Below are 54,091 nucleotides of genomic sequence, written 5' to 3' on the forward strand. Positions count from 1 at the left end.
AACGGCGCGATCTACCGCTGGCCGTTCGAGAAGGATGGACAGTCCGTCCAGATCGACGTCGAGGGCGCCGTTACTCTCGACGAAGCGAGCCTCGCCCGCACCGCAGCCCTGGCCTCCGTGGGCCTGACCCTGGTGATGGAGTCCGATGTGCGAGACGACATCGAGGCTGGCCGCCTCGTGCGCGTGCTCGAGGACTGGACGCCAAGCCTGTCACCCTTGAGCCTCTATTATCCGAGCCGGCGCAATCCGACCGCCGCGTTCAAGGCGTTCGTCGACTTCGCGCGGCGCCATAGTGGAACCAGCGACGCCCTGAGGCCGTCGATAGGCTGAATCTCGCGAGCCCCACACGGGAGGTTAGAAGCCCCGCTCGGCGCGGCAACGTGGCGATGACGCGATCCCGAAGTGGGCATACGTCGCCTCTCTAGCGGCGGTAGACGTCCGCACTTGGCGCGGCCAAGCCTTCAGCTGACCTGCTGTGGTCGAGCGCTGGCGAGGGCTAGACGCAGCGTTCCTGCAGGCTTCACAGGACCCCGTCATGCTGGCGGCGCTCAAGGCCAAGCTGACGGTCGCGGCCTGGAAGACCAAGCCCAGCTGGGCGGTGGGCGCCACGGAGGACGGGGCGATCGCCTCCGAGCTGCTGCGCAAGATCGCCCGGCGCATCGGCGCCAATGCGACCGAGGTCAAGGGCATCAACGTCGTTTTCGCCTCGCAGCCCAAGGCCGTGGCCGGCGTGATCGAGGCCGCCGCCCAGGGCGCGCGCCAAAGCTGGCCCCGCATTTTCCTTGATTAACAGCCGGCCCCTTGGGGCCGGACCTGGAGACACAGGTGAGGTGAGGGCGAGGGGGGGCCGATAATTGAACGGGCTCTTCTCACCGCTCGAACACCAGCAGGCTCGAGGTCGCCGTGGCGTAGATCCGTCCCCTGACGTCCTTGATCGTGGCTTCGGCGAAGGCGGCGCGGCGGCCGAAGGTCACCACACGGCCCTCGGCGCGCACCAGGCCCGTCTTGTCCGTGAGGGGCCGGTGATAGGACACCTTCAGGTCCAGGGTCGTGTAGGCCTGCTTGGCGCTGAGCTTGGAGTGCACGGCGCAGCCGCAGGCGGAGTCCAGCAAGGTCGCCGCATAGCCGCCGTGGACCGTGCCGATCGGATTGTAGGCGTGGCGCCCTGGCAGGCCCTCGAACGCCGCCCAACCGTCGCCGGCCTCGGTGAGCGAAAATTCCAGGGTCTCGCCGATGGGCGCTCGTCCACCGGCGGCGATCATCGCCTGGAGTTGCTCCAGGCCCGACGCCCCAGGAGCGATCTGGTCGGCCAGTTTGGGTTCGGGGGCGCTCATGGTTTGTCTCCAGATCGATGCGGCTTAGGGCGGGGGCGCTGGCGAACCTTGATTGTCATGTCGCCAGCGGCTCGGGGGCGTTGGTGGAAGCCGCGTCGCTGCGGGGGGCCTTGATCCGAAACCACATGGCGTAGAGCGGCGGCAGAAAGACGAGCGTCAGGATGGTGCCGCCGATGGTGCCCCCGATCAGGGTGTAGGCCATCGACGACCAGAACACCGACAGGGTCAGCGGGATGAAGGCGAACACCGCCGCAAGCGCGGTCAGGATGACCGGCCTTGCGCGCTGGACGGTGGCCTCAACGACAGCGTGGAAAGGATCCAGGCCCTCTTCTTGGTTTATCTGGATCTGGCCGATCAGGATCAGGCTGTTGCGCATGATGATGCCGGCCAGGGCGATCAGGCCCAGGATCGCGTTGAAGCCGAACGGCTGGTTGAAGATCAGCAGGGTGGGCGCCACCCCCACCAGGGCCAGCGGCGCGGTCAGCAGCACCATCCACATCGCCGACAGCGAGCGAACCTGGAAGATGATCACCACCATCATCAGGATGAACATCAGCGGGAAGACCGCGGCCAGGGCGACATTGGCCTTGCCCGCCTCCTCGATCGAACCGCCCATCTCGATCCGGTAGCCGGCAGGCAGCGCCTTGATGATCGGCTGCAGCGACTTTTGAACCTGGGTCGAGACGTCCGGCGGCTGCAAGGTCTCGTCGATGTCGCCGCGAACGGTGATCGTCGTCAGGCGATCGCGACGGCGCAGGATGGGGTCCTCCGTGCGGATCTCGGCCTTGCCGATCTGGTCGAGCGGGATGCGCTCGCCCGCCGCGCCCACCAGGGTGAAGGCGCCGAGCTTGGCCGGATCGAGCCGCTCCTGGCCGGTGGTGCGCGCGACCACTTCGACCGAGCGGATGTCCTCGCGAACCTGGGTGACCGGTACCCCCGTCAGCAGGAACTGCAGCTGCTGGGAGGCGTCGGCGGAGCTGAGGCCAAAGGCGCGCAGCCGATCCTGGTCGAGCACGAAATGCACGGTCGGCGCGCGCTCGCCCCAGTCGGTGTTGACCTGGCGCATGCCTGCGTTGCGCAGCATCACGCCCTTGACCTCCTCGGCGATGTCGCGAACGCGATCGGCGTCGGGACCCATGACCCTGAAGGCCACCGGGAAAGGCGAGGGCGGGCCGAACACGATCTGGGTGGCGCGGATCCTGGCGCCCGGAACCGAGCCGGCGGCCGCGAACTGGCGCACGCGCTTCTTGAGGGCGTCGCGCGCCTTTTCATCGGGCGTCAGCACCACGATCTTGGCGAAAGACGGATCGGGCAGCTCGGGCGAGATGGCCAGGAAGAAGCGCGGCGCGCCCTGGCCGATATAGCTGGTGACGATCTTGGCCTCGGGCTGTTTGGCCAGCCACGCCTCGACCTTCGCCACGGCCTGGCTGGTCGAACCGATGCTCTGCCCCTCGGGCATCTGCACCTCGATCAGCACCTCCGGCCGGTCGGAAATCGGGAAGAACTGCTGCTTGATCCCGCCCATCATCAGGACGGCGGCCACCATGGCCACGCCGACGCCGGCCGCAACCTTGAAGCGGTTATCCACCGTCCAGGTGACCATCTTGCGCAGCTTGCGATACCGCGGCGTGTCGTAGATCGCCGCGTGCCCGCCCTCGATCGGCTTGATCTTGGGGATCATCAAGACGCCCAGATAGGGCGTGAAGATCACCGCCACGAACCAGGAGGTGATCAGGGCGAAGGCCACCACCCAGAAGATGTTGCCGGCGTATTCGCCGGCCGTGGACTTGGCGAAGCCCACAGGCATCAGGCCGATGATCGTCACCAGGGTGCCGGCCAGCATCGGGGCGGCCGTATGACCCCAGGCATAGGTCGCCGCCGAGATCCGGTCCTTGCCCTCCTCCATCTTCACCACGATCGTCTCGATGATGATGATGGCGTCGTCGACCAGCAGACCCAGCGACAGGATCAGCGCGCCCAGGGTGATGCGGTCGAAATCGCGGCCGGTGACCAGCATGATCACGAAGACGCCTGCCAGGGTCAGCGGCACGGCCATGGCCACCACCACCCCGACCCTGAAGCCCAGGCTGATCAGGCTGACGACGATGACCACGGCCAGGGCCACGAAAAACTTCAGCATGAACTCGTCATAGGCCTCGACGATGTTCACCGACTGGTCGGTGATCTTGTCGAAGTTCATGCCCAGCGGCATCTCGGCCGAAATGGCCTTGGCTTCCCTGTCGAGGTTCTTGCCCAGCTCCAGTCCGTTGAAGCGGTCCTTCATCACCACGCCCAGCACGATAGCCGGCTCGCCGCTGCTGCGGATCATGAAGGTGGCGGGGTCTTCGTAGCCGCGCCTGACCTCGGCGATGTCGCCAAGCTTGAGCGTGCGGCCGCCGACCACGATCGGCGTCTCCTTGATCGTCTCCAGGCTGTCGATCGCGCCGTCGAGGCGGATCTGCACCTGGGGACCTTGGGTCTCGATCGCCCCGGCGGGGGTGACCAGGTTGCGATCATTCAGCGCGGCGAAAAGGTCGCGCGGGCTGACGCCCAGCGTCGCAATGCGCGCCTGGCTGAACTCCACGAAGATCTTCTGCGGCTGCTCGCCGATGATCTGGACCTTCTTGACGCCAGGCACGTGCAACAGGCGCTGGCGCAGGATCTCGGCTTGGCGCGCCAGCAGGCGCTGCGGCTCGCCCCTGGCCTTGAGCGCATAGAGCGCGAAGGTCACGTCGCCGTACTCGTCGTTGACGAACGGACCCAGCACGCCGCGCGGCAGGTTGGCGGCCTCGTCGGCCATCTTCTTGCGGGTCTGGTAGAACTGCTCTGGGACCTCCTTGGCCGGGATCTGATCCTTCAGGGTCAGGGTGGTGAAGGCCAGGCCGGGCCGCGTGAAGGTCTCCGACCGGTCGTACCACTTCAGCTCCTGCATCCGCTTTTCCAGCGGCTCGGCCACCTGGTCCTGCATCTCCTGGGCCGTGGCGCCAGGCCAGGCGCTGACGATGGTCATGACCTTGATCGAGAAGCTCGGGTCCTCGGCGCGTCCCAGCTTCAGGAAGGCGAAGGCGCCGGCGAAGGTCATGGCGATGATCAGGAAGAGGGTGATCGATCGCTCGCGCACCGCCAGGGCGGAGAGATTGAGGGTCATTGCGCCGCTCCGGTCTGGACGCGCACGCGCTGGCCCTGGTGGAGCATGTGCGCGCCCAAGGCCACGAACCGGTCGCCGCCAGAAAGACCGCCGGAGATCGTCACCGTCTCGCTCCCCAGCGACGCAACCTGCACGGCGCGCCAATGGACGGTTGAGGTGCGCGGGTCGATGACCCACACGCCCGGACCCTTGCCGGCGTCATGGAGGGCGCCGATCGGCGCTTCGACGCCGCGGGCCGCTTCGCCGCCGGCCTGGCCCGGCAGGACCACGACCATGGTTGAGCCCAGCGGGGCCCGGGCTGCCGGGCCGCTCAGCACATACCTGGCCTCATAAGTGCGGGTGTGGGGGTCGGCCGCATCGGAAAGCTGGCGAAGCCGCGCCTGGCCGGCCTTGGCGCCGGTGAAGGCGTAGGCGTCCGCCGTCGAGCCGAGCGCCGGGCGAACGGTCTCGGGCAGGGCGATGGCGGCCTCGCGCGGGCCGGCATGGGCTAGGCGCACGACGGGCTGGCCGGCCGCCACCACCTGTCCGGGCTCGGCAAGGGTTTCCATTACCACGCCGTCTGCGTCGGCGGTCAGGACCGCGTAGCCGGCGGTGTTGCGCGAGACGCGGGCCTGGGCCTGGGTCGCCGCCAACTGCGCTTGGGCCGCGTCGGCGGCGGCTTTGGCCTGGTCGTAGACGAGGGTGGAAACCGCGCCGGCCGCAACAAGACCGCGATAGCGTCGCTCCTCAGACGCGGCCTGCTCGGCGCGCGCGCGGGCGGCCTCCACTAGTTCGTGCTGGGCCGTGACGGCCAGAGCGTAGTCGGCCGCGTCGATGCGCATCAGCGGTTGGCCCAGGCGCACCGTTTGGCCGGCGTCGACTAGGCGGGCGACCACCTTGCCGGCGACCCGAAAGCCCAGGTCGCTCTGGACGCGGGCCGAGACGACGCCGCTGAACCGGCGCTCTCCAGTAGCGGCCGGCCCCGCGACGGCTGCGCGGACGATCGGAGCCTGGGTGCGCGGATCGTTGGCGTCGGCCTTGCCGCCACAGGCGGCCAGGGGCGCTAGACCGCCCAGGAGCAGGACGGCGGCGAGGGGGCGAGACGACATGGCTTAAGGATCCTGCCTTGACGGAGGCTCCCAAGCTGGCGGCGAGTGACTAAATTGTCAACTGGTCACTTTTCTGCTCAAGGCGCGAGACTGCGAAGCACCAGATTGACGGCCTTGGTCGGCGCTTCTGGCAAGTCGTCCAGATTGTGCTTGAGCATCAGCGGGTTCATGAAGCTCTGCATGACCAGCAAGATCGCTTCGCAGATCTCGTCGATCGGCGTCTTGCGTTCGAACTCGCCGGTCTCGCGGCCCAGCAGGATGATGCCGCGAAGGATGGCTTCGGCCCGCGCCAGATAGGCGATCACCGAGGGCCAGCGTTCTTCGGCCGAATGGGCGGCGATGTCGTAGAGCAGCTTGTCCTGGAAAAACAGCTCGGCGCTCTTGCTTGTTATGCCGTTGAAAAAGCGGCGTAACTTATCGGAAGCGGTCTTGCCTTCGGCCACGCCGGTCTCGCCCGCTGCAAGCACCTTGTCCAGGCATTGAACGCAGATCGCCTGGCCGATCGCCTGCTTGGAATCGAAGAACTTGTAGATGTAGGCCTTGGAGAAGCCGATCGCCTTGGCCAGGTCCGCAACCGTGGTCTTGCCATAGCCGTAGCGGCTGAAATGCGCCTCGGCCGCGTCGACGATCTGGTCTCGGATGCCGTGCTCGACGGGACCACGCTGGCCGTCTGCGGAAGAAGAAGGATCGAGGATGCTCATGGCTGGCAAGCTATCATCGGTCATCGAGGTTGACAAACGAGTGACCGTATTGGACTTTGGTCACATTTGGTTCGCCACGTCCAGAAAGTTTGCCATGCGCTCCGTCTTTCTTCAGTCCCTTCCAGCGGTCGCCGGCGTCGCCGCTCTTGGCGGTTGCGCGGTGGGGCCCAGTTATGTCGCGCCGACGATCGCCGCCCCGCGGGCCTTCATGGGCGAGGCCGCGGTTGCCGCCCGCCAGGCGGCGCCCGCGCCAGTCGACAGCTGGTGGCGCGGCTTCAAGGATCCAGTCCTCGACAAGATGGTCGATCGCGCCCTGACCCAAAATCTCGACCTGGCCCAGGCCGCGGCCCGCGTGACCCAGGTGAGGGCGGGGCTGGGGGCGGCGACCGCCGCCTTGCTGCCGTCGGCCTCGGTCGAGGCCAGCGCCGCCCAGGCCCACGCTTCGACCCAGACCCCGACCGGGCGCCTGCTGGCCGCCACGCCTAACTTCGATCGCAACGGCGCGCTGTACGAAGCCAATGTCGTCGCGGGCTGGGAGCTTGACGTCTTCGGCGGCTCGCGTCGTGATCAGGAGGCGGCCCGCGCTCAATATGAGGGCGCGCGGGCCGGCGTCGCCGCCGCGCGCCTGGCGGTCGCCGCCCAGGCCGCCGACACCTACATGCTGGTCCGCGGCCTGCAGGCCAGGTTGGTCGTCGCCCGCCAACAGGTAGAGACGCAAGGCCGGTTGGTCGAGACGGTCCGTCTGCAGCGCGCCCAGGGTGTCGCGGCCGAACTCCAGCTCCAGCAGGCGCTCGGCGCCCTGCAACAGACCAAGGCCAATATCCCCGTCCTGGAGGAGGGCCTCGACGCGGCGCTCAACGCCATGGACGTGCTGCTGGGCGCGCAGCCTGGGACCTATCGCGCCGAGCTGGCCGTGGCGGCCCCGATCCCGGCCGCTCCGGGCCTGGCCGAGGCCGGCGGTCCGGCCGAACTGCTACGACGGCGTCCCGACCTTGTCGTGGCCGAGCAGCGACTTCGGGCGAGCAATGCGCAGGTCGGATCGGCCCTGTCTCAATATTTTCCGAAGTTTTCCCTGAGCGGTCTGGTCGGCACGGCCACCACCAGCAGCAGCACCATCCTCGAGCGCCCCGCCTCCCAGGCACAGGGCGTTTTGGGTCTTCGCTGGCGGCTTTTCGACTTTGGCCGAGTCCAGGCCGAGGTCAGCGCCGCGCGTGGCCGCAAGGCCGAGGCGCTCGCGACCTACCGGCAATCCGTGCTGCGCGCGACTGAGGACGTGGAGAACGCGTTTTCCAGCCTGGTCAAGCGCGAGGACCAAGAGCGGATCCTGGCGGAGGGCGAGGTGTCGTTGATCCAGGCCAGGGACGCTTCCGCGGCAGCCTACGACGCCGGCGTCGTCAGTCTGACCGAAGTTCTTGACGCCGATGCGCGGCTGCTTTCCATTCGCGACGCCAGGATCCAGGCCCGGGCGGAAGCGGCCCGCGCCTCGGTTCGTTCGTTTCGAGCCTTGGGCGGCGGCTGGCGTGAAGCAGGAGGGACGAGCGCGGGTTAGCCTGCCGCCGCACCACCTTGGGTCTGTCCCTCGACCCATGGCCTGACACTCAGGAAATTTCGCTGCTGCCCGCGAACTCAAATGGCGCAATCGGGCCCCGCGGACTTAAGCGGTGATGGTCGGCTCCCGGGTGTGAGCCACGTCCCGTCCCAGGTGTTCAGCGCCCACGATGCGGATTTGGCGATTGGCCAAGAGGGGAAGGCAGGGCCGCCCCGTCCAAGCTGCAATCCATGCTTGCCTAGCTAGGGACGAGCATCGCGGTCCTCGTGAATCTGAGGATCGCCCGATCGTTCTCGTCGTAGATCTCGACCGCGGTGTAGGCGGGCCAACTGCGGATTTCTTCCCTCACCGCGGCGGCGAGCTGCTCGCCAGGCTCGCTGACCAGGACATGTAGTTGCGGCGCCATCGACGCTTGCGTGTGGATGTAGCAGAAGTAGCGGCTCATGCGTGCATGACCCGGTTGCAGCCGCTCCGACCCCGATGAGACGTCAGGGCGATCAGGGCTTGGTGCCGCGCAGGGCGTCGGGATCAATCGGCCGCGGTCTGGCGCTTTGGCTCGCGGTCGAGCGCGGATCGTTTAAGCCCTTTGGCGGGGACGGGCGCGTTCCGGGATAGGTTTTCATCTTGTCGCCTTTCTTGGCGCGCCGCCTTCACGGCGGAGGGTCATTTCTTTCGGGGCGCGCTGACCGGCGAAGGGGCGGCGGGCGCGGCGGCGGTCAGCTTGGGCTTGATCGCCTTGGGTTTGCGGACTTCTCGGTTGCCTTTGGACAAGAGACGTTCCTTTCGGTGAAGATGAGGGCGAGACGAGCCGGCGGAGCAAAAAGCTCCGTGGCGACGATTGCGATGGTGATGGTAGCCGGCGCGTCGAGACCTTGGCGTTTCGAGGTCTGGCGAACCGACCCGATGGCGTGACTGCGCGCCTCGAGACGACATTAGCATGAACGCCGGTTTTCCAGGGAAATGATTGCGCCTCGTTTGAGGGGCTCCAGCACGGCTGGTTTCAATCCTGCCTGGCGAAATGATTGCGCCAATTGTGGAGCCATTCCTTCCGGATCGCGCTATCATGCCCGTGCTACGCGCCATGCGGGCTCATCGGCCCCGAAAGGACGTCATGTCCGCCCCACAAATCCAATCCGCACGCTCGTGTGAAGCCGTTCAACGACGCGGTGGAGCGCCTGCTTGGCGATGGTCGGGTTCGCCGGATCTCGTTGCGTTGGTTCGGGCCGGGGCCTGCTTCCTCGGCGATCGTCACACGGGTGAAGTCCGCGAGGGCGCGCAAAAGGAGCTCCTGGCGCCCGGTCTTTATCCCGAGCGTGTCGACTTGCTGCACGCGACCATCCGCATGAAACCGCTATCTGTTCCAGAAGGACCACGTTCATGACCGACGAAGACGCCCAGGCGATGCGTCGCGAGAACGCCTATCTTAAGCAACGGAACGCCCAATTGCAGAACGACGTCACCAGCCTTGGCGGTCAGGTCCTGCGCATGCAGCAGGAACTGGAGCGCCTGAGCGGTCGCCATGGAGGCTGGGCGCCCAATCCGCTCACGGGCGGGCAATCGTGATGCTCACGCCTTTCCGCTGACCAATCGGGGGAGACCCAACCGAGCGACGGAGGGGCGGGATCGTCGCCCCGGCCGGAGCGGTCGCGCCGGTAGCTTCGTGACGGCCAGGCTGTCGCAGATCTCAGTCTTGTCCAGGATGCCTCATGTCCGCGGCGTCGAAAGAGATCGCTCAGGGCGCGCGCTTCCTCGCAGGGGGGCGCATCGTAAACACGCTGCTGCGGGCCTGACGACCAGCAGTCGGCTTGGCTCAGCGCCGCCCAGCTGATGGCGTGACAGGCAACGGCTTTTCGCAAGCGATCGGCCGGCTTGGATCTCGCCAAGCCGACGCTCGGCGGCCGTGGGCCCCATCGAGCAGCGTGGTCGCGCCCGAGGCCTTTGGCGGACAGACCACCAAGCAGTGTTTTGAGCGCGTGTGTCCAAGGTCGCAAGTTCGGCAGCTGTCTAATGTCGGCTATCACGCCTTCCCGGAAGATCGTGTCGGCGACATCCGGTGAGCTTCTTGGCCGACCAGGACAGCCTGGTGTTCAGGGGCCGCGACGATGGGGGGCGGCAGCCAACCGGCCGCAAGGCCGGCGGCGGTGCGCGCATCGTTGTTGGAGCGCTGGTCAGCAGCTGGGCGGGATGCTCCGCCGCCGCCGGGGCCTCGCCCGGCGCGGAGGTGGTCCTGACGCTCCCATGCCGAGCTCTGCAGGAAGAAGGCGTCGTGCGACTTTGAGGAGGGGCGTGGGGAACGATGCGTGGCTGCGAGGGCTATTAAGGCATTGGCCCGTTAGCGGCTCTCAATCCTGGAGGATCTCATGTCCATTCTCGCCTGGATCGTTCTGGGCCTGATCGCCGGCTTCATCGCCAGCATGCTGGTCAGCCGCAGTGGCGGCGGCTTGGTTCTCGACCTGGTTCTTGGCATCGTCGGCGCGGTCGTCGGCGGCTTCCTGTTCAACCAGTTCGGCAGCGCCGGCGTCACCGGCTTCAACCTCTACAGCCTTCTGGTGGCGACGATCGGCGCGGTCGTGGTCCTGTTGATCTACCACATGATCGCCGGACGACGCGCTCTCTAGGGACGCGCGGCCTGCATGAAGTCCCCGGGCCGTGGCCCGGGGAGTTTTCATGTTCTCTGCCGGAGCAGCGAGCCTAGGACATCGCTTCCAGCCGCCGCACGGCGGCGACAGCCGAGGCCAGGTCCTCGTGACGGAAAGGCTTGACCAAGCGCGGCAGGTCCGGCGCCAAGTCCTCGACATCCGCATAGCCCGAGGTGATCAGCACCGCCCGGCCCGGCCAACGGGCGCGAACCCGGCGACAGAACTCCGCGCCGGACATGCCGGGCATCAGGTGGTCGGTGACGATGACGTCGGGGCAGAGCCCGTCGTCGAGCAGGGCCAGGGCCGCTTCGGCCTCACCGGCCTCGATGACCAGATAGCCAAGCTCGGTGAGCTGGTCGGCGCTTGAGGCCCGGACCAGAGGTTCGTCGTCGACCAAGAGGGCCACCCCGGCGTGTTTGGCCGGCTTGACCGATGGCGCGTGAGTAAGGGCGAGCGCTTGGCGGCTCACCGGGAGCCATAGCTCGAAGGTGGAGCCCGCGCCCGGCGCGCTGGCGATGGTCAGGACGCCGCCCAGTTGCGCGGCCAGGCCATGGACCATTGAAAGACCCAGCCCAGTGCCCTTGCCGATCCCCTTGGTCGAGAAAAACGGCTCGATCGCCCGCGCCCGCGTGGCCTCGTCCATGCCATGGCCGGTGTCGGAGACCGACACGCGGACATAGGCGTTGGCAGGGAGACCTGCAGGTTGTGGCTGGTCCTGGCTCGCCGAACGGGCCGAAAGTCGCAGTGTCCCGCCATCCGGCATCGCGTCGCGGGCGTTCACCGCCAAGTTCAGCAGCGCCATCTCCAGCTGGTTGCGGTCCCCATGGGCGCACGTGAGATTCTCTTCCACCTCGGTTACGATCCGGATCTGTGGTCCGGTGACGCTTTCGAGCAGGGCGCCCATGTTGGCGATCAGGCTGGCAATATCCACGGCGCTCGGCTGCAGCGGCTGACGGCGGGCGAAGGCCAGGAGCCGTTGCAGCAGGTCGCGCGCGCGTTCGGCCGAAGCCAGGGCGCCGTCGATCAGCCGCTGCTCGCGCTCGCCGCCCAGACCTTGGCGCTTGAGTCGATCCAGGCTGGCGAAGATCGGCGTCAGGAGATTGTTGAAGTCGTGGGCCACGCCGCCGGTCAACTGCCCCATGGCCTCCAGTTTCTGCGATTGCCGAAGGGCCTCCTGCGCCTCCTCGAGCGCTGCTGTACGCTCGGCCACGCGCGCTTCCAGCGTGGCGTTCAGGGCATGCAGGGCCTGTTCGGCCCGCGCTCGCTCCACAGCATCCCACGTCCGGGCCGCCACGGCCTGCGCCAAGGCGATGTCGTGTTCGGTCCAGCGCCGCGGTTGGGCCTCGTGGATATAGAGCAGGGCGGTCAGGCGGCCGGCCCGCACCAAGGGAACGCCGATCATCGCCCGCACGCCGATCGAGGCGTAGCCATCGGCATGGGGCGCGGCGCGCATGTCGTCGGCCAGGCTGTCCAGTCTGAGGGTTTCGCCGGCGCGCAGCGCGGCGATGATCTTCGGACCGAAGCTCTCCAGGGGGCGCCTTTCGCCGCCAAGGCTCGACATGCCTGGCGTGGTCCAGTCGGAGGCGACGGCGAGATTCTGGTCGTCGGTCGAGACCTCTGCATAGCCGACCCGCGCTGCGCCCAGGGTCTCGCCCAGCAAGGCGACGGCCGCGCGCTTGGCCGCTTGCGCATCGGCGGTCTGGGCGAGCCGGTCAGCCAGGGCAAGGAGCGTCTTGTGCCGCCGCTCGGCCAGCACCCGCTGGGTCGTCTCGTTGACGATGCAGAGCACGCCGCCGACCGACCCGTCCGCGTCCAGCACGGCCGAGTAGGAAACGTCGAACCACACGTCCTCAGGGTATCCATGCCGCTCGATGTAGAACTGACGGTCCCGGGCCTCGAAGGTGGCGCGCGTCTCGCGCACGCTGTCCAGCAGCGGGCCAAGATCGTCCCAGAGCTCGGCCCAGCCCTCGCTGGCCGGTCGTCCAAGGGCGCGCGGGTGCTTGTCGCCGATCGTCGGCGCGTAGGCGTCATTATAGAGGGCGCAGTACTTCTCGCCCCAGAAGAGGACGATCTGGGCGCTGGCCGGCAACATCAGCCCGACCGTGGTCTTCAGGCTGGGCGACCAGCCGGCGGGCGGTCCCAGAGGGCTGTCGGACCAGTCGCGCTCGGCCATCAGCAGGCCCAAGGCGCTGCCGGTCCCAAGAAACGCCAGATCGTGGAGAGTCACATCGGTCGCCCTTCGCCAGCCGCTGCACCGCTGCGGACAATCGCCAAGGTCAGGCTTGGGTTCCATGATTTGAACCGAAGGCGCGCGCCTGGCCCGCGTCAGGCTGCGACAATCAACCTCAGCCCGGATCAATGGCCAGGCAAACCTTCCGGGTCGACTGTAGCGGCTCGTGGAGGGGGAGCGTCTTGGATACGGGTCAAGCCAAAGACAGCGATCAGAGACTAGCCATCCTGCAGTCCCTGGGATTACTGGACGACGAGCGTGAGCGCGCGCTCGACCTGATCGCCGAAAGCGCGCGGGCGGCGGTCCTTTCGGACTGCGGCTTCGTGACTTTCGTCGGCGCCGACGAGGTCTGGTTCAAGGCCGCCTCCGGCGTCGCCGCCAAGAGCCTCCCAAGGTCCCAGGCCTTCTGCGACCGGGTGGTGAAGACCAAGGCGCGCGTCGTCCTTGAGGATGTCGGGCGCGACCCGGAATTTTCCCACATCGACTATGTCGGCGCCTATGCAGGCGCACCCGTCCTCGTTCAGGATCACGTCGTCGGTACGGTCTGCGCCACGAGTCTGGCGCCTCGTCTCTTCACGGCGAGCCAACTGCACCAGCTCGACCTCCTGGCGCGCATCGTCGGCGAGCGCCTGGAGACGCGGCGGGAAAAGCTCTTCCTGTCGCAGCTGTTCGACGGCACCTCCGACGCGGTGCTGATCGTGGATGAGCGGCAGATCATCATGCACTGGAACGCCGCCGCCGAGGCGCTCTTTGGCTATCCGGCGCGCGAGGCCTTGGGCCGGGCTCTGCGGATGATCATTCCGCCACGCCTGCGCGCTGGCCATGATCGCGGCTTTGCCCGGCTTTGCAACGGCGGCCGGCCGACCCTGGCCGGCGCGGTCGAGGTGCCAGCCCTGCGCCGCGACGGTTCGGAGTTTCCCGCCAGCCTGTCGCTGTCGATGTGGCGAGACAATGAACGCACCATGGTTGGCGCGATCGTTCGCGACATTTCCGATCGCGAGGCCCTGCACCAGGCTCGCGTCGCCAGTGAGGCCAAGACCCGGTTCCTGGCCAATATGAGCCATGAGATACGCACGCCCCTGAACGGGATCCTCGGTCTGGGCGATGTTCTCTCGCGCACGGCCCTGGCCCCGGAACAAGCCGAGTTGCTGCGCGCCATGACCGGCGCGGCGCGCACCCTTGAGGTCCTGCTCAGCGACGTCCTGGACCTGGCGCGTTCGGAGGAGGGGGCGCTGCGCATCGCTCAGGAGCCGTTCGACCTGCTGGGGCTGGCGCGCGAGGTCGGCGAGTTGCATCGGCCGACGGCCGAGGCCAAGGGCCTGACCTATACAGTCCAGGCTCCCCCGGGCGGGCGCTGGGTGGTCGGAGACGCCGTTCGCCTCCGCCAGGTGCTGGGCAACCTGCTGAGCAACGCTGTGAAGTTCACTCATGAGGGCTTGGTGAACCTGCAGGTCGCCGCCGTCGAGGAGGGATGGCGGTTCCTGGTGTGCGATACAGGCATCGGCTTCGACGCGGCCGCCAAGTCCCGAATCTTCGACCGTTTCGCCCAGGCCGACGACTCCATCACCCGTAGCTATGGCGGATCGGGACTGGGGTTGGCGATCAGCGCCGATCTCGTCCGGGCCATGGGCGGGGCGCTATCGGCGGTTTCCGCGCCGGGCGCGGGGTCGTCGTTCGCCTTCGCTCTCACCCTGCCCGACGCCCCGCCGGTGCTTGAGGCGCCCGCGCCCCAGGTCTGCCGAGAGCGCGCCGTGCGCGTGCTGCTGGCCGAGGATCACCCCGTGAACCGAAAGGTCATCGAGCTGATCCTGGGCGAGGTCGGGGCGGAGCTGACCTCGGTGTGTGACGGCCGTCAGGCGGTGGAGGCCTTCGGCGCGGGCGATTTCGATCTGGTCTTGATGGACATGCAGATGCCGGTCATGGACGGGTTGAGCGCCACCCGCGAGATCCGCGCCCGGCAGCGTCGCCTGGGACAGCGCCCCTGCCCGATCATCATGCTCACCGCCAATGTCCTGCCAGAGCATCTGCGGGCCAGCTTCGAGGCGGGCGCCGATCGCCACCTTGGCAAGCCGATTGAAGCGGCCCGCCTGCTGTCGGCGCTCGACGAGGTCCTTGCGGTGCGCGGTTAAGCTCGCCGGCCAGCAGCTCCATGGCGTCGCGCCGGCTGGCGGCGTCGGCGAAGGCGGCGAGGTCACGGTGCGGGTGGCTGCCGTGGTTCTGGCTCAGCACCTCGCCGATGGCGTTGCGGAAGGTCAGCTCGAACGTGCCGCAGGCTTCGAACACCAGGGCCCGGAGCCGCTGGTCGCACTCGTAGATCCGCAGGATGTCCCGGTAGGAGGTGTTGGCCCTGAAAGGCTTGCCCGGCTGGGTGTGATCGCGTCGACTTCGAAAGTAGATCCGCAGTCGTTCATAGCCGACGCGCTCGATCTCGGCGGCCGCGAAGGCCTGGTCGGGAACCTGGAGACCACGCGCGATCAGGTGCGCGACCCAGTCGGCCAGATCCTCGCGGTCTTCGCGATCATGATCCTGGGCGTCTGGACCGCCACTCAGTGGACGGCCGACCAACTGGGCCACCAGGTCGCGCTGGGCGGCCGTTCGCCGTCGTGCTGGGCCTGCCGCTCTACGAGCCCTGGCGGCTGTTTGGCTAGTGGTTCCACTACGAGGCCTATGCGCCGCAGGTCTTCGACCGCGCCGGCCTGCTGGCGGGAGCCAGCGGCTTCCTGGGCTGCGCCGGGGCCATCGCCGGCTCGCTCTGGCGGGCTCGGCAAGGCGGCCGCGTCACCACCTTCGGCTCCTCGCGCTGGGCCAGCCGGCGCGAGGCCGCCCGGGCTGGCTTGCTGGGTTCCTCGGGCGTATTCCTGGGCAAGCTCGACGGCCGCTACCTGCGCCACGACGGGCCCGAGCACGTCATGGCCTTCGCCCCGACCCGCTCGGGCAAGGGCGTGGGCCTGGTCGTGCCCACCCTGCTGTCGTGGACCGGCAGCTGCGTGGTCCACGACAGCAAGGGCGAGAACCGGATGCTGACGGCCGGCTGGCGGTCGAAGTTCTCCCACTGCCTGCTGTTCAATCCGACGGATCCGCGCTCGGCGCGGTACAATCCGCTGCTGGAAGTGCGCAAGGGACCCCACGAGGTCCGCGACGTTCAGAACATCGCCGACATCCTGGTTGATCCGGCTGTGCGGGCGGCATGGAGCGGGCGCCAGCATGAATTGGCTGGCGGCGCGGTTTGCCGCTAGGCGCCTTGCAAGCGGGGCGAACGCATTCGCCGACCGACGCCGCGCCAGACCGAATCCGGAATTTCCTAAAAAATCCGGCGCGCCGACCTCGGCAATGTTCAAGGTCGGCGCAGGATAGCTCCGGCGCTAAATCGTTCGCGTCCGGATTCAATTGAGCCTTTATGCGCAGAGGGCGGCGATGAGCACGCTGGAGGGATGGTTGCTGCCAACTTGTCGTAGCGGGTGTCGCTTTCGGGAATTCTGGAACTGCTCCGTTCGCGCGGAGGCGATGATCGCGGGGCCTAGCGTCGTGACCATGTTAGACTACGAAATGAACGAGACCGAACGCGAGATGCTGGCTGAGGATCGGGCCGAGGCGTATGCGCCAAAGCCCGTTGGCGGAGCCTTTATGGCCGGTGTCTGCGGCGCCGCGCTCGCTCTATTGGGCTTCATCGTCGCGGCGCGCTTCTATGGCTGGCCTGTGCGAGATCACATCGGACTGGCGCTGATCCTTGTCGCGGTCGGCTTCGTTCTCGTCTGCGGCGGATATCTGCGTCTGGCGCGCAGGAACCGTCGGGCGCGCCGGGCGGAGCGCCGCCTGATCGATCGGGAGCAGAAATAGAACGCCAGTCGAACGCCGGCGAACATTCCCCGGAACACCCATGCGGGTTGGCGGATTGGTCTGTCGCCGCGTTCGGCGGCAAGCAAAGGACAGACCGATGGACGATCAAGTCACAGGCGTCGCCCGCCAGGGCGTCGGCCGGGTCCAGGACGCCGTCGGCGGATTGACCGGCGACAGCGCCACCCAGATCAAGGGCAAGCTCAACCAAGCCGCCGGCGGCGCCCAGCGCGCTTACGGCAAGCTCACCGACGATGTGCGCGACCGGCTCGAGGGCGCGCTGGATACGGTGCGCGGCGGGATGCGCGAACGCCTCGACACCGTCGAGACCTATGTGAAGGACAAGCCGCTTCCGGCCGTGGCCATCGCGGCGGCCGCCGGCATCGTATTGGGACTGCTTCTGCGCGGCCGCAGCAGGACCGTCTATCTGCGCGATCCGCGCTAGGCCTGTCGGCCAGGGGGGCTTCGGGGCGTTTCCCGCAGCCTCCCCTGGTCAGCGCAGGAACGGCGCCTGCCTGGCCAGATCGTTGCGCAGGGACGTGGCGGCGACGCCGGCCTCGCCCATGGCGTGGCTGATCTGGTCCAGGCCCAGCACGACGTCGCCGGCGGCGTACAGGCCGTCGATGCTCGTCCGTTGATGGGCGTCCACCCTGATGCAGCCGTCTTGCGTCACCGCCGCGCCCAGGCCGTGCGCCAGGTCGGAGTGAACTGCCGATCCGAGCGCGGGATAGATCGCATCGAAGCGCAGGCGTCCCTTGGAGCAGGCCAGGCTGATGCTGTCGTCCTCCAGCGCGAAGTCTCCGGCCGGGCCGGCGATGCGCCTGACCCCGATCTGATCGAGACGTCGGCGCTGACTGTCGTCGAGGCCGTCATCGGCCTCCAGAGCGATAAGCGTGACGCTCGCCGTATAGGCGCGCAGGAATTCGGCCTCGCCCGCCGCGCGGGCGCCGAAGCCGATCACCGCCACCCGTTGGTCCGTCACTTCGTATCCGTCGCAGACCGGGCAGTAGCGCAGGCGGCCTTGCTCCAGCGCCCGCATGTGAAGCGTCTCGTCCATCGGGGGGCGAAGATTGGTCACCCCGGTCGCGAGCAATACGGCGCCAGCCCGAAGCTCGCTGGTCGAGCTGCGGACGACGAAGCCCTCGGGCGCGACGTTCAGTTCTTCGACCCGGCCCAGGATGATCCGTGCGCCATGGAGCTCAGCCTGCCGACGCATACGCGCCAGCAGGGCCTTGCCCGATATGCCTTCGGGAAAGCCCGCATGGTTGCGGGTCAGCGCGATCAGGGCGGCGCGGCTGTGGCCGGCGTCGACGACCACCACCGACAGCCGGAAGCGCGCCAGATAGATCGCGGCGGTCAGGCCCGCAGGCCCGCCGCCGACGATCAGGCAGTCAATCCTCTCGTCGCTCATGTACGCCGATCGCTCATGCGGGATCGGCGACCAGCGGCTTGGGAGGCGGACGCACGAGAGGCTCGCGGGCCCAGACCCGGCCCGTGGAAGCCGTGGCGACGAAGTCGTCGACGCTGGAGGCTTCGAGATCGATCAGGCCTTCGTCGTCGTCCGGTCCCACCTCGGTGATCCCGCCCTTGGCGAACAGGGGACCGGCCGAGGGCAGGTAGGCGATGACCTTGAGGTGGCCGTAGGCGTCGCGCAGGAAGTTGACGGCCGCCGCTTCCAGGGCCAGCTGCGCGCCGCCCTCGTCTGACGGCAGGATCGCCACCGCGTCGAACAGCACCGAAGGGCCGCCGTCGATCTTGTGGTCGGCAGGCAGTAGGTCTCCACCGGCCGTCGTGACGCCATAGATGGTCGGGGCGATGATCTGCAGCCGCGCGCCGGCCGCCTCGACCGCCGTCTTCAGCTTGGCCAGCAGCTTGTCGTCAGCCCCGTCGCTGACCAGGGCGCCGACCTTGCGGCCTTCCAGCGTGGGCTGCGCCTTGGCCAGCAGGCTGAGCATGGGCGAGGGGGTCATGTCCTTGGCCAGGATAGGCGCGGCGGCCGGAACGATCTTTCCCGTGAAGCCCAGGCCCTCGGCCACCGACTGGGCCAGGAATTCGTCGATGTGGATCAGGCGCGACAGCACCGCCTCGCGCACCCTTGGCGTGACGCACTTGCTGAGCTCGAAGACCAAGGCCGCGATGATGTGATCCTGCTCGGGCTTGGTCTGGCTGGCGAAGAACAATCTGGCTTGGGTGTAGTGGTCGGCAAAGCTCTCGGGCCGCACCCGCAGTTGCTCGCCGGCCTCGGGATTGGGGAAGGTCGTAAAGCCGCGCTCCTGGGACTCGCGCGCCACGTCCGGCCCCAGGGTCGAGGGCTCGTAGTTCACCTGGCCCTTGGGCGCGCCCATCTGCATGTGGCCGTCGCGCTGCAGATTGTGGAACGGGCACTTGGGCTGGTTGATCGGGATCTGGTGGAAGTTGGGGCCGCCCAGGCGCTTGAGCTGGGTGTCCTGGTAGGAAAAGAGGCGCCCCTGCAGCAGGGGGTCATTGGTGAAGTCGATGCCCGGAACCACGTGCGCGGCGCAGTAGGCCACCTGTTCGGTCTCGGCGAAGAAGTTGTCGGGGTTGCGGTCCAGCACCATGCGCCCGACGACGCGCAGGGGCGCATCTTCCTCGGGGATCAGCTTGGTGGCGTCCAGCACGTCGAAGTCGAAACCGTCGGCCTGTTCCTGGGTGAAGGTCTGCAGGCAAAACTCCCACTCTGGGAAGTCTCCGCCCTCGATGGCCTCCCACAGGTCGCGCCGATGGAAGTCGGGATCGGCGCCGTTGATCTTCAGCGCCTCGTCCCAGACCACCGATTGAGAGCCGAGCTTGGGCCGCCAGTGGAACTTGACGAAGGTGCTCTGGCCAGCGGCGTTGATCAGGCGGAAGGTGTGGACGCCAAAGCCCTCCATCATGCGCAAGGAGCGCGGGATGGCCCGGTCGCTCATCGCCCACATGATCATGTGCATGCTCTCGGGCGTCAGCGAGATGAAGTCCCAGAACGTGTCGTGCGCTGTGGCCGCCTGCGGGAACTCGCGGTCGGGGTCCTGCTTGGCCGCGTGGATCAGGTCGGGGAACTTGATGGCGTCCTGGATGAAGAACACCGGCATGTTGTTGCCGACGAGGTCGAAGTTGCCTGCCTGCGTATAGAACTTCACCGCAAAGCCGCGTACGTCGCGCGGCAGGTCGGCCGAGCCCTTGTTGCCGGCCACGGTTGAGAAGCGCGTGAACACCGGGATGCGCTCGCCGGGTCGCTGCAGGAAGTCGGCGATGGTGACGTCGGCGCAAGACTCCAGGCATTCGAAGAAGCCATGCGCGGCCGAGCCGCGGGCGTGGACCACGCGCTCGGGAATGCGCTCGTGATCAAAGTGCATGATCTTCTCGCGCAGGATGAAGTCCTGCAGCAGCACCGGACCGCGCGCGCCGGCCTTGAGCGAGTTCTGGTTGTCGGCGATCGGTACGCCCTGGTTGGTGGTCAGCTGCGTGGCCGGGGCGTCGGCCTGCTGATGGGTCTCGCCGCCGGGAAGGATCAGGGTCTCGCCTTCGGTCGAGGGCCCCGCCGGACGCGGGGGCGGGGCGTTGGTCGGGGGCGTGGAGTTCGCGCCGGCCGTCTTGGCCTTGGTCTTAGCCGGGGTGGCCATGGGACGTCTTTCGGTTGTGAGCAGTTGGCTGCTTCAACGTCTCGGCCTCATCGAAGTTGCTGTCGCCAATCCGACATAAGAGATTGAAATATTTATTTATTTCGTTGACGCCTCGGTTCGAACCTTCTTGGCTTCGAAGAGTTAGCAACCCGCCGCGCGCTTTCGCCGGATGTGAAGGAGCGGAACGCGATGCGCATGGATCTGGTCGTGAGGCGACACGTGGCGGTGGCCGTGCCTGCGCAGAACGAGGCGGCCTGGATAGAGGTCTGCCTTGGACGTTTGCTGGCGATGGAGCGCGACGAACGGATCGCCTCGCTCCGCATTGTGGTGCTGGCCAACAACTGCTCGGACGAAACCGCCGCGCTTGCCCGACGGATGGGCGCAGACGTCGAGGTCGTCGAGATGCGGTTGGCTTCGGACCAGGCGCATGCCGGCGGCGCCAGGCGAGCGGCGCTTGAGGCCGCCTCGGCCTTTCTTAGATCGCCCGAAGACCTGCTGGCGACCACCGACGCCGACACCCAGGTCGCCGGCGACTGGCTGTTACGGACGCTGGACCATGTCGACGCCGGCTACGACGCGGTGGCGGGGCTGGCGCGGCTGAAGGGGACGGAGCTTCGCGGGCTGGATCGCGAGCATCGCGCGCGCCTGGCCCTGCTTCGCCGCTACTATGCCGCCCTCGACGCCTTGCGAGCGGGGCGGAGCGGCGAGGCTTGGCCGCACCATTCCTATGAAGGGGGCGCCAGCATGGCCCTGACCCTGGGCGTGTACGCCCGGATCGGCGGCGCGCCCGCCCCGCCGGTCGGGGAGGACAAGGCGCTGTTCGAAGCCGTGCGGGCCGCCGGCGGGAGGGTTCGCCATCCGATCGACGTCAAGGTCTTTACCTCCTGTCGCCTGGCCGGTCGCGCCGTTGGAGGAACTTCCGATACGCTGGACTTGTGGGGACGCCAGGCCATCGACGAACCCATTCACGAGGCGCCGCCGCTCAATGCCGCGCTCGGCCTGGCGACATGCGGACCGGCCCTGACCTTCGCGGATCTTCCGGCCGAGGTCGACAGGGCGCGCGCCCTCGTGCGGATCGGGCGCGAGCGGCTGATGCTGGCGAAAGCCGGCTAGATCCAGCGCCACAGGTCAAGGCGATAGTCGGCGTTGCGTTGCGCCGTCTCGACGCTGATGGCCTCGCCCAGGTGGGCTCGGAGGGTCTCGACGGCCTCGTCGGCGGTCTTGGGATAGTCGGTCTCGCCCAGCCAGTGGACCAGCAGGATGCGGCCGTGCGGAACGCGCGCTGCGCCAAAGGCCTTGGCCGCCAGGGCCAGATCGGCGTCGTCCCAATAATAGGCGACCTCCGACAGCACGATCAGGTCGAAGGCGCCGGCGACGTCATCTTGGGGAATCTGAAGCTGGGCGAACTGCACATTGGCCAGGTCCGTGCAGCGCCGACGGGCTTGTTTGAGCGCAGTCGCCGAGACGTCGAGCGCCAGCAGGTGGTCGCAGCGCGCGGCCAGCCGCCGGGTCAGGACGCCGATCGAGCAGCCGACCTCCAGGCCCCGCGTGGCTTGCTCGCCGCCAAGGGCGGCGAGGGTGGCTTCATACTTCTCGCGCTCGTAATCGCTGGTTTCGAAACCCCATGGGTCGGGATTGGCCGCGTAGAGGCCCTCGAAATAGCCGGGCTCGAGCGAGCGGGTCTTCCTCAACGGCGGCACTCCAGAAAGATCTCGACCGGCCGATCGGTCAGGGCCGCCAGTTGGGGCGACACCCTGAAACTCTCGGCGGCGTCCTGGATCAGCGGCGTCATCTGGGTTTCGTGGCAGGCCAGGGCCCGTCGACGCCGAGCGATCTCGTCGCCGCACATCAGGCCCCAGACGCCTTTGGCCCCGTGGCGGTGAGCCAGGTCCGGATCGGCCCAACCCCAGACCAGGTACTCCATCTTCACCGGCTCGCGGGTGTCGATCGAGGCGATGTAGTCCGAAGCCAGAAGATTGGCTGCGACATGGTCGCAATGCTGTTCATGACGCCACGGCGCCCAGACGCTCCACGGCTTGAAGCGGTCGGACCATTCGCGCAGGTCGCGCAGCGTGTCGGCATAGGCGGCCTGATCGCGGGGGAGGGGCGCACCGTCCGGCCAGCCCACGAAGTGAACGTCGTCGGGCGGAACGCCAAGAATGTCGAGGGCCGCCAGGGCTTCTTGCCGCCGGGCGCGAGCCAGCCGCCTCGGCGGCCAGGTGGCCGAGCCCTTATGCGACCCCTCGCCGTCGGTGAGGTAGACCACGCGAGGTTTCAGGCCCAGCTTGCTCGCACGGGCGATCAGGCCGCCGCAGCCAAGCGTCTCGTCGTCGGGATGCGGCGCCAGGATCAGGAACGGCGACAGGCCGTCCAGCACCTTGGCCTCAAGATTGAAGGCCTGGTTGACCAGGGCGGCCCAGGCCGGTTCGCCAAGCGCCGTCACCACAGGGGATCGTCCGCCCATGCGTCCTGCGCCAGGAAAGCCGCCGCCGCGCGGTCCAGCGCCTGGTCCGGAACCGGTTGGCGCAGATAGAGCGCCAGATCGCGGCAGGCCTGGTCCAGGGGGTTGTCAACGAAGAAGGCTCGCGTCCCGACGCTGCGCGCAGCCGCTTCCATAACGGCAAGGCCGGCCTCCTCGACGACGCCTCGGGTCATCAGGACGAAGCTGATCGTTTCGGGTCCCGCGTTCGGGGCCTCGGCCCGATCGGCCGCCTCGCGCACCCACAGATAGGCCGATCGGGCGGCCGCCAGGGCCTTGCCGAAGCGGGCGCGGTGAATAGGGTCCTGGCCGGCAGGCGAGGCCGCCAGGTGATCGCGCAGCAGGGTCAGCACGTGCTCCACCCCGCCAAGCTGCACCGCCGTAAAGCGCCATGCGCCGGCCGAGAAGCGCGGCTCGCATTCGTAATCGCCTGGCGCGCCCAGTCGCGTCGCCGCATTCACGGGCAGGCCGGTGAGGTCGTAAGTCCCGCTGACCGTCGCCCTCATGCCCCGCACCCGCCAGGCCGATGGATCGGCGCGGGCCGGATCTGAGGCGTGCGCCAGAACCATCTGCTTGCCCTCCGACGTGGCGGCGGTCACCACGGCGATGTCTATGTGACCCGCGCCTGTCGCGTAGGACTTGGCGCCTCGAAGTCCGCCTTGGGCGATCGTCACGCCAGGCGCAGGCTCGGTGTTCCAGACGCCCAGGACCTTTCCCGCGGCCAGGTCTGCGTCCAGGGTCCGTCTCTGTTCGGCCGAGCCGTGCCAGGCGATCAGGCGGGCGGCGTTGACGTGGCCCTCGAAGATCCGGCCCAGGCTGAGGTTGGCCCGGCCGACAAGGCGCAGCGCCTCCATCAACTCGCGGGGGGAGGGCGTGTCGCCGGCCATCACCTCAAGGGCGCCGATCTGGGCCAGGAAATCGACGTCCTCGGCGGGGAAGGCGCTACGGGCGTCCAGGTCGGCGGCGCGGGACCGAATGACGGGAACGGCCTTGCGAAGGGCGGCCAGCACCTTTGCGGCCGACAGCGGGGGCGATGACGTCGCCAGCGCGACCTGTGCGGACAAGTCAGGCATCCTCGAGCATCGGCGTGCCTTCATGCGCGACCAAGAGGTCGTGCATGTCGTCGGCATGCTCTTCCTCGACGGCGAGGATGCCCTCCAGCATCACCCGCGTGGTCGGATCGTCGTCGCCGAAATAGCGGATCAGCTCGCGATAGTGCTCCACGGCGATCCGTTCGGCGATCAGGTTCTCCTTGATCATGTCGATCAGGTTCTCGCCCTCGACATATTGCGAGGCCGAACGGGTGGCCAGGCCTTCCGGACTGAAGTTCGGCGTGCCGCCCAACTGGGTGATGCGCTCGGCGACGGCCAGGGCGTGCGCGTGCTCTTCCTTGGCGTGCTCGGCGAATTCGGCCTTGGGGCCCTGGCTTGAGATGCCCGAGGCGATGATCGAGTGCAGGGTGTAGCGCAACACGCACACCAGTTCGGTGGCCAGCACGGTCTGCAGGATCTCGATGGTCTTGTTGACGTCGCCGCCATAGGCGGGCGTCAGAGCGCCGTCCTTGAGGTGTTCCCGCGCCCTGGCGCGCAAGGTCTGCACGTCGCTGAGGAAGGGCTTGTCGGCGGCCTGGTCGTTCATGATGCGTCCCTTAATGGTCCGAGCAATCCAACGCGCCGTGGCGACTGTTGATCCGGGAGGCAAGCTAACCTTGCGTTTCCGGTGGAATGTCGATTGCCCGACATAGCAAGTGTTTGGTTTGAAAGGGGGAACGCCAGGAGGACAGGGTGGTTATCTGAGCGGGAGATATCTCATGAAAAACGAAACCCTCGCTTGCTGGCTGAAAGGCGGCGCGTCGCCCGCGCCTGCTCGCAAGCCTCCTCCGCGAATGGACGCCAGATGATCGATGACCTCAGGCCGCTGGCCGTCGTCACCGGCGCTGCTTCGGGCGTGGGATATGAACTGGCCCGTCTGGCTGCCGAGGACGGCTATGACCTCGTCATCGTCGCGGACCTGTCCTCGATCGTCGAAGCCAAGGCTGGGCTCGACCAGTACGGAGGACGGGTCTATGCGCTGCAGGTCGACCTTTCGACGATTCAGGGCGTGGATGAACTCGTCGAGCTGGTCGCCGATCGTCCTGTCGACGCTCTGATGATCAATGCTGACCGTGGTCTGGGCTACGGCTTTCTGGATCAGGACTGGAGCGAGGCGCGACTGGTGATCGACGCCAACGTTATCGGCGCCGTCTATCTGATCCAGCATCTGGCCAGGGACATGCGCGAGCGCGACCGAGGCAGGATCCTGATCACGGGGTCCATCGCCGCCTTCATGCCGGGCTCGTTCCAGGCCGTCTATAATGGCAGCAAGGCTTTCCTCGACAGTTTCGCCTGGTCATTGCGCAACGAACTAAAGGACACCAGCGTCACGGTGAGTTGCCTGATGCCAGGCCCGACGGATGAAGGCGTCTTTGCCGACGCCGACCCTATGGACGCCGCGCGGCGACGACATTCCGGCAGGACCGATCCGGCGCACGTGGCCCTGGCGGGATATCGGGCCATGCAGAAGGGCGAGGGCGATGTGGTCGCCGGCTTCAAGACCAGGCTCCAGTCGGCCCTCGCGGAGGCGGCGAGGCTGGCAGCCCTGGATGATCAGCGTCTGAAGGCAATATTGCCGAGCTCCAGAAAGAACTAAATATATCTTAGTGTCAAAATTGGCGTGTCAATTTTATTTCGATCTCTTTTGTTTTCGGCATAGCTAATTATCTAGCTTCGGTATGAATTTATAATCGTGATGCAACCGTGTTTGGTCGGGAAGGCTTATCCCCTGACCTCTCGGAGATCCATGAACATGCTGAAAACCACGATTGGCGTCGCGCTCGCCGCGATGCTGCTGGCTGCTTGCGGCCAGAAGAACGCCGACCATGAGAAGGTCGAGGGGCCGGCCGTTTCCGCGCCGGCTGCTCCGGGCAATGCCGCGGTCGACACCGCGCCGACGACCGGCGAGACCGGTCCGACGCCGGGCGCCAGTTCCTACACCGCCGACCAGGCGCGGGCCGCCATTGAGAAGGCCGGCTACAGCGAGTTGGGTCCTCTGAATCAGAACGCCAACGGTCTTTGGCAGGGGAAAGCCACCAAGGACGGCCGCAAGGTCAATGTCTCCATCGACTACAAGGGCGCGATCACCGAGCTCTAGGCTCGGCCGCCCTTGCTCGCCTCAAATCACAATCTTTCTGGGAAGAACCACATGAGCAAGACCATCACCCGGCTGTTCGACAGCCACACCGACGCGCTCGCCGCGATTGCGGACCTTAACGACTACGGCGTCGCCGAAGACCGTATCAGTCTGGTCTCCGACAACACCGACAACTGGCATGACGACGGGCGCAGGGCCGGTGGTCCGCTGGGAGATCACGGTGGCGACGGTGATAACGACGTCGCCGACGGCGCCGGCAAGGGGGCGGCCGCGGGCGGACTGGTCGGCGGCGGCGCGGGCCTGCTGGCCGGCCTCGGCATGCTGGCCATTCCCGGCCTGGGACCCGTCGTCGCGGCCGGCTGGCTCGCGGCCACGGCGGTCGGAGCGGCCGTCGGCGCGGCGGCCGGCGGCGCCACGGGCGGCCTGCTCGGCGCTCTGAAGGAGGCCGGTCACAGCGATGACGAGGCCAACGTCTATTCCGAGGGCGTGCGGCGCGGCGGCGCCCTGGTCAGCGTCAGGGCGCAGGACGGCGAGATTGACGCTGTCGAGCGGATTCTCGACGAAGGGCGAGGCGTGGACGCCGCGCGTCGCGGCGAGGCCTATCGCCAGGACGGCTGGACGGGCTTTGATCCCTCGGCGGCTCCCTATAGCGCCGAGCAGATCGGTCGCGAGCGCGCCCTTTACGGCGAGGATCGCTCGTTCGCGACGCGCCGGGGCGACGACCTGCTGATCGATGACGAGGTGGTCCGACCCGAGGATCGCGGCGTCGCCGATCCGGTCCGTCGCGAGTATTAGACGCTATCGCCCCGACCTCGGCATGCCCGGTGGTCGGGGCGCCTTTTCCGTTTTCGCCGAAAGACGTGATCGAGCGTGATGGCGCCTTTGCTGCGTTGCAGCATTTGAACTGGGCGGCGGCTTTTCCGCCTCGCTGTTTTCAGGACATCACCATGCCGAGCCTCGGCGACACCACCGCTATGCTGGCGCGCCTGCGTCGCGCCTCGTTCTCCGCTCCAGACGCGATCGGGCGCCTGGAGCGCACGGACGATTTCGGCGTCAATCCTGGTCACCTGACGATGCTGAGCTATCGGCCCGAAGGCTTGGCGTCCGGATCGCCGCTCGTGGTCGTCCTGCACGGCTGCACCCAGACCGCTAGGGCCTACGCCGAAGGCGCCGGCTGGCTAGACCTGGCCGACCGCATGGGCTTCATGATCCTCGCGCCGCAGCAGGCTCAGAGCAACAATCCCAATCGCTGCTTCAACTGGTTCCTGGCGGGCGACATCCGGCGAGGCAAGGGAGAGGGCGCTTCCATCGCGGCGATGGTCGGTCATCTGCTCGACGCTCATGATCTTGATCCGCAGCGGGTCTTCGTCACGGGATTGTCGGCGGGCGGGGCGATGGCGGGGGTGATGCTGGCTGTCTATCCCGACCTCTTCGCGGGCGGCGCCGTGATTGCGGGCCTGCCTTATGGCGTGGCCCGCAACGTCCAGAGCGCGATGCAGGTCATGAACCGGCCCGCTGCTCGTTCAGGCGCGGATTTCGCCGCTCTGGTTCCCGCCTTCCACCAGGGCGGCTCCCGGCCCCGGCTGTCGATCTGGCACGGCGACGCCGACCGCACCGTGCATGTCCAGAACGCTCATGACCTGGCCCAGCAGTGGGTCGCCCTGCAAGGGCTGCCCATCGCGCCGCATCGGGTGGAGCCGCTGGCGCATGGAACCCGCTCGACCTGGCGGTCCGCCGGGGGCGAGCCGCTCGTCGAGTTGAACATCGTTCGCGGCCTTGGCCATGGCGCCCCGCTTTCCATGAAGCGCGCCGGCGATGTCGGCAAGGCGGGGCCCTTCTTGCTCGAGGCGGGGATTTCCTCGTCCCTGGAGATCGTCAGGTTCTGGAAGATCGACGAAGGGCGCGGCGAGCGGAGCGGCGATGGAGGGGCCCGGCGGGCCCTGGAAACGATCGCGCCGACGCAGCCTGCAGCCCAGCCGGAGCGTCCCGAGATCGGCGGTCTGGGAGAGGGGGTCATGAAAGCTGTCAGCCACGTGCCCGCAGGCGTCCAGGACGTAATCACCAAGGCGCTGCGTGCGGCCGGTCTCCTGAAGTAACCAGCTGTGGCTGAACAGGCGCCGCGTTTACGCTTTGCGAGGGGGGTGGTGGGTAATAATTTTGAATTATGACAATATAATTGCTGCTGACAAAGGCGATTTTGTTCCGTATTTACTGAATTAAATTAGTGCCTTCTCGTGATTTATATTTTGCTTTGCTCTTGAATATTGTTAATGAAATCGCCATTTGATGTGGGTCGGGAGGAGTATGTCTCATCCCAAGGAATCCCACAAAATGCGTATCCAAATCCTGGTCGCCGGCGTCTGCGCCGCGGCCCTCATCCCCGCCGCCGCGCTCGCGCAACAGACCTGCGAGCAGCGGCAGAGCAATCGTGTGGCCGGAACCCTCCTCGGCGCTGGTGTCGGGGCGGCGGCAGGCAGCGCCGTGGCGGGCCGCGGCGATCGTGGCGAAGGGGCCGTTATCGGCGGCATCGCTGGCGCCCTGATCGGTAATCAGGTCGCCAAGGGGCGTCCCGACTGCGCCCGCGCCTATGGCTTCTACGATAATCAGGGCGCCTGGCACGCCAACGCCGTCTCGCGAAGCGAGGCTTCCGGCTATTTCGATCGCAACGGCGACTGGGTCGACGGGGCTCCACGCGGCTACTACGCGTCCGACGGGCGCTGGATGCAGGCGAGCACCGACGTCGCGGCGTCCGGCTACTATGCCAACGGTCTGTGGGTTCCAGCCTCGGCCACCGGCTACTACGCCCAGGACGGTCGCTGGGTCTCGGCCGCTTCCGGTTACTATGACAGGTCCGGTCGCTGGATCGCGGGCGCAGCCAGCGGTCGCTACGACGCCAACGGACGCTGGATGCCGGGCCAGCCGAGCGGACGGCGCGCCGCCAACGGAGCATGGATCGCTGATCCGCAGCCGGGCTATTACGCCAACGGGCGCTGGGTGCGTGGCGAGACGGTCGGTTACTACGACGCCCGTGGCGGCTGGGTCTCGACGGATGCTCGCCGCCCGCGCGCCGACTATCCCGCCGGTCAATATCCCGACGGCCGCGGCAGGCTCAGCATCGACGATCGTCAGGCGCAACTGGCCGAGCGCATCAATCGCGGCGCCTATAGCGGTCGCCTGAGCCGGGCCGAGGCCGGCCAGGCGACACGAACCCTGGCCGCGATCGAGCGTCAGGAGCGATCGTTGCGCAACCGTCAAGGCGATCTTGGTCCCAGAGGGCGGGCGATCATCACCGCTCGGCTCGATCGGTTGAGCGACAGCATCAGCGGCGATTTCCGCGACGATCGCTGAGATCCGCAATACAGCGCCGGGCGACGTTCCTTGGAAGGTCGCCCGGAATCGCATCGTACGCCGGTCGGAGACGAACCATGCCTTATCTTTTCATCGCAGCCGCTTCATGCGTCACCCTGGCGCTGGCGCTTCCCCTTGTCTTTCGGATTCTGCCTAAGCGCGGCCTGACAAGACGGCGCCAAGTCCGCGCGTTGCCGCCTGAGAAGGCTCCCATCGATACGGGCAGTGAGGTGGCTGCTGGGTAAGCGCGACACCGCGGCTTGTGAGGGGCTGACCGCCAGGGGTGATCTGTTATGGTTGTCCTGGCGGATTTCAGATCGTCTCCTTGGGCGACTCCCGGCAAGGGCGTGGGTCCTGTCCGCCGATGCGGCGCCGAACCTTTGGGCGCTCATAAGGAAAGTCCGTCCATGTCCGCACCGGCCGCCCGCTTTCCGATCGCCGGCCTTGGTGCGTCCGCCGGGGGAATCGAGGCGTTGGAGGGGTTCTTCCAGGGCATCCAAGCCGAGGCCGGCGTAGCCTATGTAGTGGTCACTCACCTCAATCCCGAGCGGCAGAGCCTGCTGCATGAGGTCATCGCCCGCTATACCGCCCTACCGGTCGAGATCGCCTGCGATGGCGCGCAGGTCCGTCCTGACCATGTCTACGTCATGCCGGCTGACATGTTGCTGGGCATTCATGACGGTCGCCTCGTCTCCTTGAAGGAAAGCCAAGCTGGTCGAGAGCGCAAGCCGATCGATGTTTTCCTGGCGGCCCTAGCCGAGGACCAAGGCGAGTACGCCGCGGCCGTGATCCTGTCAGGCGGCGACGGCGACGGGGCGCTGGGCGTCAAGGCTGTCAAGGAGGCCGCGGGCCTGACATTGGCCCAGGCTCCCGGCGGGCACGGGCCCCGTCATCCAAGCATGCCCGAAAGCGCCATCGCCACCGGGTTGGTCGATCTGGCCGTTCCCGTCGAGGCGATGGGGCGGCACCTTGCCAATTTCGCTCGCAGCTTCGCGCTGATGGAGGGATTTCCCGCTTCGGGCGACGCCGAGCCCGCTGGTGCGCTGGAGGAGGCTCGTCAGGACATTTGCGCCACCCTGCGCACCCAGGTCGGCCACGACTTCTCCGGCTACAAGGCCAAGACGTTTCTGCGTCGCGTACAGCGTCGGATGCAAATCCGTTACTCGGCGTCGCTGGGAGAGTATGTGGAAGGCATCAAGGACGACCCCAAGGAAGTCCATGCGCTCTTTCGAGATCTTTTGATCAACGTCACCAGTTTTTTCCGCGACACGGCGGCTTTCGCCGCCCTGGAGGAAAAGGTGATACCGCGCCTGTTCGATGGGCGCGGGGCAGACGAAACCGTGCGCGTTTGGATCCCGGCCTGCGCCACCGGCGAGGAAGTCTACTCGATCGCGATGCTGATCTGCGAGTACATGGACCGGGCCAGCGTCAGTCCGCGGGTCCAGATCTTCGCCACCGACATCGACGAGCGCGCCCTGGCCGTCGCTCGGGCCGGCCGCTATCCGGATACATTTTTGGACGGCGTCTCGCCGGAGCGACGCAACAGGTTCTTCCTCTCCGAAGGGGACCTCTACGCGGTGGCCAAGGAGGTGCGCGAGCTCTGCGTATTTTCACCCCATAGCGTCGTACGCGACCCTCCATTCTCGCGTATGGACATGGTCTCCTGCCGCAATCTGCTCATCTATTTTGGCCCAGAGATTCAGGGCCGAGTGATCCCGACGTTCCACTATGCTCTTCGCCCTGGAGGCTTCCTCTTCCTGGGCATGTCCGAAAACGCCAGCCAGTTCGGCGAACTTTTCACGCCCATCGACAAAAAACATCGCATCTTCCAGGCTCGCGAGGGGATCGCCGCTCCCGTGCGGGGGCCGCTGATGATCGTTGACCGTAAGCCGGGCTATTACATCGACGACCAGCGTGCCAAGTCTGGTTCTGCTGCGGGTCTTGCCCTGCGCCAGTCGGTGGAGAGCCAGGTGCTCGAGCGGTTCGCTCCGGCCCATGTCGTGGTCAATCGTGACGGTGATGTCGTCTACTATTCCGCCAAGACCGGAAAGTATCTGGAAGCGGCCATGGGCGCCCCCAATCGCCAGTTGCTGGCCATGGCTCGTAAAGGCTTGCGCCTGGACCTTCGCACAGTGTTGCGACAGGTTCAGGAAACTGGGCAGCCCACCCTGCGGGAAGGCATGGTCCTGGAAAGCGGAGACGGTCGCGCTCAACGCGTCAGGATCGATGTGGAACCGCTCGCGGGGCGCGCCTCGAGCGAACCTCTGCTGCTGGTGATGTTCACCGATCAAGGCGATCCATTTGACCTGAAGGCCGAGACGGGCGTGGTTCGTATCGACCGGGCCGGAGTCGTCCACCTTGAGCATGAGTTGCGTGATACGCGCGAACGACTTCAGGCCCTGATCGAGGAATACGAGACCGCCCTGGAGGAGTTGAAGTCCTCCAACGAGGAGCTGATGTCGGTCAACGAGGAGTGCCAGTCCTCGAACGAGGAACTTGAGGCCTCCAAGGAGGAGCTCCAGTCGCTCAATGAAGAATTGCAGACCGTCAACCTCGAGCTGAACGCCAAGGTCGAGGCGCTGGATGAGGCGCATGCCGACCTGCAGAACCTGTTCGAGAGCAGCCAGATCGCCACGGTCTTTCTCGGCGAGGGGATGGTGATCCGCAGCTTCACGCCTGCGATGGCGCAGCTGTTCAACATCCTGCCTACGGACAAGGGCAGGCCGATAACCGACCTCACCAGCCGGGTGGCGCTGCCGACCTTGGCGGCCGACGTCACGGCCGTGTTCGCCGATGCGCGGGTGATTGAGCGCCGCGTCCGCGACGAGGAACAGGATGCGGACTATCTGATGCGCTTGGCCCCCTACCGGAACCAACTGCAGCGACCGAGCGGCGTCGTGGCCACTTTCCTCGACGTTCGTTCCATCACCCGCGGCTAGACGCTGGGCGCGCTGAGGTGAAACCGTAACTGCGACGGTGGAGCAGCCAGATGCTGACCGGCTTTTGGCGAGACGCGGGTCACCCGACCACTCCACCGTCCAGCCGCCGCCCTTGGGGGAGGGCGACAGCCCCGACGCCGTACACGGGGGTATGGGACGGCGCCTAGCTTGCGGCCCGCAGCGGGCCGGATCGGTTCAACTGGCAAGCTGGAAGCTGAGTCTCAGCGCGCCGTTTATCCCTTTGACCCCCATGCGCATGCAAATCGCACGCAGGTGCGCGCGTACCGTGTGGATCGACATGTCCATCTTGCGCCCTATGTCCTTTGGCGCCTCACCGCAGGTAAGATGGGACAGCACCGAGGTTTCGGCGCGTGTCAGGCCGAAGACGGCTCTCAAGGGTTCGATCGCCTCGGCGCTGATGGACCGTGCGGGGCGGGCGGTGGCGAACACTCTTGCGTCCAAGCCTGGAAGAGTGGCGAGGTCCAGCAGGCACCAGGCGTCGTCTCCGGCGCGGAACAGCATGCGGCCGTTCGTTTGACGGTCGTCGGCGAGGCGGGCGATCAGGACGTCGAACTCGGCGCGATTGCGATGCGAAGGGCAGATGAAGACGCCGCCCGAGCCGAGGACGCCCGCCGCCGTCAGAAGCCTGGCCGCACCATTGGCGCGCAGGATGTTTCCCTGATGATCGAGCACGTATCGCGCGATGCTGTCGTGTTCGAACCAGTTGGCGCAGTCTTCTTGAGGCGCTGGGGCTTCAAGCGAACAGGGCTCGACCGCGATCCGGTCCGCAGCCGTGGGGGCGTATTGATCGAGCGTCGGCGCGATATCTTGTTCGTACATAGGTGCCCCTCCGAACACGTGATTTCGACCGGGTTCGGCGAGGCGCGTCGCACCGGTATGGTCTCCGAGTTTACGCAATCGCCTCCCAGGAACAGGGAACGTCGCCCGAAATATTCGGGAAGCAGACGTGATCTGTGGTGGAGGTTGAACAGCCAAATCCCGCCACGATTGGTACTACGTCGCGTCTGGCGGGGTAACCGATATGATTAGTTACCCCAGTTTGGGGATGCCGGCTCAATTTGGCGAGATATCGATAGTGACCACGTCCTGGTATCGTCCGGCCATCTGTCCGGTGACCGTTCCAAGCTTGAAGAGCATCGGCAGCGATGCGCCAGCCAGGGTGCGCGGCGGGTCGATCGCGCGTGACCAGGTATCGGCCAAGTCGATCGGCGCGCCTTCCAATTCGATAGCGTAGGGGACGGTCGAGTCCGTCACCACGTCTCCCAGGCGTCGCATGATCCCGCCATGCTGGGACTTGATGGTCAGAGTGGAAGGGGCGTTGGCGCGCACCTGAACGAAGATGTTCCGCGTCGCGCCGGTGACCGCCTCGCCGAAATCCACCACCTCGACGCTCGAGCCCGATCCGAACACGCCTGCGGCGCCGGCGAGGTTCAACTGCGCGCGCGGCGTCGACACCAACTGCACGCGAATGGGGATCGACGGCAACAGGGTGTTGCCGTCGACATCCTCGACCAGGAGTTTGAGGTCGCTGGTATAGGTCCCGGCCTCCGGCACCGCGTCAGCAGTGATGGCGGCGTCGAACTGGGCCTCGGCCGTCGAGTCCTTCGGGACGAGAAAGATGAACGCGCCTGGCTTGACGTCGGAGGCTCTCAATCCCGACAGCTCGCGTGGCCGCAGCCGTATGCCGACTCCACCGAGCGACAGGTCGTCGGCGAAGGCGCCGTTTTCGCTGGTGAGTGTAAGGCGCAGGTCGCAGTCGGCGCCGCCCTGGTTTTTGAATTTCAAGTCCAACGCGCCTGTCGAGGGGCCGGAGGCGAATGGATTGTAGTCGATGATGACCGTGCCAGGATCGCCGGCCAGCGCCAAGGCGCAGGCTTGAGCTCCCGGGGCGGCGGCTAGAACCAGCGCGGCGATCAGCAAAGCCAGGCGAGGCCGTCGGTCCGGTTGATCAAGGCATGGGCTGAGGTATGCGGATTTCGCCGACATCGACTGTTCCTTCCACATTCGCCGGAATGTTGATTTCGCCCACGATCTGGCCGCGGATCAGCAGCCGGTAGCGACCGGGAGACAGGCCGTCGGCGACGAAGCGGCCGTTGCGATTGGTGAAGAAGGGGCGTCCCGCCGCGCCCGGCGCGCCGCCGACGGCTTCGATCATGCCGCCCATCAGGCCAACCGGTCCCGACGGGGATGTCAGGACGCCACGCGCGGTACGCGAGGCGTCGCTGCCGACGACGATGCGATATCCATTGCCGAAACCGGGAAAGGTGCTGACCACGCCGGCGCCGAGATCGTAGCCAGGAGGGAGCGGGTTGGCTTCGATCTCATAGCGCCGTACGCCATAGCCACGATCGATGCCCGCAAGGGCGGGGCCTAGCCAGCCGCTATGCGCCACGGGATGGCCGCTGGCGTCGGTGAGGCTGATCCGTGATCTGGCCAGGGTCGGGTGCGGGGTGGCCAGAATGAAGCCTTCGCGCGCGGTCCGCCCGACGCCGAAGGCGCCATCCGTGTAGCCGATCATGGTCGACAGTCGCCACAGCGACTCCTGCCGTGTCGTCCCGCCTGGGGCCGACGACACCAGGCGGTTGGACACGAGTTCGGCGTCGAAGCGATTGTTGATATAGCGGACGTCGGCCGCGATGGTCTTGTTGTCGCGGTCTTGCGAGAGCCGCAGATCGCCGCTGACATCGTTCAAGCGGCCCGAAGAGGCACGGGACACGCCGACTTCCCGGAAACGGTTCGCACTGTCATAGCGCGCCGCCGTGCTCCAGCGCCCGCCAAAGCGCGAGGTCAGGGTTACGCCGACACGGTCTTCTTTCTGTCCGTCGTTCGCGGAGCCGCGCTGCCAGGCCAGATTGACGGCGAAGCGCTGGAAGCTGCGACCGAAGGCCAGGCTGTAGTCCGTGCGATCCGGCCGTTCGCGCCCTTTCACGAAGGCCACGCCGGCGTTGACGGAGTAACGCCCGGATCTCACCAGCAGCCTGGTCGCGGCGCGCCATCGTTCGCTGTTGACAGCCGACGTGTCAAAGGCGCTCTGGAAAAAGCGGCTGGTCGCCTGGGCCGAGGCGACGAAACGGGCGTCCACCTTCCTGCGGAAGGCGACCTCGCGCAGGTAGTCGACCGATGCGACATGGCCGCTCCTGCCCGTGTCGCCGTTATGGCTGGCCGCCCCGCTGAGCTGGATCAGGCCGGCCGGAGACCCCCAGGTCGCCAGGCCGCCGACCTGGCCGCGGCCGTTGGCCGCCTGAGCGTTGGCGCCGACGGTCAGCACGTCGCTGAGGCCCTTGCGTACGAAGCCGGTCATGGCGGGCGCCGAGCCGTATTCGAGCTGGTCGCGTTCCAGTACGCCGACCGAAACGCCGAAATCAACCACGCCGGGATCGAGCAATCCTGTTCCGCCGAAGAGATCGAACACGGCGATCTCGCGCTGGCCGTTGTCGTCCTCGACCAGAAGGCGGACCGTGTTGGCGCCTTGGCCGAATGGAAAGTCGCCCAGCGAGTAGGGGCCCGCATCCAGGCGGATGCGCTCGGTGACGATACCGTTGACCTCGACGACGACCAGCGCGGGTCGCTCTAGAATGAACTGGCGACGCCCCGCCGGGCGGACGTTCTGGAAAGGGCGGATCGTGGAGTAGGCTCGCGCAACAGAGACTCCCAGAAAGCGTCGAGAGCCTTGAAAGCTCTCCACAGGCGGGGCGAACTCGCCGGCGGTGATGCGCACGGCCGACTGGAAGACGTCCTTGGTCAGCCGGATCTCGCGTCGTCGCCAGCGCTGCTGGGAACTGCCGCCGTCGTAGTCGACGCCCGTCGTCAGGGTGACGCCGTCGAAGCCTCCGAAGTTGGCGAACATATCGACGCCGCCCTGTAGCGGCGAGAAGCGGCTGTCAGTGTGGGAATAGAGTTGGGCCAGAGTGATGTTGGCGCCAGCGGCGAAGCGCCTCGGCTGGTCGAAGGCCTTGGGGTCGACGTTCTCGTTCTGGGAGAAGCTGACCCTGCGCTGGGCGCGGTCCTGGGGGCTTAGAGCCGCCACGAATGTTAGGGCCAGCGGATCGAACGACAGGGAGAAGGTCGGGCTTCTAAGATCGGCCATGGCGACCTTGGCCTGGGCGGCGATCCGGCTGGAAAGGGTCTCGCGCATGGCGGGCGACAGTTGCGGGCCTAGCAGATCCATAAGTGCGCTGGCGTCGATGAGACCTTCGCCCTGGGCATCGACCTCCCCGCTGACGTCGCCTAGGTATTTGCCGTCCAGCGTCAATGGACCCTGGATAGGATTCAGCACTGGCGTGGGTCTGGTCGAGGGGGACTGATCCTGGCCGCCAGCGAAGAGGGCGGGGCCCACCCCGGGAGGCGTGTCGGCAGCGGCGATGAGGTGGAACGGCGCTGTCTGTATGGCCCCGTCGGCCATCTGGAATGCGCCGGCGTCGACGACGGAAGCCAAGCCGCCGCCCAGGCAGGCGACCGCGCTCAGCCGGCGAAACGCGCCTCGTGCGCCGGACCGCCCGCCGGCGCGCGCTTTGCGTGCCATTGTCCCGTCCTCACAGCAGCGCGATCGAAGCGGTGATTTGGCCGTCGACGGTCGAGATCAGACGCGCCGGTATCCGGATCTGGCGCGTGGAGCCGGCTGCCATGACGCTGACCTGACCAACATCGACGTCCGCGGCCGGCACTTCGTGGGCTCGGCCGTCCGTCGTGGTCAGGGTGATCCTGGCTTCGCGCAGGTAGGCAAAGCCGGTCCCCGAGTTTCGGGCCGACAGGACGAGGTCGCCGTTCGGCATGCGCGACACGGCGGTCACCTCGACGGCGGCGCGGGCCTTGGACGGCGCCACGAAAACATAGGTGTTGATCGTGAAGGCGACCTGGACGTCGGCGCCCGCGCCCGCGTCGGTCGGAGTCGTCTGCATGTTGATCGGCAACTGTGCCGCCCGAACCAGGTACATTCGGCCTTCTTCGACCGGGTCGCCCATATAGCGGACCTGGATGACCTGCTCGCGGTTGGGCGGAATGACCGACTGGACCGGAAAGGTGACGATGTCGTTGTCTTCTTCCACCAGGCTGCGCGCGCCGGCGGAATCGACCTGCATGCGATACACCTCGATCTCAACCGTAGCCGGGACGGCGCTGGTGTTCCTGACGGTCATCCGGTAGGCGGATCCGGCGCCTGCTGGCGTGATCTTGGACACCATCGGTGAGACGTCCATGGCCCGGGCCGGCGCTGTCGCGCAGATCATCAAGGCCGCGGTCGTCAGGAATGTGGCTGCTGATCTTCGACTTTGCATGTCGCTCCCCCTGCGAAAATTTCGGAAAAGTCGGGGAGGCGGCCAAGGGCCGCTCCCCCGTCCGGTTCGATCAGGCGGGATCGAGCGAGAAAGTGAAGGTTTCGGTGTAGGTGCCGGCCGGAGCGGAGGCCGCGCCAGGACCGGACGGCGACGCCGCGCAGCCCGAGGAGCCGGGGTTGGTCGGGTCGCCCTGGGTGCCGCCGACGCCGGGGCCGCCCGGGACGTTGTAGCAGAGGTTCAGGAACAGATCGCCGTAGATGCCGTCGGCGAGCTTCTGGCTGTAGCCGCCCGAATTGGTGATGATCGCCGGGCTGCCCGGCCAGGTATCGACCGCGGCGAAGCCCAGGCTGGGGATTTCCGGCACCGACAGGTCCCAGTCGTAGTTGATCAGCACGCCGCCCGGGGACTTGAAGTCGCCGTTGGCGGCGCTGGACGTCAGTTTGGCGCCGGTGGCGGCGTTACACGACATCCGCAGGGTCGTGACCTTCTGGCGGGCGCCGTTGGCGACGGCGACGTTGCCGCCGGCGACGTTGGCCAGCCCGATGCCGCAGAAGTTGGTCACGCTGGTCGAGACGGTCACGTTGGTCTGAGCGCTCGACACGGCCGGGATGGCCAGCAGGGCCGCGACGGCGGTTGCCGCCGCAACGATGTAGGTACGCATCATGTCCTCCGAATATTTAGGTGCCCCGCCTCAATGATTGAATGCAGGAGGTCGCGACTTCGATCGCGGCGATGGCATCTATTCAATGTCGAGCGTTCTCCGCATCGTCGAAGGCGGTAGTCGTTATCGCCTAGTCAAATTTTGTAGAGGTTCAGGCGGAGGTAATATTTATAAGGCGGCCAGTATAATTTTCGCGTTTGAAGTAATGTGCCGGATGATGGGTTGCTGCGTGAACTCCCTCCTCGGGGGGGCTTGGTCGAGCGGCGCAGCGGCTCGTGGGGGCTGGCGCTACTGGTTGGCGCGACTTCGTGCGGGCTCGCTCTTTAGCTGGGAGGGGCGACTTTCTAGTGATCGCCCTTGGGTTGTATTTTTGCTTCCGAGAGAGAACTATTCGGCGCATTTTCATTCGTGTCTCACAATATTAATTGAGTTTGCGTCATGTGATCATGGCTGGGTGTCGGCTTAGTCTAATTGTTAAAAATCCAGATTTTTGTATCCTTGTATTTATTTTGACTTACTGATGTGTCACCCGGATCGGGTATGCCAATTCGATTATTAATGGTTAGAGTGGATCGTAGGGCTGGTGTGCGAGTTCTTATGCTCGATGCATGGGTCGAAGTCGTATCAAGCGACGCGGCCGACGAGGGAGGAAGCGATGAGGGTGGGCGTCTCGGGCTTTGTCGCCATGGGCGATGAGGCCGACGATCTGGATTCGGAGCAGACGGTCTTCATGTTCGAAGATGAGTTCGGAATACTCCCCGCCTGGTCACGCGCGATCACGGCCTGGGTCAATACCGATCCCCGGGCCAAGATGTTGCTCTCGCGATCCGGGCGTATCCATTGGGCCAACGACGCCGCCTACCGGATGGTCCGTGATGGCGGCAGCTTCAGGGCCGTTGAGGACAACTTGGTTTCAGGGGATCCTGCGACGGCCGCGATCCTCGCGCGATTGCTTCAGGAGGTCGGGCTGGACGTGGCGCTCTATGCCATCACGCCAGCAGGCGCTGGTCAGCAATGGCTATTATGGGCGCAGCAACTGATTATTGGTGACGACGCCAGCATCGGCTTCGCCGCTCATCGTATGGCCGGGCCGGTTTCCTACGAGGCGATGCTTCAGATCCATCACCTCACGCCTTGCGAGGCGCAAATCGTTTCGATGATGCTGACGGGGCTGGAGACGGGAAAGATCGCCCAGAAGCAGGATATCTCGATCGAAACCCTGCGCACCCACATCAAGCACGCCTATCGAAAACTAGATGTCAAGAGTCGCGGAGAGCTTTTTGCGAAGGCTGTCGATTTTGCGGGATTCTAATCCTCTACCATAAAATAATAAATCGTATTCAACCACGAGAGTGGCGGTAAAAATATGTGCGCGATGCTCATCATTGCGACAAATTTATATGGCTTAGCAGGATTGTTGTATTTGATCTAAGCTCGTGGCTGCTATTTATCCTCGTGCTTTTTTCTAGTGTTCTGGGGCGTCGTTGCTATCGGATGGGCCGATGTTCACCGCGGCGGCTTCACCCTCAAGTCCATGCCGAGCGTCGGGCCGATGCCGTCGGGGTGTTCGCCGAACGGGTTGAGGCGACGGCGATGGGCGATGGCCTCGAGCCGGGTTCGCAGATCATCATCGATGACGATGGCTTGCTTGGCGCCGTCATCGTTGTCCAGACCGCCTTGGGAGGCGACGAGAACCTCGCCGAGGGCGGCCAGAAAGGCTTCGTCCTCCGGCGTTCCCTCGGCCGGCGGATTGTCGAGGTGGCTGAGGACCACTTCCAGCGCGTCTTCGAAGGTCGGTGACATGGCGAGCCCTTTCGAAACCCCGAGCCGGGGAAGGCGCCAGCGAAAGCCGCTCCAATACAAACGTTCAAGCGACGCTATGGTTCGGGATCCCGCTGCGCGGTTTCGTCGCCCGGGTCTGGTCGTCGGAGCCGATCCCGATTTGTGCTAGAACTAAAGCTTCGGCGCGGCGTTGAGAGTCCGGCGCAAGCGCCGATCTCTCGCCCGGGAACGGCTGTCGTTTCGAGAGCCTTCGGGTCGTGGATCCCCCTATGCTCGATGAGGCTCGCCCCGTTCCGTCGCCCATCGACGCCCTGGCCCAGGCCCTGGTGTCCTCATCGGATGCGCCCATACTTCTGCTCAATGGCGACTTCAGGATCGTCGCGGCGAGCGAGTCCTTCGCCGAAGCCTTTCGCATCGACGTGGAGAAGGCGGTCGGCCTGTCGGCGTTCGTCCTTGGCCAAGGCGAATGGAGCGCGCCGTCGTTGCGCGACTTGCTCGCCGCCGCGCTGAAGGGGGGCGGCGCCGTCGAGGCCGGTGAGATGGATCTGGTCCGAGCTGGCGAGGACGCCAGGCGGCTGGTGATCAGGGCGCGCCGGCTCGACTACGGCGATCCTTCCAACCCGCTTCTGCTTCTGACCATCTTCGACGTGACGGACGCGCGCCTCGCCGACCGCGTCAAGGACGACCTGGTGCGCGAGAAGGCCGTGCTGTTCGACGAACTGCAGCACAGGATCGCCAACAGCCTGCAGATCATCGCCAGCATCCTGATGCAGTCGGCTCGCAACGCGACGTCCCCCGAGATCCGCGCCCATGTCGCCGACGCCCACAGTCGCGTGATGTCGGTCGCCGCTCTCCAGCGTCAACTGGTGGAGTCGGGGGAGGGGGAAGTGGAGTTGAAGGCCTATTTCAGGGCGCTGTGCGATGGCATCGCCGCCTCGATGGTCTCCAACCCCGAGAAGTTGACCCTTTCGGTCGTCAGCGACGAGCACTGGGTGGCCGCGGAGGTTTCGGTAAGCATGGGGCTGATCGTCACCGAGCTGGTCATCAACGCCCTCAAGCACGCATTTCCAGGTCGCGAGGGCGGGCATATCTGGGTGGAGTACAGCGCCTCGGAAGGCGGCTGGACGCTGTCGGTCGCCGACGACGGCGTGGGCATGCCGCCCGCAAGCGGATCCGTCAGGGTTGGCCTCGGCTCGAGCATCATCCAGGCCCTGGCCAAGCAGTTGAGGGCCGAGGTCGTCGTGGATGGTTCCGGACCGGGTGCCCGCGTCGCCATTGTCCACCAGCCGCAACTGCAGGCTCAGAACGCGTGAAATTCGCGTCAGGGCAAAGCCCAGGCGCAGCTGATGGGGCGACTCTTCGCCTGAGACGAACACCGCTCAGCGGGCTTTATCGTCAACAACCGACCTGCAATTTGGCTCAATGCGCGCCCAACCGCCTCGCGGTCGCAGGGCGTTCAGCCGTGCTTGTCGATCGCCATCTGGATGACGTCGGTGCGGCCTGTTCGGAACCCCGCCTCGCAATAGGCGAGATAGAAGAGCCAAAGCCTGCGGAAGCGCGCGTCGAAGGTCTTTGAGCTCTCGGCTATGAAGGGGTAGGCGCGTTCGAACCGCTGGGCCCACAGCGCCAGGGTCTTGGCGTAGTCCTGGCCGAACCGCTCGGTCCTGCGCCAGCGCAGGCCCCGGGCGGCGATCAGCGGCGCCAGGCGGTTCTCGGAGGGGAGAGAGCCGCCCGGGAACACGTAGCGCTGGATGAAATCGGTGCGGGCGTCGTATTCTTCGAACAGCGCATCCTGGATGGTGATCACCTGCAGGCCGGCGCGGCCGCCGGGCTTCAGCAGCGAGCCCAGCTTGTCGAAATAGACGCCCCAGTAGTCGCGCCCCACCGCTTCGAGCATCTCGATGGACGCCACGCGGTCGAACTGGCCCGTCAGGTCGCGATAGTCGAGCAGGCGGATGTCGACCCGCTCGGACAGGCCGGCCTCGAAGATCCGGCGGCGCGCGAAGTCGTGCTGTTCCTGCGAGATGGTCACGGCGGTGACCCGGGCGCCGATCCTGGCCGCAGCGAACTGGGCGAACCCGCCCCAGCCGCAGCCGATCTCGACGACGCTGTGGCCGGGCCTGAGGTCAATCAGGGCGGCCAGACTCTCGTACTTGGCCGTCTGGGCGGCTTCCAGCGACTGGCCCGGATGCTCGAACCGGGCCGCGGAATAGGTCATGGTCTCGTCCAGCCAGGCCCCGTAGAAGGCGTTGCCCAGGTCGTAATGGGCGTGGATGTTGCGCCGCGACCCGGCCTTGCTGTTTGCGCGCAGGCGATGGAACGCCCAGTTGGCGAGCTTCATCGGCAGGCCGCCGTCGAACAGGCGCCGGATGTGGTCGTAGTTGTTGGCCAAGGTCGTCAGCAGCGCCGCCAGATCGGGGCTGTCCCATTCCCCCGCCATGAACCCTTCGGCAAAGCCGATGTCGCCGTTGGCCAGCACCCGCGCGGCGAAGCGGAAGTCGCGCACGACGATGGTGGCGGCAAGGCCCGGGGCGACGCCCGCCAGGTGACGGCGCTCGCCGCTGGGCGTGACGATCGTCAGTTCTCCCCAGGTCCAGCGCGCCGAGAGCAGCCGCATGACCAGGTCGAACAGGGGCGAGCCGCGCGATGCGCCGGCGATGCGCAGGTCCAGGGATGTGTCGCTCATCTGAGGCGGCCCTCGTCAGGGTGGCGTCCGCCGCGCCGCGGGGCGAGGCTGGACATGTCCGGAGGTCCTACGGCCGAGGTCGCCGATCGGATGGCCGCGCGCGCTATTTTTCGTTTCCGGTGATCCGGTAGCGCAGCCGTGCCGTATCATCGGCATGCATGCGACTCGGGCCCTATCCGCACACCCTGCAGGCCGTCACGCCGTGAGTTCCTCGCGCGCGCTGGACGACCTCGTCGTGCGTGTCGGCGCGAGCCGCGACCGCGACGCCTTCGCGGGGCTGTTCGACCACTATGCGCCCAGGATCAAGGCGCTGCTGATGCGCGGCGGCGCCAGCGCCTCGGCGGCCGAGGAACTGGCCCAGGAAACCCTGCTGGTCGTCTGGCGCAAGGCGCACCTCTTCGATCCCGCGCGCGCCTCGGCGGCGGCCTGGATCTTCACCATCGCCCGAAACCTGCGCATCGACCATTTCAGGCGCGGCTCGGTCACCCTTCATGAGCTCGATTTTCACCTGGAGGCGGAGGAGCCGGCCCAGCCCGACGCCATCCTCAGCGGCGCGCAGGACGCACAGCGGGTGAGGGCGGCGATGCTCAGCCTCAACGCCGACCAGGCGGCCGCCATCGAAATGGCCTTCTTCCAGGAGCAGACCCATACGGAGATATCCAGGACGCTCGGCGTTCCGCTCGGGACGGTCAAGGCGCGCATCCGGTTCGGCATGATGAAGCTGCGGGCCTGCATCGAAAGGGACAGGGGAGACGCGCAATGAGCCTTCGCCGCCAGCCCAGCGAGGAAAGGCTGCTGGCCTTCGCCGCGGGAACCCTGAGCTTCCCCGAAGCCGTCGTCGTGGCCGCTCACCTCAGCCTGCGGCCAACCACGCGCCCGTGGGCCGAGCTCGGCGCGGCCGTGGGCGGGGTGCTGCTCGACGACCAGGCGCCCGAGGCGATCAGCCTGGACGCCCGGCGGGACGTCATGGCGCGCCTGGACGCCGACGAATTCGCGGCCGAGCCGAGGCCGGCCTCGGCCGATCCTGTCCTGCCCGCGCCGCTCGACCAGTTCGCGCTCGGGCCCTGGCGCTGGCTGGGGCCCGGCGTGCATGTTCGCGACGTGCTCGGAACCCGGGAGGGCGACTGCCGGGTCATCCTGCTGAAGATCGCCTCGGGGCAGTCGGCGCCGCGCCACACCCACGGGGGCGTCGAACTGACCTGCGTGATCGACGGCGCCTACGCCACCGAGGACGGCGTCTTTTCGCGCGGCGACTTCGAGGAGGCCGACCCGAGCGTGACGCACCAGCCCAAGGTCGTCTCCAAGGAGCCCTGCCTCTGCGTCGCCGCGCTGGACGGCCAGATCATGCTGCCCGGCAGGCTGGGCAAGCTGCTTGCGCCCTTCGTGCGCCTCTAGGGGCGCTGGCTGGGGTCGCCGGACGTCTCGTCGCGAGGCGGCGGCTTGGCGCCGCTCAGCTCCGGTTGATAGAGGCCGGTGGTCATGCGCAGGAGCAGCCCCTCGGGGCGCAGGCGCGGTCCGAAGCGCTCGCAAGGGTCGGGCGTCGCCACGGGACGCGGCTTGCGGTCGCGCGGCGTCAGGGCTGCCGCCACGGCGTCCCCGAATGGTTCGGCCAGTTGGTGGGCGTCCCCGACTGGCGACAGCGATGGCTTGTCGGCGCCCACGACCATGGCCTGCCGGCTCCAGACCAGGGCGGCCGCCTGGGCGCCGTCCGGCGCCAAGAGCTCGGCCTCGGCCCACAGCCCGCCCACCCCGCCCGGCGCCCGCAGCGAGACCGGACCCGGGATGAAGAAATTGGCCACCGCCGAGGCGGCCGCCCCGGCCTGGTTGGTGAGTTCGATGCGGGTCACGCCGACCTTGACGGTCCCCGCGTCGGGGGAGGGGGCGTCGATCAGGGTGAAGCGCTTGCTCAGCTCGTAGCAGACCTGCCGGTCGACCTCAGTCAGCACCGCCTGGCGGTGCTCGTCCTCGACCGACAGGGCCTCGCTCGAATGGCTCGCGGCGGGCGTGATCCAGAGCTGTTCGATTGGCGCGGCCATCGCCTCGTCGCGGCGCTCGTACACCGTGGCTCGAACACTGCCAGGCCGTTTGGCCAGGCCATCGTAGCTGCTTAGAAAGCCGGAATACGAGGCGCCGCCGCTGGCGCACGCCGCGCACGTCGCGACCAAACCTGCTATCGCGGCCGCACGGATGACCTTGTCGGACATGTCGCCTCCTCTGTCACGCTCTATACGGCGGGAGGCGGGCGCTGGATCATTCTCAGTTGCAGCCGGACGCGGCTCTACCGGCCTGCCGGAGCCTGTCGTGCACCGCGAAGTTCGTCGGATATCACGATCCCTCGACCATCGCGCTTCTCTCGAAGCTGCGACGAGCGGCGTTCGCCTATCCATCGGGGTTCGACGGAACGCGGCGGGCTCCTAAACCGACACACCCCTTTGGTGATCATCGGAAAGGGTTCTCGACCTGCTCTTTCTGGCCAAAGCTATCTCCACTCATCCACCGTCCCCATTCGCTTGGTCAGCGGCGGCGCTGCGGCGCGCCACTGGGGTTTGGGAAGAGGCTTAGCGAAGTGCCACCCTTGGCCTAGCTCGACACCCAGGTCGCGGAGCAAATTGGCGGCGTCGCGAGTTTCTACCATCTCGGCGATCGTCGTCATGCCCAGGTCACAGCAGAGGGCGACAATGTGCTTCAGGAGCACGGCGTCACGGCTGCCACGTCGCAGCGCTTGCACATAGCCGCCGGTTCTACATCCGGGCCTACTGGCATCAGGCCTTGGTCGCGCGCTCGTGCTCGGCGGATAAGGTCGCGCGAACATCCTGGCTCGACCGTCCGCGCGACGGGTCGACCTGAATGGCATCATAGGCCTTGGCGGCTTCACCGCTAAGCCAGGTGTCGAACGCGCGGTCGCGGGCCTGCAGCGCGCGAAGACCTTCGCGGATCACTTCGCTTTCGCTGGCGTAGTCGCCAGACGCGACCTTTGCCCGCACTTGGGCGGCCATCTCGTGGGCAGCGTGACGCTGAATTGCTGGGTGGAACGCATGGCTATGCTCCGATTTCCGAGTAGGATTTAATCCTATCGGCGCGGGCCTCGCAAACCTTGCCCTGGGGCCGCGCCAGGTCGACTTGACTTGGACAAAGCTCGTCATATGGGAGGCGCTCTCGCATTCGTCGTGCTCAAGGGGCTCTTGAACGACGAAGTCCCACCCGAACCGATCGCGATCGGCCTTGGCGACCAACTGGGCCCTGGCGCAGAGGGACTTGAATTTGGATTCGCCGAAGTCGCCCAATTCGTCTGAAGGCAGGGGAGTGGGAGCGTCTGTCGTCGACTGACGCCCAGGAGCTGGGCGGCGGCCGCCGCTGTCAGTCTCTGACTATCGAGATCGCGCAGCACCTCCAGCCGCGCCAGTTCTTTGTCGCTCATGCTCCGAACCGCCATCCCAGGCCCTCCAGACAACACGCTGGAAGGGTGACATGCCTAACTGGCACGGGGGTGACATTCTCATCCGGTCGCTACATACCTAGCACGTCTAATAAATCTTATCGGAAATTGGGCCTTGGTGCGGTTTCTAACAACCTAGGAATCTGCGGCCCTGCAGCGTGGGCGCAGGACGCGAACTGCGCCTGGCCGCCGCGCCGTGTTCCGAGAGCGCCTGAAGCCTGTCACCAGGCTCACGCCAAGCCGAGGCTCTTGAGCCAGGCAGTGACTTGCCCGAAGGCGTCGGTCTGCCACGGGTCCTCGCCTCGGTCCTCAAGGATTTGGCTTTCAGCGGCGAAGCCGGGCGACGCTCTGGGGGCCGTGAAAGTCGTTCACCAGCTGCGTAGGCCATTCACCCATCGGGCGCGCCGCGAAGCTCGTTCACTGGACCAAGGTCGAGCCGCGAAAATCTATCACATAAGGTCAAATTGCGAATATCGTTCTCCGTTGAGAGGCGCTGGATCGAGGAGCGCCTCCTCCGAGCGTCCGGACAATACTGAGGCTCCGTCCTCCGACGCTAAACGGAACAGGCCCTAGAGAACCACGTTTGCTGATCCCGAGGGACAGCTTATGAAACAGGTTGCGGCACTTCTGGCAGCGGTGAGCGTGACGGGCTGCGCGACCCATGGCGCGCCCTCGGGCGCGCTTTCCAGCTACGATGGCCTGCAAAAGCAAGATGGCGCCATGCGTACGGGCGTTTCTCAGCGCATCGACCAAACGCGGCTGCACGGCGTTTCGGCGGTATCCCTTCCGCCAGCCGTGCTGGCCGACACGCCCTCCACCCGCTGGCTATCGGCAGAGGAGAAGCGTGACCTTCTTGCCGAGATCGACGCCCAGATCTGTTTTGAGCTTTCCGAGCACTACGAAATTGCAGCGCCCGGCAAGGCCGCCGACGCTCATGTCCGCGCCGTCGTCACGCGCGTGAGCCCCACCGGCAGGGCCGCCTCGGCGCTTTCGGCCGCCAGCGGCTTTCTGATCCCAGGACCAATAGGCCTTCGCGTTCCTGGCACGGTGGGTGGGCTCGGCGCCGAAGCCGAGATGATCCTTGCGGACGGGGTGCAGGCCTCGGCCCTGGTCTGGAACCGCAACGCCACGCCGATCGGGACGGACAAGCCCTCCATGAGCCGGATCGGCGACGCCATGCAGTTCGCCGAACCTTTCGGTGACGCCGTGGCCTCGACAATGGCCAAGGACAAACCGCGGATCAAACACACCGATGGCGACCCCTGCGCCAGGCACGGCCCGCGTTTGAGGGCCGCCAACTGGCTCGCCGGCGCCGCTACCGGGCTCTACGTCCCGCCCGGCGCGCCCCGGGCCGCCGCCGACAAGCGCGGCCAAGAGCGATGAGCCGCGCACAGACATTCGTCTTGGCTGCAGTGGTCTTCGCCATCGTTTCCCCGATCGCTCGGGCGGTTTTCGACATTGGTCTCACCGCCAGCCAGTTCTCGCAGGCGGGCGACGCCACGCTTCGGGCCGCCGGCTACGCCTTCTCGATCTGGTCAGTGATCTATGGCGGGCTGATCGCCTACGCTCTCTATCAGGCCGCCCCGCGTCAACGCGCCGACCAGGCCCTCCAGTCGCTCTCCTGGCCGGCGGTCGCCGCAATCATCGGCACGGGTTTGTGGATCTGGGCCTCGGCGCTTAACGGGCGCTGGGCGAGCGTCGTGATCATCGTCGTTTCGGCCGTCACCCTGATCTTGGCGCTGTCACGCGCCAGTCGCGCGGCGCCCGAAATCAGCCTACGGAGCCACGTTCTGGCCTGGTGGCCGCTATGCCTTCTGGCGGGGTGGCTGACCATCGCCGGCGTTCTCAACATTCTCACCGTCCTGACCGCCGAACGCCTGATCAATGCTGGCTCACCTAGCTTTGCGATCGGCGGATTGGTCGTCGCCCTGACGGTCGTACTCGTGGTGCTGCGCCAGCCACGGCTCTGGCCCTACGGCCTGCCGGCCGTCTGGGGCCTTGTGGGCGTCTACGTCGCCGAGCGTTTCGCCAAGCCGGAGGCAGCCTGGATCGCTCTGGCCTGCGCTATGGTGATCGCCGTGAGCGTGGCTTGGCAGGGCTTAGTCTTTAAGCGGCGTCAGGGCCGCGCGGGCCTCTGACGCTCATCCTCCGGAATTCGACCTAGCGGCAAGGGCTCAACAAGCCAAGGACGCTCGTTGATCGCAAAGCGGGACGCTTGGTCTACTGAACCGAACCTGAGCCTGCCTGGGCCTTGAAGACGGCGATCAAGGCGCGCACCCGGTTGGTGTCGACGCCCATCAATGGGCTCCAGTACGCGCCTTGGAAGCGATCACGTGCGGGCTTTTCGATCATGGTGATAGAGGTCTTCATGGTCGATGAAGATCCCGATCGCCGCGGGCGTTCCCGAGCAAATCAGCCTCAGGGCCGACAGACGCGAGATCGATGTATGGTCAGCCGCCATGACAGTTGTCACAAGACGGAAAAGCGAACGATGATCGACGTGCATTTCTTCAGGCATGAAAAAGCCCTCAGCTAATGGCTCCTTCACACCGCCAAGGCCGCGCCTAGCTCTGACGGATTCTTGTATAGACTACACCCAGGAGCGGTGCTTGTTCCGTGCGCGGATCTGCGGCTCATCACTGAGGGGGCCGCGTCAGCGGCCTTCACGCCACGGGTGTCGACGCGCTAGGCGGGTCTTGATCGCCGGAGGATTTGCTGGCCAATAGCGCGGCGATGGAGGACGCATGAAGGAGCAGGAGGTCAGCCAGAGCCTGGACCGCCATATCGGCGCCCTGCTGCGCGGTCATCGCCGGGCGAAGGCGGTTTCCCAGCACGACCTGGCCGCCGCGATCGGCCTCACCTTCCAGCAGATCCAGAAGTACGAATGCGGGGAAAATCGGATCAGCGCCTCCAAGCTGGTGGAGATGGCGCGGGTCCTGGACGTGCCAGTCATGGCCTTCTTCGCCGGGCTGGAGACCGACCAGGGCGATGACCTCCTGGCGCGCTTTTGCGAGGTCGACGGTGCGACCGGCTTCATGCGGGCGGCCCTTGGGATGCCGCCGACCGTTCGAGCGGAGATCTTCCGCCTCGCCGCCTCCTGGACTGACCAGCCCTGAGGCTGGGTCGAAGCTGAAAGTTCCCGTTACGTTCACATGATGGTAGAGCTGGCGCATGGAGTCGCCGGCGCGAAAGATCATCCACATCGACATGGACGCCTTCTATGCGTCAGTCGAACAGCGCGATGATCCTGGCCTGCGCGGAAAGCCGGTCGTGGTCGGCTCGCCAGCCCCGCGCGGGGTGATCGCCGCGGCCAGCTACGAGGCCCGCAAATTCGGCGTGCGCTCTGCCATGCCCTCCAGCACGGCCTTGCGCAAATGCCCCCAGCTCGTCTTCGTCCCCCACCGCATGGACGTCTACCGGGCCGTCTCTCACCAGATCCACGAGATCTTCGCCGACTACGCCGACGCCGTTGAGCCGCTGTCGCTGGACGAAGCCTATCTCGACGTCAGCGGCGACAAGGCCGGCGTAGGCAGCGCCACGGAGACTGCCAGGACCATCCGGGCCCGTATCCGGCAGGAGACGGGCCTGACAGCCTCGGCCGGCATTTCCTACAATAAATTCCTGGCCAAGATGGCGAGCGACCAGAACAAGCCCGATGGTCAGTTCCTCGTTTCGCCGGGTCAGGGACAGGCCTTTGTGGCGAGCCTGCCGATCGGACGCTTCTATGGCGTCGGCGCGGTGACCGAGGCCAAGATGAAGCGGCTGGGGGTCCATACCGGCGAGGATCTAGCGCGCCAGTCCCTGGCCTTTCTGCAGCAGCACTTTGGCAAGTCGGGTCCCTGGTTTTACGGCATCGCACGGGGCGTTGATGCGCGCGCGGTCAATCCCAGCCGGGAGCGTAAATCCTCGGGATCGGAGACGACCTTCGAGGCCGACCTTGTCGATCCGCTCCGTATCGAGGCTGAGGTGGCGGCGCTCGCCGACAAGGTCTTTTCCTGGTGCCTGAAGGCCCAGGCGTTCGGCCGCACGGTCACGGTGAAGATCAAGTATGCTGATTTCCAGCAGGCTACCCGAGCCCGTTCGGCGGCCAGCGCGATCGACGACCCGGCCCTGCTGCAGCGCCTCTCCCTGGACCTCGTTCGATCGGCCTTTCCGTTGCGCGCCGGCGTCCGGCTGCTGGGCGTCACTGTCTCCAATCTCGAGGCTCCGCCGGCGACGGGAGGCCAGCGCTTGCTTCTGGCCTAGGCGTCGGACGACAACTTCGCGGTCAACCAGCAGACCCAGTGGCTAGTGTTTCGAGTCCGATGACGTCTTGGCCCGCGTCGCGCCAATAACGGCCTTAGCGCACTTCCGGAAACTGGACTTCCAACGCTGAGCCGCACTATGGCAGCGAGCGCTGGCGGGCGCCTCCCGCTCACCTATTATCCGGAAGGCGCCAGCCACTCGCCTGGCCTCTATCTCGGGCTGAGCATTAGGTCACGAACTGCCTCGCCCACGCCGGCGGCCGACTGCGGGTTCTGGCCGGTCACCAGTCTGCCGTCGACGACGACCTTGGCGGTCCAGTCGGGCGCCGCCTGATGGTGAGCGCCGCGAGACGAAAGCTTGTCCGCCATAAGGAAGGGCACGGTCGTGTCGAGGCCGACCGCCCTTTCCTCGCTGTTGGTGAACGCAGCGAGGCGCTTGCCAGCCACGAGATAGTCGCCGTTGCTCAGCTTAACGTCCACCAGCGCCGCAGGCCCGTGGCAGACGGCCGATACCACCCCGCCCTGCTCGTAGATGGCGCTCGCCACCCGTTGAACCGCGGTGTTGCCCGGAAATCCCACATCGCGCCATGGCCGCCGGCGAAGAGCATCGCCGAGTAGCGTTGGGGATCGACGGCTTCGAGGCGCAAGGTGGTGCGCATGGACCTTCGGAAGCCTTCATTCTTCCAGTACCGGGCGTTCACTGGATCATCCAGTTCCAGACCGTGGACCGGCGGCTCGCCGCCTTGTATCGACGCGAACTCGACCGGGATTTTGGCGGCCTCGAAGACCGCTAAGGGGTGGGTGACCTCGGACAGGTAATAACCCGTCGGTGATCTGCCAGGCCCGCCGCTCGTCGTCGTCGACGTCGCTTCGACGGTTCCTGAGAATGGCTGGATCGGCGAGGAGATCGGCAACAAGATCGGAAATCTCCGACATCAATATCCCATGTATCCTTTATTTTCCTGAGCTTTTTGAGCCTGAACTGAGTCCCGAGAGATCGGCAAAATGACAGCCATGATCGAAACGCCCGGCTGCTTGGAGCCCATGCGCCTCGAAGACTCGTCGATCGGCGAGATCAACGAGGTGCTGGCCGAGCTGGCGTTCAAGGCCGGCCGTCTGGACAACGCCCTGCGCGGTCCGCTGCAGGCCGAGGCCGCCGGCCTCGTCCGGATCATGAACTGCTACTACTCGAACCTGATCGAGGGCCACCACACGCGGCCGCGCGACATCGCCGCCGCCGTCGAGGGCGATCTCTCCGAAGATCCCGCCAAGCGCGACCTGCAGCTTGAGGCGCGGGCCCACGTCATCGTCCAGGCGCAGATCGATGCGCGCTTCCACGCGGGCGAGCTGGGCGACCCCGCCTCGCAGGATGTCATCCGCTGGCTGCATCGCGACTTCTACGCCGAGGTCCCGGCCGTCTTCCGCGAGATCAAGGGCAGGGACAGGGGCTTCATGATGGAGCCCGGCGCTTTCCGCGCGGCCGCCTACCAGGACGTCGAGGTCGGCCGTCATGTGCCGCCCTCAGGCGCGGCGTGATGAGCCTGGGCCCGTCTCGCGCAGCAAGCCGTTTGCTAGAAGCTGTTCAATGCCAAGCAGCGGCAATCCAGTATGGCCGCTGAAATCTCTCAATGAGATTTGTCGGCGAAAGACGGGCCTCTTAATGACTACGGAGGCTAGTGGATCTCGCTGTCGCAAGGTCGGGTTAGAAGCTTCACCGCCCATCCGCTTTCAAAGCGGGAAATCTCTAGCACGCTACTCAAAGCTGATCTCCAGACGCATCGATCGGGCGGCGCAGGAAGAAAGGCCGACCCGAAGGCCGGCCTCGACGAACGTTTAGCGTTCCACGTCGCCTTGACCGGTGCGGCCCGGCTGGATGGCGCCGGTGTCGACGCCGCCCGCGAGGCCCTCGCCCTCGCCCTCGATGTCGCGCCCTTCCTGGCGCTCGCCCGGACGACGCTCGCCCTGCTGGTTCTGCTGATCTGGCTGGGCCTGCTGGGGGCTGGTCTGCTGTTGCTGCGGCTGGCGGGTGTCGCCTTGCTGGTTCTGCTGGCCGACTTGCTGGCGCTGAGCGTCGTTGGACTGCTGCTGCATGCGATCGTTGTTGGCGTTCTCGCCCATGGCCGTCTCCCTGATGGGTTGATCGCCGGATGCTCCGGCCCATCCCCAATGCGGTGGAAGCAACGAGCGTTCCTCCGTCGAGAACCCGACGAAGAGCACCTCATAAGTCGCTGATTCGACTTAAATAACGCCGCGCGAAGGTCACCGGTGAAATCGTCTCTCAACTAGCACGGCCATGGGAACCGGCGGCCGACGCTCCGGCTTGAAACGGCGCACAATCGCCACCGGAGCGCCGACATGCCCACCGCCAAAGCCGCCTCGAAATCCGCCGCGAAAACCGCCAAGGCCCGCCGCACCCGCCGTACGGGTCGGCGCGATCCCCTGGCGATCCGCCTGCTCAAGGCCGACCACCGAGAGGTGGAGGCCATGTTCGACGAGTACGAACAGCTAGAGAGCGACCGCGACAAGCAGGCCCTGTTCGACAAGATCGCGCTGGCCCTGAAGGTCCACACCCAGATCGAGGAGGAGATCCTCTATCCCGAAAGCCGCGGCGAGGTGGAGGACGACCTGATCGACGAGGCCTATGTCGAGCACGACGGCGCCAAGAAGCTGATCGCCGAGATCGAGGCGATGAAGCCCTGCGAAGAGTTCTACGACGCCAAGGTCAAGGTGCTGGGCGAGTACATCAAGCACCACGTCAAGGAAGAGGAACAACCCGGCGGCTTCTTCGCGCAGGCCAAGAAGGGCGACGAGGATCTTGAAGCCATGGGCGAACGCATGGCCGCGCGCAAGGAAGAGCTGATGGCGGAGTTCTCCAAGCAGCCCTCTCACTAGATCCAGCAGGACCGATCGGGCGGCGACCGCTCCCCTTTAGGAGCAAGTCGTCGCTCGGTTGGGCCGTTGTTCCGAGGGTCAGTTCTTATGCTCGGGCATGCCCTTGCGCTTGGTGTGCGCGAACTCCTCCAGCTGCTTCTCGCTCATCGACAGCATCGTCTTCGACGCCCCCTTGAGCTTGCTCTTGGGCGTGTCGCCTCGCTTGGCCGACAGAGCGGCTCCGGCGGCTTTCTGCTGGGCGGCGGACTTGGCGGGCATCGGCGATCTCCCGGGAGGTGGCCTGCCCTCAACGCCTGGCCGCTCCGCACAGCTTCATCACCAACACGATCATCAGCCCGGTCCGGCCACGCTCGGAACCGGCTTTGGGGCTTTCGGATTGCCCCACGATCCCATTCCAGGAGACTGACATGGCCAAGGGCATGACCACCGAGCGCGGCGTCGGCGACGAGACCCATCAGCGCGTTCCGGAGGGCGGCCCGCATACGCCGGACGCCCACCTGACCACCAACCAGGGCGTGCGGATTTCCGACAACCAGAACCAGCTGAAGGCGGGCCTGCGTGGTCCGGTGCTGCTGGAAGACTTCGTGCTGCGCGAGAAGATTTTCCACTTCGACCACGAGCGCATCCCCGAGCGCATCGTCCACGCGCGAGGGTCGGCCGCCCACGGCTATTTCGAGGCCTATGAGGCCGCCGCCAAGCTCAGCAAGGCCGACCTCTTCCAGCGTCCTGGCGAGAAGACGCCGGTGTTCGTGCGCTTCTCGACCGTCGCGGGCGGCGCCGGCAGCGTCGACACGCCGCGCGACGTGCGCGGCTTTGCGGTGAAGTTCTATACCCAGGAGGGCAACTGGGACCTCGTCGGCAACAACATCCCGGTGTTCTTCATCCAGGACGCCATCAAGTTCCCCGACCTGATCCACTCGGTGAAGATGGAGGCCGATCGCGGCTATCCGCAATCGGCCAGCGCCCACGACACTTTCTGGGACTTCATCAGCCTGATG

Annotated in this window: 55 protein-coding genes and 1 pseudogene (2 of these 56 only partly in view); 28 read left to right on the plus strand and 28 right to left on the minus strand. The window is 66.4% G+C overall.

The window, feature by feature from the left end; all coding sequences use genetic code 11:
- A protein-coding gene (locus ACODR1_RS03405) for a LysR family transcriptional regulator (protein ID WP_488879206.1) crosses the window boundary here: on the plus strand, nucleotides 1-330 show its end. It extends 672 nt beyond the left edge of the window; 330 of the gene's 1,002 nt are visible here — the last part of the coding sequence; its start codon lies off the left edge, out of view; its stop codon occupies nucleotides 328-330.
- A gap of 205 nt (nucleotides 331-535) precedes the next feature.
- A complete protein-coding gene (locus ACODR1_RS03410; protein WP_488879207.1) occupies nucleotides 536-790 on the plus strand; it encodes a hypothetical protein in 255 nt (84 codons plus the stop codon).
- A gap of 79 nt (nucleotides 791-869) precedes the next feature.
- Here the strand turns inward: ACODR1_RS03410 and ACODR1_RS03415 are convergent, their stop codons facing one another.
- The 4 genes from ACODR1_RS03415 to ACODR1_RS03430 form a co-directional block, all read right to left on the minus strand.
- A complete protein-coding gene (locus ACODR1_RS03415) occupies nucleotides 870-1,334 on the minus strand; it encodes a PaaI family thioesterase (RefSeq protein WP_116566288.1) in 465 nt (154 codons plus the stop codon).
- Nucleotides 1,335-1,389: 55 nt separating this feature from the next.
- Entirely contained in the window at nucleotides 1,390-4,482 is a 3,093-nt protein-coding gene (locus ACODR1_RS03420; RefSeq protein ID WP_488879208.1) for an efflux RND transporter permease subunit, read from the minus strand.
- Nucleotides 4,479-5,570 (minus strand): efflux RND transporter periplasmic adaptor subunit, encoded by a 1,092-nt coding sequence (locus ACODR1_RS03425; protein ID WP_488879209.1) that lies wholly within the window; start codon nucleotides 5,568-5,570, stop codon nucleotides 4,479-4,481. Before ACODR1_RS03425 ends, ACODR1_RS03420 begins: the two co-directional genes overlap by 4 nt.
- Nucleotides 5,571-5,647: 77 nt before the next feature.
- Nucleotides 5,648-6,271, minus strand: coding sequence for a TetR/AcrR family transcriptional regulator (locus ACODR1_RS03430; RefSeq protein WP_116490044.1), 624 nt, complete (start codon nucleotides 6,269-6,271; stop codon nucleotides 5,648-5,650).
- 94 nt (nucleotides 6,272-6,365) lie between these two features.
- Here ACODR1_RS03430 and ACODR1_RS03435 point away from each other — a divergent pair, with 94 nt between their 5' ends.
- Entirely contained in the window at nucleotides 6,366-7,820 is a 1,455-nt protein-coding gene (locus ACODR1_RS03435) for an efflux transporter outer membrane subunit (protein ID WP_334349034.1), read from the plus strand.
- A gap of 238 nt (nucleotides 7,821-8,058) precedes the next feature.
- On the opposite strand, the gene ACODR1_RS03440 is transcribed toward ACODR1_RS03435, so the two are convergent.
- A complete protein-coding gene (locus ACODR1_RS03440) occupies nucleotides 8,059-8,265 on the minus strand; it encodes a hypothetical protein (RefSeq protein ID WP_116490046.1) in 207 nt (68 codons plus the stop codon).
- Between the two features lie 52 nt (nucleotides 8,266-8,317).
- Complete coding sequence (locus tag ACODR1_RS03445; protein WP_488879210.1) at nucleotides 8,318-8,443, minus strand: hypothetical protein; 126 nt, start codon at nucleotides 8,441-8,443, stop codon at nucleotides 8,318-8,320.
- Between the two features lie 754 nt (nucleotides 8,444-9,197).
- On the opposite strand from ACODR1_RS03445, the gene ACODR1_RS03450 reads away from it, so the two are divergent.
- Nucleotides 9,198-9,383, plus strand: coding sequence for a coiled-coil domain-containing protein (locus ACODR1_RS03450; RefSeq protein WP_116490048.1), 186 nt, complete (start codon nucleotides 9,198-9,200; stop codon nucleotides 9,381-9,383).
- Nucleotides 9,384-10,180: 797 nt separating this feature from the next.
- Nucleotides 10,181-10,438, plus strand: coding sequence for a GlsB/YeaQ/YmgE family stress response membrane protein (locus ACODR1_RS03455; protein WP_116490050.1), 258 nt, complete (start codon nucleotides 10,181-10,183; stop codon nucleotides 10,436-10,438).
- A gap of 73 nt (nucleotides 10,439-10,511) precedes the next feature.
- On the opposite strand, the gene ACODR1_RS03460 is transcribed toward ACODR1_RS03455, so the two are convergent.
- Entirely contained in the window at nucleotides 10,512-12,686 is a 2,175-nt protein-coding gene (locus ACODR1_RS03460) for a hybrid sensor histidine kinase/response regulator (protein ID WP_488879211.1), read from the minus strand.
- Nucleotides 12,687-12,817: 131 nt separating this feature from the next.
- On the opposite strand from ACODR1_RS03460, the gene ACODR1_RS03465 reads away from it, so the two are divergent.
- The gene (locus ACODR1_RS03465) at nucleotides 12,818-14,818 is read left to right on the plus strand and encodes a hybrid sensor histidine kinase/response regulator (RefSeq protein ID WP_488879212.1); all 2,001 of its coding nucleotides are present in this window, start codon (nucleotides 12,818-12,820) and stop codon (nucleotides 14,816-14,818) included.
- Nucleotides 14,819-14,858: 40 nt separating this feature from the next.
- Here ACODR1_RS03465 and ACODR1_RS03470 read toward each other — a convergent pair.
- A pseudogene (locus ACODR1_RS03470) lies at nucleotides 14,859-15,263 on the minus strand (Abi family protein); the annotation flags it as partial.
- Nucleotides 15,264-15,523: 260 nt separating this feature from the next.
- On the opposite strand from ACODR1_RS03470, the gene ACODR1_RS03475 reads away from it, so the two are divergent.
- From ACODR1_RS03475 to ACODR1_RS03485, 3 genes are all read left to right on the plus strand, one after another.
- Nucleotides 15,524-15,925 (plus strand): type IV secretory system conjugative DNA transfer family protein, encoded by a 402-nt coding sequence (locus ACODR1_RS03475; RefSeq protein WP_488879213.1) that lies wholly within the window; start codon nucleotides 15,524-15,526, stop codon nucleotides 15,923-15,925.
- 310 nt (nucleotides 15,926-16,235) lie between these two features.
- Nucleotides 16,236-16,526, plus strand: coding sequence for a hypothetical protein (locus ACODR1_RS03480; RefSeq protein ID WP_488879214.1), 291 nt, complete (start codon nucleotides 16,236-16,238; stop codon nucleotides 16,524-16,526).
- Nucleotides 16,527-16,623: 97 nt separating this feature from the next.
- Nucleotides 16,624-16,968: a CsbD family protein gene (locus ACODR1_RS03485; protein WP_116490053.1), complete on the plus strand. Its 345-nt coding sequence runs from the start codon at nucleotides 16,624-16,626 to the stop codon at nucleotides 16,966-16,968.
- A gap of 48 nt (nucleotides 16,969-17,016) precedes the next feature.
- Here ACODR1_RS03485 and ACODR1_RS03490 read toward each other — a convergent pair whose 3' ends face one another.
- Entirely contained in the window at nucleotides 17,017-17,934 is a 918-nt protein-coding gene (locus ACODR1_RS03490; RefSeq protein ID WP_488879215.1) for an NAD(P)/FAD-dependent oxidoreductase, read from the minus strand.
- Nucleotides 17,935-17,947: 13 nt separating this feature from the next.
- The gene (locus ACODR1_RS03495) at nucleotides 17,948-20,143 is read right to left on the minus strand and encodes a catalase (RefSeq protein WP_488879216.1); all 2,196 of its coding nucleotides are present in this window, start codon (nucleotides 20,141-20,143) and stop codon (nucleotides 17,948-17,950) included.
- Between the two features lie 189 nt (nucleotides 20,144-20,332).
- On the opposite strand from ACODR1_RS03495, the gene ACODR1_RS03500 reads away from it, so the two are divergent.
- Nucleotides 20,333-21,256: a glycosyltransferase gene (locus ACODR1_RS03500; RefSeq protein ID WP_488879217.1), complete on the plus strand. Its 924-nt coding sequence runs from the start codon at nucleotides 20,333-20,335 to the stop codon at nucleotides 21,254-21,256.
- Here the strand turns inward: ACODR1_RS03500 and ACODR1_RS03505 are convergent.
- The 4 genes from ACODR1_RS03505 to ACODR1_RS03520 are packed head-to-tail and all read right to left on the minus strand — an operon-like array spanning nucleotide 21,253 to nucleotide 24,260.
- Entirely contained in the window at nucleotides 21,253-21,834 is a 582-nt protein-coding gene (locus ACODR1_RS03505) for an SAM-dependent methyltransferase (protein WP_101717263.1), read from the minus strand. The genes ACODR1_RS03500 and ACODR1_RS03505 overlap by 4 nt on opposite strands.
- Nucleotides 21,831-22,607 (minus strand): PIG-L deacetylase family protein, encoded by a 777-nt coding sequence (locus ACODR1_RS03510; protein WP_488879218.1) that lies wholly within the window; start codon nucleotides 22,605-22,607, stop codon nucleotides 21,831-21,833. Before ACODR1_RS03510 ends, ACODR1_RS03505 begins: the two co-directional genes overlap by 4 nt.
- Entirely contained in the window at nucleotides 22,583-23,686 is a 1,104-nt protein-coding gene (locus ACODR1_RS03515; RefSeq protein WP_488879219.1) for an acyl-CoA dehydrogenase family protein, read from the minus strand. Before ACODR1_RS03515 ends, ACODR1_RS03510 begins: the two co-directional genes overlap by 25 nt.
- A gap of 1 nt (nucleotide 23,687) precedes the next feature.
- Entirely contained in the window at nucleotides 23,688-24,260 is a 573-nt protein-coding gene (locus ACODR1_RS03520; RefSeq protein ID WP_488879220.1) for a ferritin-like domain-containing protein, read from the minus strand.
- A gap of 258 nt (nucleotides 24,261-24,518) precedes the next feature.
- Here ACODR1_RS03520 and ACODR1_RS03525 point away from each other — a divergent pair, with 258 nt between their 5' ends.
- From ACODR1_RS03525 to ACODR1_RS03550, 6 genes are all read left to right on the plus strand, one after another.
- On the plus strand, nucleotides 24,519-25,310 hold the full coding sequence (locus tag ACODR1_RS03525; protein ID WP_488879221.1) for an SDR family NAD(P)-dependent oxidoreductase: 792 nt from the start codon (nucleotides 24,519-24,521) through the stop codon (nucleotides 25,308-25,310).
- A 150-nt stretch (nucleotides 25,311-25,460) separates the two neighbouring features.
- Nucleotides 25,461-25,811: a hypothetical protein gene (locus tag ACODR1_RS03530; protein ID WP_243410510.1), complete on the plus strand. Its 351-nt coding sequence runs from the start codon at nucleotides 25,461-25,463 to the stop codon at nucleotides 25,809-25,811.
- Between the two features lie 51 nt (nucleotides 25,812-25,862).
- On the plus strand, nucleotides 25,863-26,606 hold the full coding sequence (locus tag ACODR1_RS03535; protein ID WP_488879222.1) for a hypothetical protein: 744 nt from the start codon (nucleotides 25,863-25,865) through the stop codon (nucleotides 26,604-26,606).
- Nucleotides 26,607-26,671: 65 nt separating this feature from the next.
- Nucleotides 26,672-27,907 carry an extracellular catalytic domain type 1 short-chain-length polyhydroxyalkanoate depolymerase gene (locus tag ACODR1_RS03540; protein WP_488879223.1) on the plus strand — a complete coding sequence of 412 codons (1,236 nt, stop codon included), beginning with the start codon at nucleotides 26,672-26,674 and terminating at the stop codon, nucleotides 27,905-27,907.
- Between the two features lie 235 nt (nucleotides 27,908-28,142).
- Nucleotides 28,143-29,159: a glycine zipper 2TM domain-containing protein gene (locus tag ACODR1_RS03545; RefSeq protein WP_488879224.1), complete on the plus strand. Its 1,017-nt coding sequence runs from the start codon at nucleotides 28,143-28,145 to the stop codon at nucleotides 29,157-29,159.
- A gap of 407 nt (nucleotides 29,160-29,566) precedes the next feature.
- A complete protein-coding gene (locus ACODR1_RS03550) occupies nucleotides 29,567-32,098 on the plus strand; it encodes a CheR family methyltransferase (RefSeq protein ID WP_488879225.1) in 2,532 nt (843 codons plus the stop codon).
- Nucleotides 32,099-32,293: 195 nt separating this feature from the next.
- On the opposite strand, the gene ACODR1_RS03555 is transcribed toward ACODR1_RS03550, so the two are convergent.
- From ACODR1_RS03555 to ACODR1_RS03575, 5 genes are all read right to left on the minus strand, one after another.
- Nucleotides 32,294-32,938: a helix-turn-helix transcriptional regulator gene (locus ACODR1_RS03555; RefSeq protein WP_488879226.1), complete on the minus strand. Its 645-nt coding sequence runs from the start codon at nucleotides 32,936-32,938 to the stop codon at nucleotides 32,294-32,296.
- Between the two features lie 234 nt (nucleotides 32,939-33,172).
- Nucleotides 33,173-34,105, minus strand: a complete 933-nt coding sequence (locus ACODR1_RS03560; RefSeq protein ID WP_488879227.1) for a hypothetical protein — start codon at nucleotides 34,103-34,105, stop codon at nucleotides 33,173-33,175.
- On the minus strand, nucleotides 34,068-36,641 hold the full coding sequence (locus ACODR1_RS03565; RefSeq protein ID WP_488879228.1) for a fimbria/pilus outer membrane usher protein: 2,574 nt from the start codon (nucleotides 36,639-36,641) through the stop codon (nucleotides 34,068-34,070). The genes ACODR1_RS03560 and ACODR1_RS03565 overlap by 38 nt, the downstream gene beginning before the upstream one ends.
- A 10-nt stretch (nucleotides 36,642-36,651) precedes the next feature.
- Complete coding sequence (locus tag ACODR1_RS03570) at nucleotides 36,652-37,344, minus strand: fimbria/pilus periplasmic chaperone (RefSeq protein ID WP_488879336.1); 693 nt, start codon at nucleotides 37,342-37,344, stop codon at nucleotides 36,652-36,654.
- 118 nt (nucleotides 37,345-37,462) lie between these two features.
- Nucleotides 37,463-38,053 (minus strand): hypothetical protein, encoded by a 591-nt coding sequence (locus ACODR1_RS03575; RefSeq protein WP_101717149.1) that lies wholly within the window; start codon nucleotides 38,051-38,053, stop codon nucleotides 37,463-37,465.
- Between the two features lie 655 nt (nucleotides 38,054-38,708).
- Between ACODR1_RS03575 and ACODR1_RS03580 the strand changes: the two genes are divergently transcribed.
- Nucleotides 38,709-39,365, plus strand: a complete 657-nt coding sequence (locus ACODR1_RS03580; protein ID WP_488879229.1) for a response regulator transcription factor — start codon at nucleotides 38,709-38,711, stop codon at nucleotides 39,363-39,365.
- 194 nt (nucleotides 39,366-39,559) lie between these two features.
- Here the strand turns inward: ACODR1_RS03580 and ACODR1_RS03585 are convergent, their stop codons facing one another.
- Nucleotides 39,560-39,856, minus strand: coding sequence for a hypothetical protein (locus ACODR1_RS03585; RefSeq protein WP_488879230.1), 297 nt, complete (start codon nucleotides 39,854-39,856; stop codon nucleotides 39,560-39,562).
- 248 nt (nucleotides 39,857-40,104) lie between these two features.
- Between ACODR1_RS03585 and ACODR1_RS03590 the strand changes: the two genes are divergently transcribed.
- The gene (locus ACODR1_RS03590) at nucleotides 40,105-41,148 is read left to right on the plus strand and encodes a sensor histidine kinase (RefSeq protein ID WP_488879231.1); all 1,044 of its coding nucleotides are present in this window, start codon (nucleotides 40,105-40,107) and stop codon (nucleotides 41,146-41,148) included.
- A gap of 143 nt (nucleotides 41,149-41,291) precedes the next feature.
- On the opposite strand, the gene ACODR1_RS03595 is transcribed toward ACODR1_RS03590, so the two are convergent.
- Nucleotides 41,292-42,521 carry a class I SAM-dependent methyltransferase gene (locus tag ACODR1_RS03595; RefSeq protein ID WP_488879232.1) on the minus strand — a complete coding sequence of 410 codons (1,230 nt, stop codon included), beginning with the start codon at nucleotides 42,519-42,521 and terminating at the stop codon, nucleotides 41,292-41,294.
- Nucleotides 42,522-42,723: 202 nt separating this feature from the next.
- Between ACODR1_RS03595 and ACODR1_RS03600 the strand changes: the two genes are divergently transcribed.
- On the plus strand, nucleotides 42,724-43,284 hold the full coding sequence (locus ACODR1_RS03600; protein WP_240621427.1) for a sigma-70 family RNA polymerase sigma factor: 561 nt from the start codon (nucleotides 42,724-42,726) through the stop codon (nucleotides 43,282-43,284).
- Entirely contained in the window at nucleotides 43,281-43,916 is a 636-nt protein-coding gene (chrR, locus tag ACODR1_RS03605) for a cadmium/peroxide/UV radiation responsive anti-sigma factor ChrR (RefSeq protein WP_488879233.1), read from the plus strand. Before ACODR1_RS03600 ends, chrR begins: the two co-directional genes overlap by 4 nt.
- Here the strand turns inward: chrR and ACODR1_RS03610 are convergent.
- The 3 genes from ACODR1_RS03610 to ACODR1_RS03620 all read right to left on the minus strand — a co-directional run bounded on the left by ACODR1_RS03610 (nucleotide 43,913) and on the right by ACODR1_RS03620 (nucleotide 45,517).
- Complete coding sequence (locus ACODR1_RS03610; RefSeq protein ID WP_165828774.1) at nucleotides 43,913-44,725, minus strand: DUF3313 family protein; 813 nt, start codon at nucleotides 44,723-44,725, stop codon at nucleotides 43,913-43,915. The two genes, chrR and ACODR1_RS03610, sit on opposite strands and share 4 nt — an antisense overlap.
- Nucleotides 44,726-45,000: 275 nt before the next feature.
- A complete protein-coding gene (locus ACODR1_RS03615) occupies nucleotides 45,001-45,378 on the minus strand; it encodes an EAL domain-containing protein (protein ID WP_116490068.1) in 378 nt (125 codons plus the stop codon).
- Nucleotides 45,284-45,517 (minus strand): ribbon-helix-helix domain-containing protein, encoded by a 234-nt coding sequence (locus ACODR1_RS03620; RefSeq protein WP_116490069.1) that lies wholly within the window; start codon nucleotides 45,515-45,517, stop codon nucleotides 45,284-45,286. The genes ACODR1_RS03615 and ACODR1_RS03620 overlap by 95 nt, the downstream gene beginning before the upstream one ends.
- 1,046 nt (nucleotides 45,518-46,563) lie before the next feature.
- On the opposite strand from ACODR1_RS03620, the gene ACODR1_RS03625 reads away from it, so the two are divergent.
- A complete protein-coding gene (locus tag ACODR1_RS03625; protein WP_488879234.1) occupies nucleotides 46,564-47,340 on the plus strand; it encodes a DUF3313 family protein in 777 nt (258 codons plus the stop codon).
- Complete coding sequence (locus ACODR1_RS03630) at nucleotides 47,337-48,095, plus strand: hypothetical protein (RefSeq protein ID WP_488879235.1); 759 nt, start codon at nucleotides 47,337-47,339, stop codon at nucleotides 48,093-48,095. Before ACODR1_RS03625 ends, ACODR1_RS03630 begins: the two co-directional genes overlap by 4 nt.
- An 82-nt stretch (nucleotides 48,096-48,177) precedes the next feature.
- Here the strand turns inward: ACODR1_RS03630 and ACODR1_RS03635 are convergent, their stop codons facing one another.
- Nucleotides 48,178-48,327, minus strand: coding sequence for a hypothetical protein (locus ACODR1_RS03635; RefSeq protein ID WP_488879236.1), 150 nt, complete (start codon nucleotides 48,325-48,327; stop codon nucleotides 48,178-48,180).
- Nucleotides 48,328-48,701: 374 nt separating this feature from the next.
- On the opposite strand from ACODR1_RS03635, the gene ACODR1_RS03640 reads away from it, so the two are divergent.
- Nucleotides 48,702-49,073, plus strand: coding sequence for a helix-turn-helix domain-containing protein (locus tag ACODR1_RS03640; protein WP_488879237.1), 372 nt, complete (start codon nucleotides 48,702-48,704; stop codon nucleotides 49,071-49,073).
- Nucleotides 49,074-49,128: 55 nt separating this feature from the next.
- Entirely contained in the window at nucleotides 49,129-50,202 is a 1,074-nt protein-coding gene (gene dinB, locus ACODR1_RS03645; protein WP_116490071.1) for a DNA polymerase IV, read from the plus strand.
- 209 nt (nucleotides 50,203-50,411) lie between these two features.
- Here the strand turns inward: dinB and ACODR1_RS03650 are convergent, their stop codons facing one another.
- Nucleotides 50,412-50,780, minus strand: a complete 369-nt coding sequence (locus ACODR1_RS03650; RefSeq protein WP_488879238.1) for a type 1 glutamine amidotransferase domain-containing protein — start codon at nucleotides 50,778-50,780, stop codon at nucleotides 50,412-50,414.
- Between the two features lie 8 nt (nucleotides 50,781-50,788).
- Between ACODR1_RS03650 and ACODR1_RS03655 the strand changes: the two genes are divergently transcribed.
- Nucleotides 50,789-50,995, plus strand: a complete 207-nt coding sequence (locus tag ACODR1_RS03655; RefSeq protein ID WP_488879239.1) for a hypothetical protein — start codon at nucleotides 50,789-50,791, stop codon at nucleotides 50,993-50,995.
- A 250-nt stretch (nucleotides 50,996-51,245) separates the two neighbouring features.
- Nucleotides 51,246-51,737, plus strand: coding sequence for a Fic family protein (locus tag ACODR1_RS03660; RefSeq protein ID WP_488879240.1), 492 nt, complete (start codon nucleotides 51,246-51,248; stop codon nucleotides 51,735-51,737).
- A 297-nt stretch (nucleotides 51,738-52,034) separates the two neighbouring features.
- Here ACODR1_RS03660 and ACODR1_RS03665 read toward each other — a convergent pair whose 3' ends face one another.
- Nucleotides 52,035-52,319 carry a hypothetical protein gene (locus tag ACODR1_RS03665; protein WP_101717690.1) on the minus strand — a complete coding sequence of 95 codons (285 nt, stop codon included), beginning with the start codon at nucleotides 52,317-52,319 and terminating at the stop codon, nucleotides 52,035-52,037.
- Between the two features lie 237 nt (nucleotides 52,320-52,556).
- Here ACODR1_RS03665 and ACODR1_RS03670 point away from each other — a divergent pair, with 237 nt between their 5' ends.
- On the plus strand, nucleotides 52,557-53,093 hold the full coding sequence (locus ACODR1_RS03670) for a hemerythrin domain-containing protein (protein WP_488879241.1): 537 nt from the start codon (nucleotides 52,557-52,559) through the stop codon (nucleotides 53,091-53,093).
- A gap of 78 nt (nucleotides 53,094-53,171) precedes the next feature.
- Here the strand turns inward: ACODR1_RS03670 and ACODR1_RS03675 are convergent, their stop codons facing one another.
- On the minus strand, nucleotides 53,172-53,351 hold the full coding sequence (locus ACODR1_RS03675; protein ID WP_488879242.1) for a DUF3008 family protein: 180 nt from the start codon (nucleotides 53,349-53,351) through the stop codon (nucleotides 53,172-53,174).
- A 149-nt stretch (nucleotides 53,352-53,500) separates the two neighbouring features.
- Between ACODR1_RS03675 and ACODR1_RS03680 the strand changes: the two genes are divergently transcribed.
- Nucleotides 53,501-54,091, plus strand: the start of a protein-coding gene (locus tag ACODR1_RS03680; RefSeq protein ID WP_488879243.1) for a catalase. 1,503 nt of this gene lie beyond the right edge of the window; only the first 591 of its 2,094 coding nucleotides appear in the window; its start codon is at nucleotides 53,501-53,503; the stop codon falls past the right edge of the window.

It is taken from the genome of Caulobacter sp. FG7, from assembly GCF_057808875.1.

Coding starts and splice junctions, on each gene's coding strand:
- ACODR1_RS03410 (WP_488879207.1), top strand. CDS start 536: ATGCTGGCGGCGCTCAAGGCCAAGCTGACGGTCGCGGCCTGGAAGACC.
- ACODR1_RS03415 (WP_116566288.1), bottom strand. CDS start 1,334: ATGAGCGCCCCCGAACCCAAACTGGCCGACCAGATCGCTCCTGGGGCG.
- ACODR1_RS03420 (WP_488879208.1), bottom strand. CDS start 4,482: ATGACCCTCAATCTCTCCGCCCTGGCGGTGCGCGAGCGATCGATCACC.
- ACODR1_RS03425 (WP_488879209.1), bottom strand. CDS start 5,570: ATGTCGTCTCGCCCCCTCGCCGCCGTCCTGCTCCTGGGCGGTCTAGCG.
- ACODR1_RS03430 (WP_116490044.1), bottom strand. CDS start 6,271: ATGAGCATCCTCGATCCTTCTTCTTCCGCAGACGGCCAGCGTGGTCCC.
- ACODR1_RS03435 (WP_334349034.1), top strand. CDS start 6,366: ATGCGCTCCGTCTTTCTTCAGTCCCTTCCAGCGGTCGCCGGCGTCGCC.
- ACODR1_RS03440 (WP_116490046.1), bottom strand. CDS start 8,265: ATGAGCCGCTACTTCTGCTACATCCACACGCAAGCGTCGATGGCGCCG.
- ACODR1_RS03445 (WP_488879210.1), bottom strand. CDS start 8,443: ATGAAAACCTATCCCGGAACGCGCCCGTCCCCGCCAAAGGGCTTAAAC.
- ACODR1_RS03450 (WP_116490048.1), top strand. CDS start 9,198: ATGACCGACGAAGACGCCCAGGCGATGCGTCGCGAGAACGCCTATCTT.
- ACODR1_RS03455 (WP_116490050.1), top strand. CDS start 10,181: ATGTCCATTCTCGCCTGGATCGTTCTGGGCCTGATCGCCGGCTTCATC.
- ACODR1_RS03465 (WP_488879212.1), top strand. CDS start 12,818: ATGGCCAGGCAAACCTTCCGGGTCGACTGTAGCGGCTCGTGGAGGGGG.
- ACODR1_RS03480 (WP_488879214.1), top strand. CDS start 16,236: ATGAACGAGACCGAACGCGAGATGCTGGCTGAGGATCGGGCCGAGGCG.
- ACODR1_RS03485 (WP_116490053.1), top strand. CDS start 16,624: ATGGACGATCAAGTCACAGGCGTCGCCCGCCAGGGCGTCGGCCGGGTC.
- ACODR1_RS03490 (WP_488879215.1), bottom strand. CDS start 17,934: ATGAGCGACGAGAGGATTGACTGCCTGATCGTCGGCGGCGGGCCTGCG.
- ACODR1_RS03495 (WP_488879216.1), bottom strand. CDS start 20,143: ATGGCCACCCCGGCTAAGACCAAGGCCAAGACGGCCGGCGCGAACTCC.
- ACODR1_RS03500 (WP_488879217.1), top strand. CDS start 20,333: ATGCGCATGGATCTGGTCGTGAGGCGACACGTGGCGGTGGCCGTGCCT.
- ACODR1_RS03510 (WP_488879218.1), bottom strand. CDS start 22,607: ATGGGCGGACGATCCCCTGTGGTGACGGCGCTTGGCGAACCGGCCTGG.
- ACODR1_RS03520 (WP_488879220.1), bottom strand. CDS start 24,260: ATGAACGACCAGGCCGCCGACAAGCCCTTCCTCAGCGACGTGCAGACC.
- ACODR1_RS03525 (WP_488879221.1), top strand. CDS start 24,519: ATGATCGATGACCTCAGGCCGCTGGCCGTCGTCACCGGCGCTGCTTCG.
- ACODR1_RS03530 (WP_243410510.1), top strand. CDS start 25,461: ATGAACATGCTGAAAACCACGATTGGCGTCGCGCTCGCCGCGATGCTG.
- ACODR1_RS03535 (WP_488879222.1), top strand. CDS start 25,863: ATGAGCAAGACCATCACCCGGCTGTTCGACAGCCACACCGACGCGCTC.
- ACODR1_RS03545 (WP_488879224.1), top strand. CDS start 28,143: ATGCGTATCCAAATCCTGGTCGCCGGCGTCTGCGCCGCGGCCCTCATC.
- ACODR1_RS03550 (WP_488879225.1), top strand. CDS start 29,567: ATGTCCGCACCGGCCGCCCGCTTTCCGATCGCCGGCCTTGGTGCGTCC.
- ACODR1_RS03555 (WP_488879226.1), bottom strand. CDS start 32,938: ATGTACGAACAAGATATCGCGCCGACGCTCGATCAATACGCCCCCACG.
- ACODR1_RS03560 (WP_488879227.1), bottom strand. CDS start 34,105: ATGTCGGCGAAATCCGCATACCTCAGCCCATGCCTTGATCAACCGGAC.
- ACODR1_RS03565 (WP_488879228.1), bottom strand. CDS start 36,641: ATGGCACGCAAAGCGCGCGCCGGCGGGCGGTCCGGCGCACGAGGCGCG.
- ACODR1_RS03570 (WP_488879336.1), bottom strand. CDS start 37,344: ATGATCTGCGCGACAGCGCCGGCCCGGGCCATGGACGTCTCACCGATG.
- ACODR1_RS03575 (WP_101717149.1), bottom strand. CDS start 38,053: ATGCGTACCTACATCGTTGCGGCGGCAACCGCCGTCGCGGCCCTGCTG.
- ACODR1_RS03580 (WP_488879229.1), top strand. CDS start 38,709: ATGAGGGTGGGCGTCTCGGGCTTTGTCGCCATGGGCGATGAGGCCGAC.
- ACODR1_RS03585 (WP_488879230.1), bottom strand. CDS start 39,856: ATGTCACCGACCTTCGAAGACGCGCTGGAAGTGGTCCTCAGCCACCTC.
- ACODR1_RS03590 (WP_488879231.1), top strand. CDS start 40,105: ATGCTCGATGAGGCTCGCCCCGTTCCGTCGCCCATCGACGCCCTGGCC.
- ACODR1_RS03595 (WP_488879232.1), bottom strand. CDS start 42,521: ATGAGCGACACATCCCTGGACCTGCGCATCGCCGGCGCATCGCGCGGC.
- chrR (WP_488879233.1), top strand. CDS start 43,281: ATGAGCCTTCGCCGCCAGCCCAGCGAGGAAAGGCTGCTGGCCTTCGCC.
- ACODR1_RS03610 (WP_165828774.1), bottom strand. CDS start 44,725: ATGTCCGACAAGGTCATCCGTGCGGCCGCGATAGCAGGTTTGGTCGCG.
- ACODR1_RS03615 (WP_116490068.1), bottom strand. CDS start 45,378: ATGATGCCATTCAGGTCGACCCGTCGCGCGGACGGTCGAGCCAGGATG.
- ACODR1_RS03620 (WP_116490069.1), bottom strand. CDS start 45,517: ATGGCCGCCCAAGTGCGGGCAAAGGTCGCGTCTGGCGACTACGCCAGC.
- ACODR1_RS03625 (WP_488879234.1), top strand. CDS start 46,564: ATGAAACAGGTTGCGGCACTTCTGGCAGCGGTGAGCGTGACGGGCTGC.
- ACODR1_RS03630 (WP_488879235.1), top strand. CDS start 47,337: ATGAGCCGCGCACAGACATTCGTCTTGGCTGCAGTGGTCTTCGCCATC.
- ACODR1_RS03635 (WP_488879236.1), bottom strand. CDS start 48,327: ATGAAGACCTCTATCACCATGATCGAAAAGCCCGCACGTGATCGCTTC.
- ACODR1_RS03640 (WP_488879237.1), top strand. CDS start 48,702: ATGAAGGAGCAGGAGGTCAGCCAGAGCCTGGACCGCCATATCGGCGCC.
- dinB (WP_116490071.1), top strand. CDS start 49,129: ATGGAGTCGCCGGCGCGAAAGATCATCCACATCGACATGGACGCCTTC.
- ACODR1_RS03655 (WP_488879239.1), top strand. CDS start 50,789: ATGGCCGCCGGCGAAGAGCATCGCCGAGTAGCGTTGGGGATCGACGGC.
- ACODR1_RS03660 (WP_488879240.1), top strand. CDS start 51,246: ATGCGCCTCGAAGACTCGTCGATCGGCGAGATCAACGAGGTGCTGGCC.
- ACODR1_RS03665 (WP_101717690.1), bottom strand. CDS start 52,319: ATGGGCGAGAACGCCAACAACGATCGCATGCAGCAGCAGTCCAACGAC.
- ACODR1_RS03670 (WP_488879241.1), top strand. CDS start 52,557: ATGCCCACCGCCAAAGCCGCCTCGAAATCCGCCGCGAAAACCGCCAAG.
- ACODR1_RS03675 (WP_488879242.1), bottom strand. CDS start 53,351: ATGCCCGCCAAGTCCGCCGCCCAGCAGAAAGCCGCCGGAGCCGCTCTG.